The sequence below is a fragment of the Streptomyces abyssomicinicus genome, from assembly GCF_008974245.1.
Lineage (GTDB): Bacteria > Actinomycetota > Actinomycetes > Streptomycetales > Streptomycetaceae > Streptomyces > Streptomyces abyssomicinicus.
In genome coordinates this window covers 1,216,482-1,273,456 of record NZ_BBZI01000005.1, presented here as the reverse complement: position 1 = coordinate 1,273,456, position 56,975 = coordinate 1,216,482, and the positions used below count along the sequence as shown (strand labels likewise).

Below are 56,975 nucleotides of genomic sequence, written 5' to 3'. Positions count from 1 at the left end.
TCAGCAAGCACGCGGTGCTGGCGCTGACCGAGTGCCTGAGCCTGGAGGTCCAGGCGGCGGGCCACGGGGACCACGTCCACGTCCAGGCGGTGCTGCCCGGGGCGGTCCTGTCCAACATCTTCGCGGCGGCGGGCGGCTCCGAGGAGAGCGGCGACGTCTCGGCGGCGGAGGGCCACCGCGCCCAGATGCTGGAGCTGAACGCCACCGCCATGGACCCGCTGGAGGCGGCCCGGATCTTCTTCGAGCAGTCCGCGAAGGGCGAGTTCTACCTGCTGAACGACGAGTTCGGCGCCCAGCTGATGGCCGCCCGGGCCGACGTCCTCGCCCATCGCAGGGCGCCGGCGCTGCCGCGGTACTGACCCGGCACCTCCGTCCGCCCCGGCTCGCGCGGGCGTCCCGCCCGGGGCGCGCCCGAACCGGGGCCGTCACGTCACCCGGCGCCCGGCACGTCAGCGGTGCGTGCCGGTGTGCGCGTCGGCGGGCGCGTCGCCCCACGCGCCGGACGGGTAGCTCTGCTCGGTCCAGATGGTCTTGCCGCCGGTGGTGTACCGGCTGCCCCACCGGTCCGCGAGCTGGGCGATGAGGAACAGGCCCCGGCCGCCCTCGTCGGACGTGCGCGCACGGCGCAGGTGGGGCTGGGCCTGGCTGGGGTCGGAGACCTCGCACACCAGGCGGTCGTCCTTGACCAAGCGCAGGCCGATGGGTCCGCCGGCGTGGCGGATGGCGTTGGTGACCAGTTCGCTGACGATCAGTTCGGTGCTGAACGCCATGTCGTCCAGTCCCCACTCGGCCAGCTGCGCGGTGGCCACCTCACGTGCCCGGGCCGCCTGATCGAGGTCGGCCCGGAACTCCCAGTACGCGGTCCGTTCGGGCCGGATCCGGTCGACGCGGGTCAGGAGCAGCGCGACGTCCTGCGGGCGCGGAGTCCGGCTGAGGTCGCGCAGCAGTTGCTCGGCGACGGAGGGCAACGGGGCGTCGCCGCCGGCCGCGGCGAGGGCGCTGTCACGCAACCGCCCCGGTTCCGGGCCGGTTTCCGGCGCGGCCCCGCCCGGTGGTCCGCTGTGCAGGAGGAGGACGTCGCCCGGCTGCAGCACCAGTTCGACCGAGGCGAAGGGGTCGGCGCCGCCCCCGCTGCCGAGCCACCGTCCCGGTCGCACCACCGTTTCGGACACGGTGGCCGCGTTCCGGCGGGCGAGGACGGGACCGGGGTGGCCGGCGGACGCCGCGTGGCACTCCCCCGTGACCGGGTCGTAGGTGATGTAGAGGCAGGTCGCGCCGTGCAGGGACCCCGCGACCGAGGGGCCCTCGGACCGGTCGTTCTCGCCGAGGCGGGCCACCAGGTCGTCGAGGTGGGTGAGGAGCTCGGCGGGCGGGAGGTCCAGATCGGCCAGGGCGTGCACGGCGGAACGCAGCCGGCCCATGGCGGCGGCCGCGTGCACGCCGTGGCCGACCACCTTGCCCGACACGAAGGCGACCCGGGATCCGGACAGGCGGACCACGTCGTACCAGCTGCCGCCGGTGCCCGCGGGTGTGCCGGCCGGTGCGTACACGCCGGCGGTCTCCGCCGCGGACATGCGCGTGTCCGGAGCGGGCAGCAGACTGCGTTGGAGCGTCTCGGCGGTGTCGCGCTCCCGGCGGTAGCGCCGGGCGTTGTCCAGGCTGAGAGCCGCCCGGGATGTGATCAACTCGACGAGGGGCACGTCGGCGGTGGAGTACGGCTGCCGGCCGGCGCCGCGCCACAGGCCCAGGACGCCGAACACGTGGCCGCGCGCGAGCAGCGGCACGAACAGGGCCGAGGCGGCCGAGGCGGGGAAGAGCGGCCGCGTCCGCTCGCGGTCGACGGGGACCGTGTCCGAGAGGTCCGCCAGATCGGGCACCACCACGGGGGCGGCGGCGGCCAGTGCCTCGCTCTCGGCGTCCCGGACCCGCAGCGTGTCGCCCAGCTGGTGGACCTCCGCGGGCCAGGACCCCGCCGCCGCGGCTACGGCCGCGCGGCGCAGCACGGTGCCCGGTTCCAGCCTGGCGGCATCACCGCTCCCGAGCACCGTGTCGGACAGGTCCACACACGCGTGGTCGGCGAAGTCGGGCACCACGACGGCGGCCAGTTCCTCGGCGTTGCGCGTGACGTCCAGCGACCGTCCGAGGCGGTTCGCCGCGGCGTGCAGCAGGGTCAGCCGCTGTCGGGCGACGAACTGCTCGGTGATGTCGATGAACACCGCCGCCGCTCCGCTCGGCCGTCGCGAGGAGTCGTGGAGGCGGAACGCCGACACCGAGACCTGACGGTCGACGGTGGGCTCGCCGCGACGACGGGCGGCGTGCTCGAAGTCGACCAGCGGCTCACCGGTCCGCATCACCTCCCTCAGCCGTCCCTCGATCGCTTCCGCGTCCTCGTCCACCAGGGCGTCCGTCAGCGAGGGGCACGGCGGGCCCCCCGGGGCGGATGCGGGCAGGCCGAAGAAGCCCGGGTTGGCGAGCGGCCAGCCGTCCTCGGGGGAGGCGTCACGGAGGATCAGGCCGACCCGGTCCTGGTCGAGCAGTGCGCGGGCCAGGTCCCGGCCCTGCCGGTGGCTCCGGGCGTGCGCGGCGGGGACGAGGAGGAACAGGAAGGGCCGCGCGTCGTCCCCGGGCAGCGGCACCAGGGACACGTCCACCTCGACGCGCTGTCCGTCCTGGTGCCGGAGCGCCGCGCCGAACTCCCTCGGCCCGCCGTGACCGGCCCACTGCGCGAAACGGGGCGGATCGGCGGCGAGTTCGTCCAGGGGCCGGCCGACGACCTCCTGCCGCCCACGGCCGGTCAGGTCCCGCACGCTGTCCGTGCACTGCCTCACCACGCCGTCCGCGTCCACCAGGAGAGCCACCGGTCCGCCCGGCGGAAGGTTCGTCGCCGGGGGTTGCACCGTCGGAACCACGAAGTCGCCTCACTCTCCATGTTCCGTGCCGACGACGCGTGTTCCGTGCCGCCGTGCCTGGCCGTGGCCCGGCGCGGGCGACACCTGCACGGGAGGGCGCGCACGGGCCGGGCACCGCGGGTGAGGGCCAGGAGTCCTCCACCTGGCCGCCCGTCATGCCAGCACGCCGGGCGAGGATCGCGCACGCGCGGCGCGCCATGGGGCGCCGAATGAGGCCGCGTCGGAAGGTCCGGCCTGCGCCGGATGGCCGTATGCCGTGACGGTTCCGCCGGGCCGGGGGCCACCTGTTCCGTTCCTGGGGGGTGTACGGGCGGCGATCGGGGCCATCAGGGGATGAAGGGGGCGTTCGACGGCGTCGGCCGCCGGAGGTCCCCGGTCATCCACCCACCATGAACGGAGTGCGGCTCGTGAGCAGGACAGAGCAGAAGGAACGGTTCACCTCCGGGCTGAAGGGCCTGGGCAGTCAGGCCGGGTCCAGCGGGAAGAAGCTGGGCCGTACGGCTCAGGCGTCCACCGCGCGTGCCACTGCGGCCCTTTCGGGCACCACCGCCAAGGCGCGGGAGAAGGCGGCCGAGGTCGCCCCGCAGATCACCGCGCGGGCGGGCGAGCTGAAGACCCGCGCGGCCGGGGTCACCGGCAAGGTGGGCGAGACCGTGCCCGCCCCCGTGAAGGCCGGTGCCACGCAGGCGGTGACCGCGGTGCGGACCGCGATCGCCGTGGGCCGCTACCGCACCGCCCTCATGACGGGCGCCGGTGTCGTCCTCGTCTGGATGGTCGTGCGCCGCAAGCGCGGCTGACCGCCGTGGTTCCCGCGGTGATCGGGGGCCGGCCGCCCGTCGGGCGGCCGGCCCCCGCGCCGTGCGGTCCCCGGATCACCGCCGCGGGGCGGGGGTGCTAGGTTGCCGGGCCATGCGATCACGCGAGTACGACCAACGGTTCCGCGCCCAGGCGCTGCGCATACGCAACGCCGGTGTCGTCCTGCTGGGCCTCGCAGGAGTGCTCTGGGCCTGGTGCGCGGTCCTGATCCTCCTGCCCTACACCGCCGAGCGGGAGCCGGACGACCGGTACCCGCGCGAGTGCGCGTCGCGACTGTTCACCGAGTTCGGCACCGCCAACGAGGGTGTCCGCAACGGGGACTGGTGCGCCGACGAACGCGACTGGCCGGAGGCCCTGGCAATCCTCGGCCTCTCCGTCCCCGTGTCGGCGGCCGGCGCCGCGCTGGTCACCCACGGGAGCCTGAGCCGGCGGATGAGCGCGCACGCCGAGGCCATGCGGGAACTGGACGCGCTCGCCGACGCCCGCGCCGCCCGCGAGGCCGCCCGGACCCGCGAGGTCTAGGCGGGCGCCCCCGCGGGACGTCCCACCGGCGGGCGGGTGGGCGGGCGGGTGGGTGGTGGGTGGACGGGCGGGCGGGCGGATACGGGTCCGGTGGTCAGTGGTCGTTGAACTGGACGGAGATCCGGTCGGTGCTCGACGGCCAGGCCGGCACCCGCAGTACGTCAATCCGTCCGCCTTCGCCCCGCGGCCGGGACACCAGGGTGAGCGGCCGGGACCACCGTGACGTGGCCGGCAGGTACACGTCCACCCCGGTGAGGAACGGGGTCTCGAAGAAGGGCGACAGCGGGGCCGAGAGGTCGGTGACCCGGTCGGACCCGGCGTCGAAGGCGAAGAGGCCGATGGTCCGCTTGACGCGCGGGGTGTTGGCCGCGTTCAGCAGCTGGGTGCCGTCGACGGAGAGGGTGTCACCCGCCTCGCCCTGGTCGCCCCACCACTCCTTCTGCCGGGTGACGGTGAGCGCCGAGTGCCCGTCGCCGGTCTCGACCTGGCCGGAGACGCCCTCCCCGGGACGGCTGGTGAGCAGCCGCACGAGGTGGTCGGAACGCTCGAACGGCGGGAAGTACAGGTGGTGGGTGGAGTTCTCGTCCCACACCAGCGCGAACTCGTAGTGGGCCGTCCCCTTGGCCCTGACCGGCCCCCAGGCGCCGTCCGCCCCGAGCACCTGCACCGCCTCCGGCCTGCCGCCGAGCCGCGCGCCGGTGAGCGGGTCGACCCGGTGGATCTCCAGCCGCACGCCCTCGACCGGCACGTTGGAGGGGAACAGCAGCGCCCGGCCGGAGAGGGTGATGTACAGCTCCGGCACGATGCGGGTGGTGCGCGGGGCCTCCCCGTGGAAGAAGCGGTAGAACTCGGCGAAGGTCTCCTCGGAGGTGACCGTCTCGGTGTGGCCCTGGCCGGTGAAGTACACGTTGCGCGCCCCGCCGACGGCGCGGGCCGGGTCCCCCTCGCCCCAGACGGCCAGGGTCGGCACGCCGCCGGGCAGGTCGGGCGAGGTGCGTCCGTCGAGGTTGACGTAGTGGGCGACCCTGGCGGCGCGGGCCGGGGAACCGCGGAGGTAGGTCTGCGTCAGCAGGGTGCCCAGCGAGTGGGCGAGGAGGTCGACGCGGTCGGCGCCGCTGCGCTCGAGGAGCCGGTCGATGCGCGCGTCCAGCGCGGCGTACACCGCGTCGGGGGTGGTGGTGGCGAAGGTCGAGTCGTACTCGTGGGTCTCGATCAGCGCGGCCGGGAAGCCGTTGCCGGTCAGCCTCCGGGCCTGCGTCTCGAACTGGCCGCCGGAGCCGCTGGATCCGTGGATGAAGATCACCGGGCGGAGGGGGCCCGTGCTCCCCGCGCCGTCCTGCACGCCCAGGGCGGGCGCCGGCAGGGCGCAGAGGACGACCAGGGCGGACAGCAGGGTGACGAGCCGCCTGAGCACGGCGGCTCCAGGGGACGGGGACCGCCGTGTCGAGGCCGCCCCACCTGACGCAACGCCGGGAGAAGCCACGTCAGTTGGCACGGCGCCGGGCGGCACGACGCCGGGCGCCGCAATGCCGGCGGACGCAACGTCAGGTGACGCGGCGCCAGGTAACACCCGATCAGGTGCCATTGCGCCAGGTGACGTCGTGTCACCGGCCGCCGCGACATGCGGCGTGCCGCCGTGGAACGCGGGGCCGTGTGACCCGGCTCCTGGTGACGTGGTCTCTCGTGACACGGTGTTCCACCTCTCGCGGACGGCTCGGGAACGCGCTCGTCCCCGCACCATCCCGAGGGCTCCCCGACCGCGGCAAGACGGGCCGCTCCAGAACTGTGCCGGGGCCCATCACGGCGGCCCCGGGCACGGCGGGCGCACAGCCGGCCGGCCGTTTCAGCGCCTGCGGAAGCGCTCCACCGCCCGCTGGATCTCCTCACCTGTGGCCGTGGACGCCTGGGCCCAGGACTCGAACTCCAGGGTCGCGCCGAAGTCGCCGGTCCGGGCGATGCCGACCGCCCGCTTGATGTCCCTGACCAGCGCGGGGTCCACCGCCGCCCACCGGGCGGCGAGTTCGTGGGCGGCCGCGACCGGGTCCTCGGCGACGCGCAGTGCCACCCCCTCCCGCACGGCCGTCCCGGCGTCCAGCGTGCCGCCGTCCAGCAGCAGGGCGAGTGCCTTCTGCGGGCCCAGCGCGTCGACCAGGAACCAGGTGCAGCCGCCGCCCGGGTGCAGCCCGATGCGGGTGAAGGTCGCGGCGAACGAGGCCCGCGGCCCGGCCACCCGGACGTCGCAGGCCATCGCGAGGTTGAAGCCGGCCCCCACGGCGGGCCCCTGCACCGCGGCGACGGTCGGGATCCTCAGCTCCCGCAGGCTGAGGAAGCTCTCGTACACACGGTGCAGGTGCTCGCGCACCTCGGCCACCGGCCGTCCCGTGTCCCCGAACAGCGCGGGCAGGTCGGCGCCGGCGCAGAACGCGGAGCCGGCCCCGGTGACCACCAGGGTCCGGGCGTCCGGGTCTCCCGCCACCGTGGCGACGGCCTCGCCGAGCTCCCGGCACATCGCCTCGTCGAGACAGTTCCGGCGGTCCGGGTCGTCCAGTGTCAGCGTCCAGCGACCGCCGTCCTCGACCAGGTCGACCTTCGTCATCCGCGTCTCCTTCCTTCGTCGCTCCTCCCCGGCCCGCACCGGGGTCCGGGGGAACCTATCCCTCACCTCGGCGTCCGCGCACGACGGGGTGGGCCGCCGCCCTCCGCCGGGGGCTGTCGGGCCCGCCGACGATCCGAGTACGCTCGCCGTGCCCCGGGCCCGGGGCGGCCGCCCAGCGTACGGAGGACCCGATGACCGCAGCCGACGCGTCCGTCAACCCGGTGTCGGACGGTGCGCCCGCGCCGGTGCTCGCCTTCCGGGACGACGCCCTCGGCACGGACGACGCGGTCGGTCTGCTGGCACGGCTGAAGGCGGGCGAGGTGAGCGCGGCGGAGGTGGCGCGGGCCGCGGCGGAGCGGATACGCGCCGTGGACGGCAGGCTCCACGCGATGCGGGTGGAGGCCTTCGAGGCGGGCATCGCCTCGGCGCCCGGGGACGGCCCGCTGGCGGGGATCCCCACCCTGGTCAAGGACAACACCACCTACGCGGGGCTGCCCACCGGTCACGGCACCGCCGCCTTCACCCCGCGCCCGGCCCCGCGGCACGCCCCGTTCACCCGGCAGTTCACCTCCACCGGGATGACCGTGCTGGGCAAGACGCGTCTGCCGGAGTTCGGCTTCAACGCCAGCACCGAGTTCGAGGACGCCGAACCGGTGCGCAACCCGTGGAACACGGAGTTCTCGGCGGGCGGTTCCTCCGGCGGCAGCGCCGCCCTGGTCGCGGCCGGGGCCGTGCCGATCGCGCACGCCAACGACGGCGGCGGCTCCATCCGCATCCCGGCCGCCGCCTGCGGTCTGGTCGGGCTCAAGCCGACCCGGGGCCGCATGGCCGCGAACGAGACGGGGCGCAGCCTGCCGATCGACATCATCGTGGACGGAGCGGTGACCCGCACCGTGCGCGACACCGCGGCCTTCCTCGCCGCCGCCGAACTGGCGCGGCCCGCCGCCTCGTTGCCGCCGATCGGCAGGGTGGAGGGGCCGGGCGGGCGGCGGTTGCGCGTCGGCCTGCTCCTGGACTCCCCCACCGGTACGGTCACCGACGACGCCACCCGTGCCGCAGTCACCGCCACGGCGACCACCCTGGAGGGCCTCGGGCACCAGGTGGAGCCGTACCGGATGCCGCTGGACGCGCGGTTCGAGGAGGACTTCGTCACCTACTGGGGGATGCTGGCGTTCCTCGCCGGCGCCACCGGCCGTCTGCTGATGGACCGGCGCTTCGACCGCCGCCGGATGGACGGCCTCAGCCAGGGCCTGCGCGGGCAGTACCTCCGGCGGTGGCACTCCACCCCGGCCGTGCTGCGGCGCCTGCGGCGCGCGGCGCGGGAGGCGTACGAGGACTCCGCGGCACGGTACGACGTGGTCCTCTCCCCCGTCCTCGCCCACACCACGCCGCGGCTGGGGCACCTGTCGCCGGCCGTGCCGTTCCCCGAGCTGATCACCCGGCTGAAGTCGTACGTGGCGTTCACGCCGGTCAACAACGTGTGCGGCAGCCCCGCGATCTCCCTGCCGGGACCGGGGCGCACCCCGGAGGGCCTGCCGGTGGGCGTGATGCTCTCGGGGCGGATCGGGGAGGAGCGGACGCTGCTGGAGGCGGCGTACGAGCTGGAGGCGGCGGGCTGAGGACGCGACGGGCTGAGGACGCGGGGCCGCGGCGGCGGCGCCGCACCCGTACGGCGGTGCCGGGGGGGCGGGCGGCCACGGGTGGCGTACCAGGACGGGCCGGCCTCCGCGGGCCCTGCATACGCTGACGCTGCCCGGCCGGCCGCCCCGTCCCCGCGCCCCCACCGGGGCCGTCCAAGGAGCCGCACCACCATGAGCACGCACCGTTCCCCGGCCCGCGCGTCCGCCGCCGTGGCCGTCGCCGTCGTCGCCGCCCTGTCCCTGGCCTCCTGCGGCACCGACACCGCGTCGTCCTCCGGCCCCACGCCGACCGGCAGCCCGACCGCCTCCCCCTCGCCCACCGGCACCGGCACCGGCACCGGCCAGGCGCACGACGCCCAGGACGTGTCGTTCGCGCAGGGCATGATCCAGTACCACCGCCAGGCGATCCAGGTGGCGGACCTCGCCGAGACGCAGGCGGAGTCGCAGGAGGTCAAGACGCTGGCACAGGACATCAAGCAGGAGCAGGAGCCGCAGGTCCAGCAGATGACCCAGTGGCTGGACTCCTGGGGGGAGCCGGTGCCCGAGACCAGTCCGACCGGCACGGCGAGCCCCACGGACACCGGGAGCCCCACCGGCACGGCGAGCCCCACGGACACCGGGAGCCCCACCGGCACGGGGAGCCCGACGGAAACCGGGAGCCCGAGCCCGACGGACACCGGGAGCCCCACGGACACCGGCAGCCCGACGGGAACCGGCAGCCCGACGGACACCGGCAGCCCGACCGGCACCGCCAGCCCCACCGGCGGCGGCACCTTGCCCGGCATGGCCACCGAGGAGGAGGTCGAACAGCTCCAGCAGGCCTCCGGCGCCGACTTCGACCAGCAGTTCATCACCCTCATGACCGACCATTTCGAGGGCTCCATGGAGCTGGCCCGCACCGAGACGGAGCAGGGCGAGTACCAGCCGGCCAAGGACATGGCGCAGTCGATCCTCGACACGCAGTCCGCGCAGGTCCAGCAGATGAGGACGATCGCCGACCAGAACAACTACTAGGCGTGGGCCAGGTCACACCGTCGCCGTGTCACATCTCGTCGTCCTCGTTCCGTCCTGCTGGTGAACCCGTCCACACGGCCAGGAGGAGACCCGAGATGGAACCCCGTATCAATGCCTTCGGCAGCCCGCTGGCGACCAGTTTCGTGAAGCGCCTGGGCGCGGCCGGCAGGGTCCTGACCGACTCGTCGGTCCCGGTCCTCACGCAGGAACTGGTGAAGCTCCGCGCCAGCCAGATCAACGGGTGCGGCTTCTGCACCGACATGCACTCCAAGGACGCCGCCGCGGCCGGGGAGAGCCAGTTGCGCCTGAACCTGGTGGCGGCCTGGCGGGAGGCCACCGTGTTCACCGAGGCGGAGCGCGCCGCCCTGGAGCTCGCCGAACAGGGCACCCGGATCGCCGACGCGGCCGGCGGCGTCACCGACGAGGCGTGGGCCGACGCCGCGAAGCACTACGACGAGGAGCAGCTCGCCGCCCTGGTGGCGCTGATCGCCCTGATCAACACCTACAACCGGCTCAACGTGATGCTGAGGATGCCGGCCGGCGACTACCAGCCGGGCCAGTTCGGCTGACCGGCCCGCACGGGCCGTAGGACCGGGGAACCGGTCACGGCGCCGGCCGCCCCACGGGCCTCCCGTGGGGCGGCCGGCGCCGCGCTGCCGGACGCGCCGGAACCGCGCAGGTTTCGTGAAGAGACCCAGGGGCAACTGTGGCTTCCGGACCCGGCACCCCTGCCCTCCCGGGTCTCCCGCGACGCCCTGCGCCGTGCGGCCGTCCTACTGTCACGGAGGTCCGGCGGTGAGCCCCCTTCCGATACCCCAGCCCCCTCCCGGAGCCGCGGAGGCGGCCGACGACGCGGAGGTGGTGCGCCTGCGGCGTCGCCTGGAGCGGCTGCTCGGCGTCGCCGCGACCGAGGGGAACGAGCTGGTCGCGTTGCGCAACGGCGACGAGATCTTCCCGGCCATGCTGGAGGCCATCCGCGGGGCGGAGCACACCATCGACATGATGACCTTCGTCTACTGGCGCGGCCAGATCGCCCGCGACTTCGCCGCCGCGCTCGCCGAACGGGCCCGGGCCGGCGTCCGGGTGCGGCTGCTGCTCGACGGCTTCGGGGCGCAGAGGATCGAGAAGGACCTGCTGGACGGCATGGACGACGCCGGCGTGCAGGTGGCCTGGTTCCGCAGGCCGCTGTGGCTGTCGCCGTTCAAGCAGAACCACCGCTGCCACCGCAAGGTGCTGCTGGTCGACGAGACCGTCGCCTTCACCGGTGGCGTCGGCATCGCCGAGGAGTGGGCGGGCGACGCCCGCGACCCCGGCGAGTGGCGCGACACCCATGTCCGGCTCCGCGGCCCCGCGGTGGACGGGCTGGCCGCCGCGTTCGCGCAGAACTGGGCCGAGTCGCACGACGAACTCTTCGACGAGCGGGACCGCTTCCCGAGTCAGGCCCAGCACGGCTCCGCGGTGGTCCAGGTGGTCCGGGGGTCGGCCTCCATCGGGTGGCAGGACATGCAGACGCTGCTGCGGGTGATGCTGACCTCCGCCGAGCACCGCTTCCGCCTGGCCACCGCCTACTTCGCCCCCGACTCGTACTTCGTCGACCTGCTCTGCGCGACCGCGCGGCGCGGTGTGCGGGTGGAGATCCTGCTGCCCGGCCCGTACACCGACCAGCGGGCCTGCCAGCTCGCCGGGCAGGGTTTCTACACCCGCCTGCTGGACTGCGGCGTCTCGATCCACCAGTACCAGCCGACCATGCTGCACACCAAGATCGTGACCGTCGACGGGGTGGCCTCCCTGGTCGGCTCCACCAACTTCAACCGCCGTTCGCTGGAGCACGACGAGGAGGTCATGCTCGCGGTGCTCGACCGGGAGTTCACGGCGACCCTGGACCGGGACTTCGACGCGGACGTCGAGCGCAGTGTGGCCATCGACCGCAAGCGCTGGCGGCGGCGCGCGGCGGTGCAGCGCCTCAAGGAGGCGTCGGTGGCGCCGATCCGCCGCTTCCTCTGATCCGGCGCGAACGGCCGGCCCGGCATGGGACGGCGATCCCGGGGGACCCGGTTCCCCCAGCGCGGCGAGAAGACGGCGAGGCCATGAGCGTTATCGAACAGTCGATCGATGTCGAGGTCCCGGTGCGCGTGGCGTACAACCAGTGGACCCAGTTCAAGACCTTTCCCCGGTTCATGGACGGGGTGAAACGCGTCGACCAGACGCAGGCGGCACTGACCCACTGGGTGACCCGGATCGGCGGACGGACCGTGGAGTTCGACGCGGAGATCGTCGAGCAGGTACCCGACCACCGGGTGCGCTGGGAGGCCCTGGACGCGCCGCGGCACGCCGGGACGGTCACCTTCGACGCGCTGGGCGACGAGCGGTGCCGGGTGACCCTGCGCATCGAGGCGGAGGGGGCCCACGGGTTCGTGGAGCGGCTGGCCGCGGCACTCGGCCTGGTGCGGCGCTGGGTGGACGGATCGCTGGGCTGTTTCAAGGAGTTCGTCGAGGGCCAGGGCCGGGAGACCGGCACCTGGCGCGGCGAGATCAGCGGAAGCCACGTGCGCCCGGGTTCCCGTCACGGCCGGCGCGAGGTGCCGACCTGGCCCACCGGCTGACGCCGTCCGGAGGTCGGCGGCAGGTCACCGGCAGGTCGGCGGCAGGTCACCGGCATTCACCCGCGTTCATCGGAGAGTTGAGGAGAGATCACGTTGCAGAAGCGTTCGAGCGAGGAGCCGGGCGGGGAGCGGGGGGACGACGGCCTCGAGGTGACACCGCCCAAAACGTGGGCGGCGGGTGTGCCGGCGGTGTACCACGCGATGGAGTACTCCCTCTCCCAGACGTCGCCCCGCCGGACGGGGCTGACGTTGCTGAACCTGAACCAGGAACCCGGGTTCGACTGCCCGGGCTGCGCGTGGCCCGACCCCGCCCCGGGGAAGCGCCCGATGAACGAGTACTGCGAGAACGGAGCCAAGCACACCGCCGACGAGGCGACCTCGCGCCGGGTGACGCCGGAGTTCTTCGCCCGGTACACGGTCGACGAGCTGGCCGCGAAGTCGGACCGGTGGCTCAACCAGCAGGGCCGGCTGACCCAGCCCATGGTCAAGCGTCCCGGCTCCCGCCACTACGAGCCGATCAGCTGGAGCTCGGCCCTGGAACTGCTCGCCGACGAGCTGCGCGGCCTGGACTCCCCGGACGAGGCCGTCTTCTACACCTCGGGACGCGCGAGCAACGAGGCGGCGTTCGTGCTCCAGCTGTTCGCCCGCGCCTTCGGCACCAACAACCTGCCGGACTGCTCCAACATGTGCCACGAGTCCAGCGGTTCGGCGCTCAACGAGACGCTGGGCATCGGCAAGGGCGACGTGAGCCTGCCGGACATCCACCACGCGGACCTGATCCTCACGGTCGGCCAGAACCCCGGCACCAACCATCCCCGGATGCTCTCCGCGCTGGAGGAGACCAAGCGGCGCGGCGGCCGGATCGTCGCCGTGAACCCGCTGCCGGAGGCGGGGCTGGCCCGGTTCAAGAACCCGCAGAAGCCGCGGGGCGTCGTCGGGCGGGGCACGCGGATCGCCGACCGCTTCCTGCACATCAAGGTCGGCGGCGACCTCGCGCTCTTCCAGGCGCTCAACGTGCTGCTGCTGGAGGCGGAGGAGGCCGCCCCGGGCACGGTGCTCGCCCACGAGTTCATCGACGCGCACACCCGTGGGTTCGAGGAGTTCGCCGAGCACCTGCGGGCCTCGTTCTCGTGGCCGCGGGTGGAGGAGGCCACCGGGCTGACCCGCGCGCAGATCGAGGAAGTGCGCGACATGGTGCTGGAGAGCCGCCGGGTCGTCGTCTGCTGGGCGATGGGACTCACCCAGCACAAGCACGGCGTGCCCACCATCCGTGAGGTGGTCAACTTCCTGCTGCTGCGCGGCAACATCGGCCGGCCCGGCGCGGGCGCCTGTCCGGTGCGCGGCCACTCCAACGTGCAGGGCGACAGGACCATGGGCATCTGGGAGAGGATGCCGGACACCTTCCTGGACGCGCTGTCGCGGGAGTTCGGGTTCGAGCCGCCCCGCGAGCACGGGCTGGACTCGGTGAACGCGATCCGCGCGATGCGCGACGGCAAGGTCAAGGTGTTCCTCGGCCTGGCGGGCAACTTCGTGCGGGCCACCCCGGACAGCGACGTCACCGAGGCCGCCATGCGGCGCTGCCGGCTGACCGCGCACATCTCCACCAAGCTCAACCGCTCGCACACCGTGTGCGGTGAGACCGCCCTCATCCTGCCGACCCTGGGCCGCACCGAACGCGACGTCCAGGCGGGCGGCGAGCAGTTCGTCACCGTCGAGGACTCGATGAGCCAGGTGCACGCCTCGCGCGGGGTGCTGGAGCCGGCGTCCAAGCAGCTGCTGAGCGAGGTCGCCATCCTGAGCCGGCTGGCCCGCTGCACGCTGGGCGACAAGGTGCCGGGCGCGCGGTGGGAGCGGTTCGAGGCGGACTACGGCTGCATCCGCGACCACATCTCGCGGGTGGTGCCGGGCTTCGAGGACTTCAACACCCGGGTCTCCCGCCCCGGCGGCTTCGGGCTCCCCAACCCGGTGAACGAGGGCCACTTCCCCACGCCGAGCGGCAAGGCGCTCTTCAGCCGCAACGAGTTCGAGGCCCTGAGCGCTCCGGAGGGCCACCTGATCCTCCAGACCCTGCGCTCCCACGACCAGTGGAACACCGTGCCGTACACGAACAACGACCGGTACCGCGGGATCCACGGCTCGCGCCGCGTGGTCCTCGTCAGCCCCGCGGACCTCCGCGCCCTGGGCCTCGCGGAGGGCGACGCCGTCGACCTGGTCGGCGTCTGGCGCGACGGCGTGGAGCGACGCGCCGAGGACTTCCGCGTGGTCCCCTACCCCACCTCGCGGGGCTGCGCGGCGGCGTACTACCCGGAGACCAACGTGCTGGTTCCGCTGGACAGCGTGGCCGACGTCAGCAACACGCCCACATCCAAGGGGATCGTCGTCCGCCTAGAACCGCGGGAGCCGCGCGAGCGGGCCGCGGCCGGGGCGCTGACGGGCGTGGCGGAGGGCGGCACGGCCTGAGGCGGCACGCCTCGCCGCGGCCGCAGCGGCCGCAGCGGTCGCCGCGGGGCCGGCTCAGGCCGGGGCGGAACGCAGCGGCGGCAGGACCAGTTGCCGCCGCACCGGGTCGGCGGTGGCGGCGTCCCGCGACTCCGTCTCCAGGACCAGTTCGTTGGTGGGGAGGATGAACGCCCGGACGGTGAGCTGCTCGTCCCGGGCGAGCCGGGCCTCACGGATGGTGCCGCGGACCAGCGCGTCCAGGGCCTGGCTGGCGGTCTCCACGTCGCCGAACCACGAGGCGGCCGTCAGCCGGGTCCGCAGGCGCAGCCGGGCCCCGGGCCCGGCGCAGGAGTTGGCGCGGAACTCCTCCGCCCACCTCCAGGGCACCTGCTCCGGTTCCGGGAGCGGCAGTGCGGTGGCGCGCAGGACGGGGGCCGCCCGTTCCCCCGCCGGGGCGGCGGGGGCGGGAACCTCGTCCGGGCTGTCCATGGTGGCCTCCTTCGTCACGGCCCGCGTGCCGAGCCTTCCACCATGCTCGGGCGCCCGGCGGGCCGGCGGCCTGAGTACGCCTACTCAAACCGGGCGACTTCGGGTCACCCCGCCCGTAACGCCCGCACCGGCGGGGCTCCCTCACCCCACCCGGCAGTAGAGTCCGCCGCCCTGCCCGGCCGCCCGGGCCAGTGCGGCGACGGAGCCGAGGATCTCCGCCGCGGCCTCCTCCCCGACGCCCCTCCCCCGCCCCGCCGCCCGCTCCGCCCAGGCGGTGGCCGTCTCCCGCAGCCGTCGCGGGCCGGCCGTGGCAAGAGCCCCGGCGAGGCGGCCGGACACGGCGAAGACCCAGGGCCCGCCGTCGTCCTGCTCGGCGACGACGCGCGGCTCGTCGGCCTCGACCAGGGCGTCCCACGCCTCCCCCGTGAGGAACGCCTGCCAGTCGAGCACGGCCTCCTCCGGGTCGAGGTTGCCGCAGGAGAAGGACGCCTGCCCCGGGCCGGGCCCGCCGTCGAGGGCGCGCGCGGCGGCCGGGTCGTCGGGCGCGAGGAAGAAGTCGACGACGACGCTCATGGGCGCATCATTCCGTCACCGGCCCTCGGTCGTCGAAGAAGACGTCCAGGTCCTCCATGGAACCCGGCCCGCACAGGAAGCCCTCGGCGGCGGCGATGTCGGACTCCGCCGGGGGCACCCCGTCCGCGAGGAAGCTCCGCATCCACCTCTCGCCCTGCTCGCCGACCGCGTAGATCCCGGAGAGCAGTTCCGCCATGCCGGACGGCCGCGGGGGCGGGTGACCGGTCACCGGGCGCAGCTCCCACCCGCCGGCCCGTGCGGCCAGCCGCAGGACGCCCGCCCAGTTGGAGACCCGGCCGATGCGCACGTACCAGTTGTCCGCGGCGAAGGGCGGGAGCCGGCCGCCGTGCAGGGCGTTGGTGGCGGCCATGACGTCTGCCACGACCTGCCGTTCCACGGCGTCACGGACCCAGCGCCCCTCCTGCGACTCCTCGATCGCGGCGTCCCACCACTCCCAGGCCGACTCCAGCCGGTCGGCGAACCTCTCCATGCGGCCAGGCTCTCACGTGCGGGAGGGAGCGGGAGGGAGCGGCAGGGGGCGGCGGCGTCCGGCTCCGCCTCCCGCCGTCAGGAGGTGACGGCGCGCAGGCGGACGCGGGTCACCCGGTCCTCGCCGGTCGCGCCGGCCGCGGACTTGTCCAGGACGAAGGCCGTGCCGCCGGTGACGCGGACGTGGTTGGGGAGGGGGCCGGTCGGTACGGTGGCGACCACCTCGGTGGTGCGGGGGTCGACGACGGAGACGTCACCCGCGAGGCGGTTGACCACCACGACCCGGCCGGTGCGCGGGGCGACGTCGACGGACTTGGCGCCCGCGCCGGTCGGCACCGTGGCGGTGACGGTGCCGGAGCGCAGGGAGACGACGGTGAGGGTGCCGGTGGTCTGGTCGGCGGTGTAGGCGGTCCGTCCGTCCGGGGAGAGCGCGATGCCCAGCGGGCCGGATCCGGCGGGGAGCAGCCGCGGACTCCCGGCGCCGGGCCGGACCTCGATGATGCGGCTGTTGAGGTAATCGGCCGCGTAGACGGCGCCGGTGCGCTCGTTCACCGCCAGCCCGGTGGGCCCGCTGCCCTCGACGGTGACCCGGCGGACCTCCTCGAAGGACCCGCTGTCGTAGGCGACGAGCTCGCCCGAGCCGTAGGCGCTCACCCAGACCAGGTCACGCCGCTCGTCCACCACGACCTCGCGCGAGTGCTGCGCGCCGGTCAGGGTGGCGAGGTGCCGTCCGTCGCGCTGGCTGTAGACGGCCACCGAGTCGTTGCGGGTGCTGGTCACCCACAGGGTGTTGTGCTCGTCGTCGACGTCGATCCCGTAGACGGCCTCGGGTGTCCCGCTCTCCGTCACCGGGACGGGGTAGGCCGCCTCGACCTCCAGCGTGTCCGGGTCGACCTTCACCAACTGGGAGCCGGTGACCGGCGCCGGGGGCATGCCCACCGCGGCGGTGGCCCACAGCGCGTCGTTCCGCTCGGAGTAGGCGGACTGGTAGAGGCCGGCGACCAGCGGGGCCGCCTCGACTCCGGTCGTGGGAACGGTCCCGGCGCCCGTCCCGGCGGCGGCCGCTCCCCCGGCGGGCAGCGCGCCGGTGACGGCGAGGGCCAGCGCGACGGCGGTGACGGTGCGGAGGGACAGGGCGCGCGAGGAAGGCCGTGAGGACATGGGCGGCGTATCTCCGGGGGCTCGGGGAAGGCCGGCGCGGCGTGTCTCGGCCCGTCGGCCCGATCGTCCGCGGCAGCCTAACCCGGGCCGCCGGACGCCCGGGGAGCCGGGTCCGTCGCACGCCCCGCCGTCCTTCCCGAGGTCGGCGGCGCGCCCGCCCCGCCGTGCCTGCCGAGGTCAGCGGCGCGCCCGGACCCCGGGAACGTCCAGCAGCCAGTGGCGGCCGACGGTCCAGCCCAGGAACCGCCGGCCTCCGCCGGCCTCGGCGTCCCGCCCGGCGGCCGCGTCCAGCAGGCCGCGCACCGCGGGGGCCAGGCGGGCCGTGACCCGGGCGGGCCGCCGGCCGGTGTCGCCGTCCGCGTCGCCGGGCAGCCAGGCCAGGACCCGCTCCCGTTCCCGCGGCGTGCAGAGCGACAGGAAGAACACCGCCTGCCGCCACGCGTACGCCGCGTCCTTGACGGTGGCGAGCGGCCGCGGGTTGCCCTCGAGCCGTCCCACCAGGCGCCAGGCCGTCAGGAACGCGTCGCGGGCGGGCCGTTCCCACCCCTCGGCGGGCGCGACGCCCGCCCGGGCCACCAGGGTGGCCAGGTTGTGGGTGGTGACGATCTGCGCCTGTTCGATCACCATGCCCTCCCCCGCCACCGACCGGGCGGAGGCGACCGCACCCGCCGACGCCGCCCGGGCCCGATCCGCGCACAGCGCGGCGAAGTCGCCGGCCCGCGCCCGGCCGGAGCGCCCGCCGTCCGCGGCGCCGCCCAGCGCCGCGTAGGGGATGTCGTAGTACCGCTCGTACAGGGTGCCGGTGAGCAACGCCCCGGCGATCCGGGCCGCCTCGCCGAACTTGGGGCTGAAGGCGCCCATGAAGATGTCCGCGGCCAGTTCCTCCACCAGCGGCGCGTCCAGCTCCGCCTGCCGTGCCAGCACACCGAGTTCGCGCAGCAGCGGGTTGGGCACGAGGGTGCCCGGGAAGGCGCGCAGGGCCAGCTCGCCCAGCTCCCGCAGCACGGCGGCCGGGCCCTGACCGCCGTCGCCGGGCCGGCGCAGCGGGAGGACGGCACGCACCCAGGGCAGCTCCTCCACCCTGACCTGCGAGGCCAGGTTCAGCAGGAGCAGCGAGCGCCGCCCGCGGAACGCCCGGTAGACGGCCTCGGTGAGGGCGTGCAGCGACTCGTCCGGCCATGCGCGTGCCCAGACGGCGCCGACCAGCTGGGGAGTCAGCTGGGCGAGCACCTCCGCGGAGGGCACGACCCCCCGCTCGACCAGGGTGGCGACCGGCGCGCTCAGCGCGCCCTCGACCGGCCGGCGGACCTTGACCGGGATCGTGGCTCCGGCCGGAAGCCCGGTGGTGGCCGCCTCCCGCCGCGTCACCGCGCCGGTGAGCGCGGCGACGTCGGTGACGCCGAGGTCCTGGGGCAGTACGGCGAGCCGTGCCGCCACCAGCTGGGCGAGCCGGTGGTGCGACGGCAGCGCCGCCTGGACCGCCTGCGCACGGCGCAGCCCGGTGTGGCGCGGGGAGCCGGGCAGGCCGCGCTTGCGGACCATGCCGGCCACGGCGACCCGCAGCAGCCCGAGCAGCCGGGGGTCCGGGGTGCGGCCGGCCACGGCCTCCGCCAGGGCGGTGCGCAGCACGGCCAGGTTCTGCCGGGGGTCGCGGTGCCTGGTGCAGCGGGTGTGTTCGGCGGCGAGGTCCTGGTAGCGGCGGAGCAGCCGCGCGCCGCGCTCGCGCCAGGCGTCGTCGGGGGTGCGGGCGAGCACCTCGCCGCCGTCGGCCGTCTCCAGCCAGTGGGCGAGCAGTTCGTCGCCGAACGGCTGCCAGACGGTGAGCGCCTCCCGCTGGGTCTCGACGGCGTGGTGGGGCCGGCGGCTCTCCAGCGTCTCCCGTGCCTGGCGGGCCGTGGTCCGGTGCACGGAGCCGGGCCCGGCCGCCGGCCGGGTGGCGGGACGGGGGGTGAACCGCAGCAGGCCGGCGAACGGGGCCAGTTCGCCCACCAGGTCGACGGCCGCGTCCGTCTCGCCCGCGCGGACCAGCCAGGCCACGGTGAGCAGGGCGGCCTCCTCGGGCACGGCCACCTCGTAGGCGCCGCTGTCGAGCAGCTCGCAGAGCCTGTTCAGGCCTTCCCCGGTGAGGAAGTGGGCGAACAGCGCGTGGCGGTCCTCGGGCACGCCGGCGAGGCGCGCGGCCCGCCGTTCGTACTCCAGCAGGGGGCCGCCGGCGCTCGCGGCGCCGGTGGCGAAGCCGCCGTGGACCACTTCGGGGGTGACCCAGGCGGGCAGTCCGGCGACCGGCGCGCGCGAGCCGACGGTCACCCGTCCGTGCCGGACGGCGCTCAGCACGGCGCGCCAGCGCTCGCCCTTGCGTTCCGCGCGGGCGCGTACCTCGGGGTCGTGGTGGGTCGCCGCGGTGGTGAGCGCCTTGGCCAGCTGTCCGAGCGGATAGCCGGTGGAGGCACCGGGTGCGGTCGGGGCGTCGATGTGCTGCTGCTCAGCGTTCTCGTCCATGGCCGACGTGGCGGGTTCCGCCCCCGCGCCCTCCAGGTCCCGAGCCTGGCGCTCCGCTGACTGAGCTACACGTCGTGGTGCGCCGATTCTGCCGGTGGCGGGCAGGGGGTTCAACCCACTTTCGGAGGGTGCGGATCAAGCCGTTGACGCTGTTCGGGTGAACGGGGAATGCGGGCCATCGCCCGGGTTGCTGGGAGCATGGGAACGATGGCTCGCAGCCGACCGGAAGGAATGTGCCTCATGGTGGACGTCGGACGCTTCGGCATCTGGAGCGGAAAGCTCCGCGAGGGCGGGGACGAGGTGGTGGAGGCCGTCAACGAGCTGGACAGGCTGGGCTTCGGTGCCGTCTGGTTCGGGATGGGTTCGGTGCCGGCCGCCGGTGAACTGCTGGCGGCGTCCTCCCGGATCGCGGTGGCGACCGGCATCCTGAGCATCTGGCAGTACGACGCGGAGATGGTCGCCCAGCAGGCGGCGGCGGTGGAGGACCGGCATCCCGGGCGGCTCCTGCTGGGCCTCGGCGTCAGTCACGCCCCGCTGGCGAAGAACTACCAGAAGCCGTACTCGGCGATGGTCGCCTACCTGGACGCGCTGGACGCGGCCTCGGCTCCGCTTCCCCCCGGGTCGCGCGCGCTGGCGGCGCTCGGGCCGAAGATGCTGCGGCTGGCGGCCGAGCGGACGGCGGGCGCCCACCCGTACCTGGTGGACGCGCAGTTCGTGGCCCGCGCCCGGGAGACGCTCGGCAAGGAGGCGCTGCTGGCGCCGGAGGTGAAGGTGGTGCTGAACTCCGACCCGGCCGAGGCGCGCCGGATCGCCCGGCAGACGGTGGACATGTACACCAGGCTGCCCAACTACACCGACAACTGGCTCCGCATGGGCTTCGAGGACAAGGACTTCGCGGGCGGCGGCAGCGACCGGCTGATCGACTCCGTGGTGATCTGGGGCAGCGACGACACGGTCCGCGCCCGCCTCGCCGAGTTCCACGACGCGGGCGCCGACCATGTGGCGCTCCAGGTGCTCGACGGTTCTCCCGACCGTCACCCCCGCGAGGGCTGGCGGCGCCTGGCCGACCTGCTCGAGCTGCGCTGACCCCGCGCGTGGCCCCGGGGAGAGCGCTCCCCGGGGCCACGCGGGCGCGCGGGCGGGCGGGGCCGGCCGGCCTCGCCCGCCCCCTTCTCAGGCCGTCACCAGGGTGAGCCCGTACCGGCCGAGGATCTCGTTCACGGGCTGGAACCAGGTCTGGCCTCCGGTGGAGCAGTTGCCCCAGCCGCCGGAGGTGACGCCCTGTGCCTGGTCGCCGCTGATGAACGAGCCGCCGGAGTCACCGCCTTCGGCGCACACGCTGGTCTTGGTCATCTGGCGCACCGCGCCCTGGCTGTAGTTGACCGTCTCGTTCTTGGCCAGCACGGTGCCGCAGTGCCAGTGCGTGGTCGAGCCGGAGCGGCAGATCGAGGCCCCGACCGGCGCTTCGTTGGAGCCGCGCACCAGCTGGTCGGAGACGGTGCCCCAGCCGAGCACCACCGGCACGGTCCACCAGCCGCTGCCGACGTTCACCCAGGCGTAGTCGTTCTCGGGGAACGACGAGCCCTGGATGTTGCCGATGTAGCTGCGGTCCCAGCCGCTGACCGCCTGGCCGGCTCCACCGCAGTGCCCGGCGGTCACGAAGCCGCCGACCACCGAGAAGCCTATGGAGCAGCGGACGTTGCCCGTGTAGAAGGGGTCCCCGCCGACCGTGCCCGCCGCCAGGGTGCGCGGCGCGCCCGGGACCTCCGCGACGGTCACCGGACCGGCCTCGCGGGCACGGTCGAGGAAGCGCCGGACCGCCTCGTCGGACCGGCTTCCGTCCGCGACGTTCACGACGACCGTGTTGGCCCGGGGATCGACGTGCCAGCCGGTCACCCCTTCCGGGGCGTCGAGCCGGTCGATGCGTCGCTGGGTGGCGTCCAGTGCCCGCGCGTCGTGCCGGACGGTGCGGACCTCGGCGCCGGTGGCCTCCACGGCACGGCGGGTGCGGTCGGGGGCGTCCGAGGTGAGGGCAACGGCCAGCCGCCCGGTCTCCGCGTCGAACCAGGAGCCGCCGTAGGCGGAGCCGGCGGCGCGGCGCGCCGTGGGTTCGAGCGTGGTCGCGCTCTTCTCGGCGGCGAGGCGGTCCTTCGCCTCGGCCTCGGTGAGGCCCAGGTCCTGCCGCATGGCCCGCAGCAGCCCGTCGGAGGCGGGGGCCTCCTCCCGGGTGGCGGCGACGGGGCCGTCGTCGGCCGAGGCGGTGGGCACGGCCTGCGTGGCCCACGCTCCGACGACGAAGAGCGCGGCGAGTGCGGCGCGTGTGAGGGCGTTGCGTCTCATGGGGGTGCCTTTCGGTCCGTTCCGGCGGGGTCGGTGGAACCAGGGGTCGGTGGAACCAGGGGTCGGTGAGAGCGCTCTCCGGGCCCGCCGCCGGAACCACGGGCGCGCGGGGAGGGGGCCGGCCCGAGGGAGTGGGGCCGGGGGTGGGCGGTGGGGCTAGGAGCCCGTGTCGCTGCCGGAGGTGTCGCGCCGGGCGGCCGGCGAGGGCGCCGCGGGGGACGCGGGCGCGCCGGGCGCGGCCGCCGTGCCCGGGACGAGGAGCGGTCGTCGGGAAACCACGCTTTCCTCCTGAGAAACGCCCCGGGGCGGGCCAGGACGGCACGCGGCCCGGGAGGTGGGGGGGTGACCAGGCGGGTGGGGCGGGCGCGCACGACGTAACGGCCGTGTACGGCGCCCACCCCGGTGTGGCGTGTGCGGTTCTGATGAAATCGCGCTGCTTTTGAAACGTCAAGAGCGTTGAGAGCGCTCTCAGTTGACATTTTCCGCCCCGACGTCGCGCGCTCGCGGAGGATCCGGCGTCTCACGACGGGCATCACGGGACGACCGCGGCGACGTCGGCCGCCCGCGGTGGGGCGGACCGCCTAGCCGCCGGCGGCGGTCGGTCCCGCGGGCCCGCGGCCGACCCGCGCGATGCCGGTCTCGTAGGCGTACACCACCGCCTGGGCGCGGCTGCGGAGGTTCAGCTTGGTCATCACCCGGTGCAGGTGCGTCTTCACGGTGGACTCGCTGACGCACAGGCGGGCGGCGATCTCGTCGTTGCCGAGGCCCTGGGCGACGAACCCGAGCACCTCGGCCTCCCGGCCGGTGAGCGGGTCGGCCGCGTCGTCCGCGGGCCTCGGCGGCAGGCCGTGTGCGGCGGTGTGCCGTTCCACCAGTCGCCGGATCCGCGCGGGGGCCACCAGGAGGTCGGCGCTGAGCGTCGCGGCGACGGCGCTGAGCAGCTGGGCCGGCGGCATGTCCTTCAGCAGGAAGCCGCTGCACCCGGCGCGCAGCGCGGCGTAGACGAACTCGTCCTCGTCGAAGGTGGTGAGGACGACGATGCGCGGGACCGGCTCGATCTCGAGGGCGAGGATGCGCTCGGCGGCCGCGAGACCGCTCAGACGGGGCATCTTGATGTCCATCAGGATCAGTTCGGGGCGGTGTTCGCGGGCGGCCGCGACGGCCTCCTCGCCGTCCGCGGCCTCCACCACCGGACCGAGCCCCTCCACCGTGCGCAGCAGTGTGACGATGCCGGAACGGATCAGGTGCTGGTCGTCGACGACCAGGATGCGGGCCACGGGGCTCCTCGGGAAACGCTCGCCTCTTCGGTCAGCCGCTGGCCCGGTCCCGTCCCAGGGGGATGCGGAGCTGCACCTGGAAACCACCCCCCGGGCGCGCCCCGGCGGTCAGCGAGCCGTGCCAGATCCTCGCCCGTTCCCGCATGCCGATCAACCCGTGCCCGGTCCCTCCGGGAGATGTGGCCGAAAGCGATCCGCCCTGGTCGGAAATGGTTACCACCAGTAGCTCGGACTGGTACAGGACTTTCACCACGGCCGCGCGGGCCCCGGAGTGCTTCACGACGTTGGTCAGAGCCTCCTGCACGACGCGGTAGGCGCAGAGTTCGATCCCCGGGTGGAGCGGCCTGCGCTCTCCCGCGTGACGGACCTCGACGCGCACGCCGGCGGCCTCCAGCCGTTCGGCGAGCACCGGTATCCGGTCGATGCCGGCCAGCAGGTCGTCGGGGACCGGAGCGGCCGGATCCTCCGGTTCGCCGGTGCCGCCGAGGTCGTAGGTGCGCAGCACCACCAGCAGGCGGCGCAGTTCGTCCAGCGCGTCCCGTCCGGCGGTGGCGGCGGCGCCGAGCGCCTGGTGGGCGGCGGGCGGGTCGGAGGACAGGAGGTACTCGGCGAGGCCCGTCTGGAGGGTGATGATGGTCATGTGCTGCGAGATGGTGTCGTGGAGTTCGCGCGCGATGCGGAAACGCTCGTCCAGCACGGCCCGCCGGGCCTCCTGCCGCTGCTGCTGGTCGAGCAGGGCGGTGAGGCGGCGCAACTCGGCGTTGCGTGCGGCCAGTCGGCGCTGGGTCAGCCCGATGGCGAGGGCGACGCCCGGTACCAGCACCGCCTGCACGGTCACCACGGGCCAGGGAAGCCGCCCGTACACCCCGCTGAGGGCGACCACCGCCGCCAGCAGTACGGCGCCGCACCCGGTGCGGGCCGGCCGCTCGCGGGCGGCGGCGGAGACGAACGCGACCGCCGGGACCCAGAAGTTGAGGGAGGGCTGGTACCCGAGCACCAGGTAGCCGGCGAAGCCCGCAGCGGTGGTCAGCAGCACGCCGAAGGGCCAGGTGTCGCGCCAGGCGAGCGCCAGGGCGATCAGGGCGGTGAGCAGGTACGCCCAGAGGTCGAACGCCCGCCAGGGCTCCGGCCGGTAGAAGGCCCCGGCCAGGCAGCCCGCCACGGCGAAGCACGCGGCGAGGGCGGCGTTGGCCGGGCGCGGGCGGCGGGCCGGCGACGCGGGCATCCGGTCATGGTAGGTGAGGATTCCCAACTGCTGTGCCCCCGGCGTGTGTTGTCCGCTGCGCCGGCCGTGCCGCGGCGCCTCAGGACCGGATGAACTCCAAGGCGGTGTTGATCCTGGTCGTCCAGCCGGTGAGGCGGGCGCCGTCGTCGAAGGGCACCACCAGCGGCAGGCCGACGAGGACGGGCTGGCTGCCGGTGCTGCCCGGCGTGCGGCCGTGCGTCTGCAGGGTGATCACGTCCGTCTCGAACTGGTCCATCGGGACGTCACCGGCGAACAGCCCGCTGTACGCCTCCTGTCCCGACCTGAGGACGACCGGCCCGTCCGGGTCGCTGCCCTCGTAGGCCGGGACGGCGGAGCGCGCCGTGGCGTGGTCCGAGGGGTCGCCGAGCCACACGTGCGGGTGGTGGTAGAGCGCGCAGGCCTTGTCGCCGTCGTTGGTCACGACGATCAGGAAGTGGTCGGGGTCCTCGTCGTCCGACTGCTTCTCGTGGGTCGTGTGGAAGGAGAGGTCCAGGGCGTCACAGGCGGGGGCGGAGCCGCCGCCGCTGCCCTTGCCACCGGCGCCACCCCCGGCACCGCCCTTGCCTCCCTCGCCTCCCTTGCCTCCCGAGCCGCCGGTGGCGCCGTCGCCGTTCCCGTCGCCCGGGGCGCCGGTCTCCGTCCCCTGCTGCCCGCCGTCGCCCGTCGGCGTCGGCGCCGGCGTCGCCGAGTCCCCCGCACCCGGCGAAGCCGACGGCTTGGCGCCCGCCGCCGCGTCGGCCGCGTCCGACTGGCAGGCCGTGGTGGCCAGCACCGCGGCGACCGCCGCGGCCCCGAGGAGGCCGGACCTCCGGCGGGGACGGCGGGCGGACCTCGTGCGGTGCGGGCGGTGTGATCGGTGCGGACTGTTCATGGTGTTTCCCCCGTGTTCGGCCGTGCGTTCTCCGCACCACCGAGGCTAGGAGGGCGAGGTCGCGGGCCGCGTCCGCCGGGCGGACACCACCTGCGTCAACTTCCGTGCGGGTGTGCCGTCGGGTCAACCTGAGGTGGACGTGCGGGTCGTCCTCAGGTTGACCCGACGGCCACGGTGGATTCATCCCCTCGCCCGAGGCTCGATCGGCTGCGCGTCGCCTCCTCAAGCGGCAGACTGATCCGATGATCGATTTCTCCGGTTCTCAGTCCAAGGCCGACCTGCACCGTTACCTGCGGGACGCGCGGGAGGCGCTGCTGTGGAAGCTGGAAGGGCTCTCCGAGTACGACGCCCGCCGTCCCCTCACACCCACCGGGACCAATCTGCTGGGCCTGGTGAAGCACCTGGCGAGCGTCGAACTGGGGTATCTGGGCGACGTGTTCGCCCGGCCCTCCGGCATCCCCCTGCCGTGGATCGCGGACGGCGCCGAGCCCAACGCGGACATGTGGGCCACCGCCGAGGAGTCCCGCGAGTTCGTGGTGGACCTGTACCGCCGGGCCTGGGCGCACGCGGACGCGACGATCGACGCGCTGCCGCTGGAGACGGTGGGCACGGTGCCGTGGTGGCCGGAGGAGCGGCGCGAGATCACGCTGCACCATGCCGTGGTGCGGGTGATCGCCGACGCGCAGCGGCACGCGGGGCACGCCGACATCCTGCGTGAGCTGATCGACGGCTCGGTGGGGATGCGGGAGGACAACCCGGCGCTGCCGGAGACGGACGCGGCGTGGTGGCGGTCCCACCGCGCCCACCTGGAACGGACCGCCCGCGAGGCCTGACCCCTCCCCGCCGTGCGGTGAGGGGGACGGGCACCCGTGGGCGTGGCACGCGCCGCCGTTGCCCTGTGGGGCGGTCGTAGCGAGGCGGATCCACGCGTTGTCGAGGGCGTTGAAGGACGCCGGGCCTTCAACCGCACGCCGCCGCCGGGTGGGTGTGTCCGCCCGGGCCGCGCTGAACCACGCGGACACGTCGCCCGGAAGGGGCGCGGGGCGCGGCCGTCCGGGCACGGCCACGCACATAGCGGAAGCCCGTAGCTATGTGCTGCCACTCCACTGGCAGCGCAGGCACCCGTTCGTACGGTTCGGAACGCGTGCCCCCGCATGCGCCTCACCCCGACCCCCGCCCCCACCCCGTCCGGGAGGACCCATGCCGGTTCCTGACCGCCCCCGATCCGGGGCCCGGTTCCGCGGGTTCGGCCTGACCGCCGTACTCGCCCTGCTGCTGGCCCTGTTCGCCGCCCCCGCGCCCGCCTCCGCCGCCTCGCTGACCCAGGTCACCGGATTCGGCAGCAACCCGGGCAACCTCCAGATGTACGCCTACGTCCCCGACGGGCTCCCCGCCGGCGCCCCGCTGGTCGTCGCCCTGCACGGCTGCACGCAGAGCGCGCCCGACTACCACGCGCACTCCGGGTGGGCCAAGTACGCCGACCTGTACGGGTTCGCCGTGGTGTACCCGCACACGTCGAGCGCCAACAACGCCAACTCCTGCTTCAACTGGTTCCAGTCCTCCGACTACGCCCGGGGCCAGGGCGAGGCGCTCTCCGTCAAGCAGATGGTCGACCACGCGATCGGCCGCTACGGCGGCGACCGGTCCCGGGTGTTCGTCACCGGGCTCTCGGCCGGCGGGGCGATGACCGCCGCCCTGCTCGCCGCCTACCCGGACGTGTTCGCCGGCGGCTCCATCGCCTCCGGCATCCCGGCCGGCTGTGCCACCAGCGTGGTCAATGCCTACACCTGCATGTACAACGCGACCTCCCGGACCCCGAAGCAGTGGGGCGACGCGGTGCGTGCGGCGTCCGGCGGCTGGACCGGCCCGTGGCCGCGGGTCGCCGTCTGGCACGGCACCACCGACACCACCGTGGTGCCCGCCAACGCCACCCAGTCGCGCGACCAGTGGACCGACGTGTGGGGCCTGGGCCAGACCCCCAGTTCCACCGCCTCGCTCCCCGGCAACACGACGCAGGCCGTCTACACCGACGCGAAGGGCGTCCCGGCGGTCACCACCTTCACCGTCTCCGGCATGGGTCACGGCACCGCCGTCGACCCCGGGTCCGGCACCCAGCAGTGCGGCACCGCGGGCGCGTACTACCTCGACACCATCTGCTCGAGCTACTACACCGCCCTCTTCTGGGGCCTCGACGGGGACTCCGGAGGTCCGGGCGAGCCCGGCACCCTGCCGGCCCCGGCCGGGCTGGCCGCCGGCCCGGTCACCGACACCGGCGTCACGCTGAGCTGGAGCGCGGTGGCGGGAGCGGCGTCGTACGAGATCCACCGCGGCGGCTCCCGGGTCGGCACGGCGACCGGCACCTCGTACACCGACACGGGGCTCTCCCCCGGCACCGCCTACACGTACACCGTGGCCGCCGTCGACTCCGCCGGCACGCCGGGAGCCCGTTCGGCGGCCGTCACCGCCACCACCACCGGCGGTGACGGAGGCTTCGAGCCGCGCTGCTACACGGCCTCCAACTACGCCCACGTGCAGGCCGGCCGCGCCCACCACAGCGGCGGCTACGCCTACGCCAACGGGTCCGAGCAGAACATGGGCCTCTACAACACCTTCTACAGCCACACCCTGGAGGAGACCGCCCCCGGCCACTTCGTGATCTCCGACGCCGGCTGTCCGTCCTGATCCACGGCCTCCCGGCCTCCCCGCGGGGCCGTCACCCCTGGTGGCGGCCCCGCGCACCCGTCAATGCGGCGAAATTATCTTGACGTCAAGATTTACCGGGCCGAAACTGCTCCTGATCGAGTCCCAGGAGCCCTTCATGCCTTCCCCGCTGTCCCGCCTGCTCCCCGACGACCGCCTGATACGGGCGATGTCGTACCAGTCGGTGCTCTCCGCCTTCGCCGAGGGCGTCTTCATCACCGGAGAGGCCGTGTACTTCACGCAGGTCGTCGGCCTGAGCCCGGCACAGGTCGGCCTGATGCTGACCCTCTCCCTGGCCGCGGCCTTCCTGTTCTCCGTGCCGCTCGGCCGCCTGGCCGACCGGCTGGGAACGCGGCGCAGCTGGATCCACGGGTCGCTGCTCCAGGCGGTCTTCTTCGCCTCCTGGTTCCTCGCGAGCGGATTCGCCACGGCGCTGGCCGTCCTGATCCCGCTCGTCCTGGCGGAGACCTGGGCGCGCACCGGCCGCAACGCCTACCGGGTGCAGATCTTCCCCCGCGAGAAGCGGGTGCACGCCACCGCGTACCTGCGCGCGGCCCGGAACGTGGGCTACACCCTGGGCGCGGCGGCCGGCGCCGTGGCGCTCGCCCTGGACAACCTCACCCTGATCCACGCGGTGCCGCTGTTCACGGCGGCGGTGCTGCTGAGCAACGCCTACTGGATCGCCCGCCTCCCCGAGCCGCCTCGCGCCGCCCCCGTCACACCCGCGGCCCCGACCGGCCCGGACGCCGGCCCTGCCGCCGGCCCTGCCGCCGGCCCTGTCGCCGGGGCCGCCCGCCGCCGTGACCCGCGCGCGGCGCTGCGTAACCGGGCCTTCGTCCTGCTGACCTTCCTCAACGGCGTGCTCCACACCCACCAGGTGCTGCTGACCACCGTGATCCCGCTCTGGCTGGTCACCGAGACGGACGCCCCGAAGGTGGTGCTGGCCTGGCTCTACGGCACCAACACCCTGATGGCGGTCGCCCTCCAGGTGGCCGCCGCCCGGGGCGTCGCCACGGTCGCCGACTCGCTGCGCGCCCAGCGCCGCGGCGCCGTCTGCTTCCTGGCCTCCTGCGCGATCATCGCGGTCACCCACGAGACGGCCGGCTGGGTGACGGTCCTGCTGATGTGGGTCGGACACGTCACGGTGACCGGCGCCGAGATCTACCAGTCGGCCGGCGAGTGGGGGCTGGTCGCCGAGCTGGCCGACCCCGAGCGGCGCGGCGAGTACGAGGGCGTGGTGAACCTCGGCTCCAACCTGGGTACCGTCTGGGCTCCGGCCGCGTACACCTTCCTCGCCATGTCCTGGGGCCCGGCGGGGTGGGCGGTGATCGCCGCGGTCATCCTGACGGCCGCCGTGGCGCTCCATCCCGCGGCCCGCGCCTGCGAACGGCATCTGCGGCGGCACGGACTCACCCCCGGGGACCCGCGGGAGCTGCCGGAGCCGCCGGAGCTGCCGGAGCCGAGGACGGCCGGGAAGGGAACCGTTCCGGAACCCTCTTTGCATGACCATACGGGATGATGCATAATCTTCCTATGTCCAAGGTCCTCACCTCCCTCCCCGTCGGCGAACGCGTCGGCATCGCCTTCTCGGGCGGCCTCGACACCTCCGTCGCGGTCGCGTGGATGCGCGACAAGGGCGCCGTCCCCTGCACCTACACCGCCGACATCGGTCAGTACGACGAGCCCGACATCGACTCGGTGCCCGGCCGCGCCACGGCCTACGGCGCCGAGGTCGCGCGCCTGGTCGACTGCCGCGCCGCGCTGGTCGAGGAGGGCCTGGCCGCGCTCACCTGCGGAGCCTTCCACATCCGCTCCGGCGGGCGCGCGTACTTCAACACCACGCCGCTGGGCCGCGCCGTCACCGGCACCCTGCTGGTGCGGGCGATGCTCGAGGACGACGTCCAGATCTGGGGCGACGGCTCGACGTACAAGGGCAACGACATCGAGCGGTTCTACCGCTACGGCCTGCTCGCCAACCCGAACCTGCGGATCTACAAGCCGTGGCTCGACGCGGACTTCGTGACCGAGCTCGGCGGCCGCAAGGAGATGTCCGAGTGGCTGGTCGCGCACGGCCTGCCCTACCGGGACAGCACGGAGAAGGCGTACTCCACCGACGCCAACATCTGGGGCGCCACGCACGAGGCGAAGACCCTCGAGCACCTGGACAACGGCATCGAGACGGTCGACCCGATCATGGGCGTCCGGTTCTGGGACCCGTCGGTCGAGATCATGACCGAGGACGTCACGATCGGCTTCGAGCAGGGCCGCCCGGTGACGGTCAACGGCAAGGAGTTCGCCTCCGCCGTCGACCTGGTGATGGAGGCCAACGCCATCGGCGGCCGCCACGGCCTGGGCATGTCCGACCAGATCGAGAACCGGATCATCGAGGCCAAGAGCCGCGGCATCTACGAGGCCCCCGGCATGGCGCTGCTGCACGCCGCCTACGAGCGGCTGGTCAACGCGATCCACAACGAGGACACCCTCGCCCAGTACCACAGCGAGGGCCGCCGCCTGGGCCGCCTGATGTACGAGGGCCGCTGGCTGGACCCGCAGGCGCTGATGATCCGGGAGTCGCTGCAGCGCTGGGTCGGCGCCGCGGTCACCGGCGAGGTCACCCTGCGGCTGCGGCGCGGCGAGGACTACTCGATCCTCGACACCACGGGCCCGGCGTTCAGCTACCACCCGGACAAGCTCTCCATGGAGCGCACCGAGGACTCGGCGTTCGGCCCGGTGGACCGCATCGGCCAGCTGACCATGCGCAACCTGGACATCGCCGACTCCCGCTCCAAGCTGGAGCAGTACGCGGGTCTCGGCCTGCTCGGCACCGGTGGCGGCCCCGCCCTGGGCGCCGCCCAGGTCACCGGCCTGATCGGCACCATGCCCGAGGGCGGCGCGGAGGCCATCGCATCCCGCGGCGAGGTGTCCGAGGACGACGAGCTGCTGGACCGCGCGGCCATGGAGTCCGGCACGGACTGACGCCGCGGCGACCCTCACGCACGACCGGCCGAAGGCCCGGTCCCGGCGTCACCCGCCGGGGCCGGGCCTTCCGCTTTGCCCGGATCTCTGGATGACTGTGTGACAAACCGTTAGCTTCGGACCGGGGGATGGGCGACGGCACGGCAGGCGCACGCCCCGCGCTCCGTCCGCCCGCGGCAGGGCGACGCGGCGCCCAGGTCGCGTTCGGGGGGCTCGGATGAAGATCGCCTTCTTGGTGTACAACGCCTACGGCATGGGCGGCACCGTCCGTGCCACCGCCAACACCGGTGCGGCCCTGGCCGGCCTGGGGCCCCAGGTCGAGGTGGTCTCCGTCTACCGGGCCCGCGACGACCCGCTGCTGCCGTCCTCCCCCGGGGTCCGCCTGCGCCCGCTCGTCGACCGGCGCACCGGCTCCCCGGGCTGCGAGCGGTCCTCGCCCCGGGCGGGCGCGCCCTCCACGATGTGGACGGACACCGGCGTGGCGTCCGGCCCGATGCCCCCGTCCCGCCTCACCGACGAGCGGATCGCCGCCTTCCTGCGGACGACCGACGCCGACGTCGTCGTCTCGACCCGCCCGGTCCTCACCGGTCATCTGGCCCGGGACGGCCGCCGCCACCGCTATCTGCGCACCGGCCAGGAGCACCTTCTCCTGGGCAGACACGCCGGCCCTGTGCGGGTCCACCGCAACCGGGCGCTGGCCGGGCTCGACGCCTTCGTGACCGTCTCCCGGACCGACGCCGCCGAGCAAGCGCTACGACCTGCTCGTCGACGCCTTCGCCCGGATCGCGCCCCGTCACCCCGACTGGTCCCTGCGGATCCACGGCCGCGGCCACAAGGCCCGGGAGCTGCGCGACCAGGTGGACGCGCTCGGCCTCCAGGAACAGGTACGCCTGATGGGACCGGTGTCCCCCATCGACCCGGAGTGGGCCAAGGGCGCCCTCGCCGCCGTGACGTCGAGCCGGGAGGCGTTCGGCATGACCATCGTGGAGGCGCTCCACTGCGGCGTCCCGGTCGTCTCCACCGACTGCCCGCACGGGCCCGGCGAGATCCTCACCCATGACCACGACGGTCTGCTCGTCCCCATGGCCGAGGGCGCCGACGGCTTCGCGGCCGCCCTGGAGTCACTGATCGAGGACCCCGCGCGGCGGGCCCGGCTGGCCGCGAACACCCGTCGGACGACCGCGGGCTACGCGCCGGAGCGGATCGCCGCGCGCTACGTCGAGCTGATCAAGTCGCTGCGGGCCCGCCGCCGGGGCCCGGTGCGCCGGGCGGTCTCGCTGCTCTCCCGGGGCGGCACCGCCCTGGGCCCGCCGTGAGCGTGCCGAAGGCGCCGTGGACGGCCCGGGCCACGGCGCGGGCCGGCCACGACGGCGGCGTCCTCCTGCGGCTGCTCGACCCCCGGGGCGCGCCGCGGCCCGCCCGCGTCCTCGTTCTCGGGCTCCGCCAGGACCCGGGAGGACGGCGGGTAGAGCTGCCCCTCGACGCGGAGGGGGCCGCCCTGCTGCCGCCCGGTCCGCCCGATCTCGCCGAGGGCCGCTGGGACCTGTTCCTCGACCAGGGGCCCGACCGGCCACGGCTTCGCGTCGCTGCGGGGACCGTGGAGACCGCGGCGCTGATCGGCAGGTCACCGCGCGTCCGCCCGGACGGCGGCACGGTGGCCGTGATCCCGTGCACCACACGGGAGGGGAACCTCACCGTGCGCGTGTGGAACCGGCCCCGGCACGCCGAGGTCACCCGGATCGAGGTGGCCGGCCGGCTGGTCCGGGTCCGGGTCGCCCTGCACGGCATGGCACCGGACGAGGCCCTGACGAGCCACGTCCGGCTGCGTGGCGGCGACTCCCGGGAGGTGGCGGCGGCGCTCACCCGCCGGGACGGGAACGAGGCGTTGCTCGCACTGGACGCGGACGCGCTTCCCGCGCTCACCGCGGGCGGCGGCCAGGACCTCTGGGACTGGTACGTCGCGCCGGCCACCGGGGGGCCGGCCGTGCAGGTGGCCCGGCTGGCGGACGACCTCGTGCACCGCAAGTCCACCGACCACCTCCCGGCGGTACCGCGCGATGCCGCCGGAGGCGGCGGTGACCGGGTTCGCCCCTACTACACCGCCGACGACGCGCTCGCGCTGAGCGTCACGCCGCTCCGCGAGCCCGGTCCGGCTCCGGGCTGACCCGCCGCCGCGGGCCTCACCTGCGGTTGTACAGCCGCATCGTCACGGGCCCGAACACCAGCAGGAGCAGCCCCGCCCAGGCCAGCGTCCAGACGATCTCGACGCCCGGCCACTGCCCCGCCATCAGGCCTCGCACCGCGGAGGCCAGGTGGGTGATGGGGTTGTTGTTGACGAATGCCTGGAGCCAGCCCGGCATGGTGCGCGGGTCCACGAAGACGTTGGAGAGGAAGGTCAGCGGGAAGATCACCATCATGGCGACGCCCATCACGGACTTCTCCGTGCGCAGCAGCAGACCGAACATGGTCCAGATCCAGGAGAAGGCGAAGGAGAAGACCAGGAGCAGCAGCACGCCCGCCAGCACCCCCTGCACGCCTCCGTCGGGCCGGTAGCCGAGGATCAGGCCGAGGGAGAGCATCACCGCGGAGGCGATGGTGTAGCGCAGGGCGTCGCCCAGCAGGTACCCGACCATGATCGACGGTCGCCAGAGCGAGAGCGTCCGGAACCGGTCGAAGACGCCCTTGTCGATGTCGGTGTTGACCGAGACCCCGGTGTACATGGTGATCATCACGACCGACATGACCAGGATGCCGGGCAGCACGAACTGGATGTAGTCGTCCGGCGACCCGGCCAGCGCACCGCCGAAGAGGTACGTGAACATCAGCAGGTTCATGATCGGGAACGCCGTGACGTCGAAGAGCTGGTCCGGCACGTGCTTGATCTTCAGGACGGCCCGCCATCCGAAGGCCAGGGACGCGGTGAGGGCGCTGGGCCTCGGCGGGCGCTCGGTGGCGACGAGGACCGAGGCGACGGACTCGGCGCTGAACCGGGCTGGATCGCGCACCTCGGCGTCGGTGCCGGTACCGGTGGTGCCGGTACCCGTGGTGGTGCCGTCCGGGCGGGTGTCGGTGGTCATGCCGTCTTCTCCGTACCGGTCGTGCCGGCGGGGCCGGCGGGGGCGTGCGGGGCGGTCGTCCGGGAGGCGGGGCCGTCGGCCCCGTGCCCGGTGAGGGCCAGGAAGACCTCGTCCAGGCTGGGCTGCCCCAGCGCGAAGTTGTCCACGGTGATGCCGAGCCGGGCCAGTTCCGCGAGGGCCCCGGCGGCCTGCTCGGCGGCGGTGGCGCTGCCGCCGGCGCCGATCCGGGCGGTGAGCGCGACGGGATCGTGCTCGAGCTGGACCTGCGCGTCCAGCGTCCGGCGCAGGATCTCGGCGGCCCGGGGCCGCTGCCCGGGGTCGCGCAGGCGCAGCAGGACCGCTCCCGCGCCCACGGACGCCTTGAGCTCGCCCTTGGTGCCCTCGGCGATCACCTTGCCGCGGTCGATCACCGCGATCCGGGAGGCGAGCTGGTCGGCCTCGTCCAGGTACTGGGTGGTGAGCAGCACGGTGGTGCCCTGGGCGACGACGGCGCGCACGATGTCCCAGACCTGGTTGCGGCTGCGCGGGTCCAGCCCGGTGGTGGGCTCGTCGAGGAAGAGCAGGTCGGGGGTGTTGAGGATGGACGCGGCGATGTCGATGCGGCGGCGCATGCCGCCGGAGTACTGCTTGACCTGCTTGCCGGCCGCCTCCGCCAGCCCGAAGGCGTCGAGCAGCTGTGCGGCGCGTTCCCGTGCGGCCCGACGGCCGTGGCCGAGGAGGCGGCCGAGCAGGAGGAGGTTCTCGGTGCCGGTGAGGTCCTCGTCCACGGAGGCGTACTGGCCGGTGAGGCTGACCCGGCTGCGGACCCGGTCGGCGTCCTTGACGACGTCGTGGCCGAAGACGCGGGCCTCGCCGCCGTCGGGGCGCAGCAGGGTGGTGAGCACCTTGACCACGGTGGTCTTGCCGGCGCCGTTCGGGCCGAGGACCCCGTAGACGGTTCCGGTGGGGACGACGAGGTCGACGCCGTCGACGGCGCGTGTCCCGCCGAAGGTCTTCACCAGTCCCGCCGTCTCCACGGCCGGGGCGGGCGTCGGCTGGTTCATGGGAACCTTCCTCTCCTGCGAGGGGCTGCGAGGGGGCCGGGGAGGCCGCCCAGGGATGCGCGGGCACCCACCGGTGCAGACCCTGGAGGCGCCGCGGACTCATCGGTCGGCCCGGGCCCGGTCCTCTCCCTTCCGATGATGCGGGAGGCGGGCGGGGACGGCGTGTGCGGGAACCGGCGGGCCGGACGGCGGGTGCGGGGAGCGGCGGGTGCGGGGAGCGGCGGGCCGGACGGCGGGTGCGGGGAGCGGCGGGCCGGGTGGCGGATCGGCGGCGGGTCGGCGGCGGGTCGGGCGGCGGGTGCGGGGAGCGGCGGGCCGGGTGGCGGATCGGCGGCGGGTCGGCGGCGGGTCGGGCGGCGGGAAGACGCACAGTGATGTGCGTCCCTCTCGCGATTGGCGATGCCGCGAGTGAGCAGAGGAGATCCCTGTACGCCCACGGCCACCGGAGAAAGGACGTCCCTCCATGGCGTTGCCCGATTCACCGTCGACCGGGACCGCACCGGATCCCGGGGCGGTCCGCCGCCACCGCACCCTGTTCCGGGCCGCGCGCCGGCGCCGTAACCCTCCGCTGCGACGCACCGACATCACGGTCACGGACGAGGCGATGGTCCGCAGGGCGGTCAAGGCCGCCTCGCTGGGCAACGCGATGGAGTGGTTCGACTTCGGCATCTACAGCTACCTGGCCGTCACCATCGGCCATGTCTTCTTCCCGCCGGGCAACGAGACGGTGCAGCTGCTGTCGTCGTTCGCGACCTTCGCGGCGTCGTTCCTGGTGCGCCCGCTGGGCGGCATGGTGTTCGGCCCGATGGGCGACCGGATCGGACGCAAGAAGGTCCTCGCGCTCACCATGATCCTGATGGCGGCGGGCACCTTCTGCATCGGCCTGATCCCCTCGTACGCGACGATCGGCTTCTGGGCGCCCGTCCTGCTCCTGCTGTTCCGGCTGGTCCAGGGCTTCTCCACGGGCGGTGAGTACGGCGGCGCGTCGACCTTCATCGCCGAGTACGCGCCGGACCGCCGCCGGGGTTTCTGGGGCAGCTTCCTGGAGCTGGGCACCCTGGCCGGGTACGTCGCCGCGGCGGGCCTGGTCACCGTGCTGACGGTGCTGCTGGGCGACCAGGGGATGGAGGACTGGGGCTGGCGGGTGCCGTTCCTGGTGGCCGGGCCCATCGGCTTCGTCGGCCTCTACCTGCGGCTGAGGCTCGACGAGACGCCGGCGTTCAAGCGGCTGGAGGAGGAGTCCTCCCACCGCTCGGCGGCGGCCTCGGCCCATGTCGAGCCGAGTGCCACGGCCGACCTGAAGGACATCTTCCGCCGGCAGTGGCCCACGCTGATCCTCTGCATCTGCCTGGTGGGCGCGTACAACATCACCGACTACATGCTGCTGTCGTACATGCCGACCTATCTCTCCGACGAGATGGGCTACTCCGAGACCCACGGTCTGCTGTTCCTGATCGGGACGATGGTCGTGCTGATGCTGCTGATCAACCAGGTCGGGCGGCTCAACGACCGCTACGGCCGCAAGCCGCTGCTGATGGCGGGCATGCTGGGCTTCCTGGTGCTCTCCGCCCCGGCCTTCCTGCTGGTCAAGCAGGGCAGCTTCGTCGCGGTCGGGTCGGGCATGCTGATGCTGGGCCTGTCGCTGGTGTGCCTGCTGGGCACGATGTCGGCGGCCCTGCCCGCGCTGTTCCCGACGCCGGTGCGGTACGGGTCGCTGGCGGTGGGGTACAACCTGTCCGCCTCGCTGTTCGGCGGGACGACGCCGCTGGTGATCACGGCGCTGATCTCGGTGACGGGGAGCGACATGATGCCCGCCTACTACTCGATGGCGGCGGCGCTGGTGGGTGTGGTCTCGGTGGCCTTCATGAAGGAGACGGCACGCCGTCCGCTGGACGGCTCGCCCCCGTCGGTCTCCACACCGCAGGAGGCGGCCCTGCTGGTGGAGAGCCGGGCCCCGACGCCGCGGTTCTGAGCCGCCGCGGTTCTGAGCCCGCCGCGTGCCGCGCCCGCCGGGCCGGAGCGCGCCGCCCGGGCGGACCGGCCGCGTCACCGGCGGCGTGGGCCGCCCTTCAGCCCTCCCGGCCCCACGGCCGCAGCTTCTCCGGGTTGCGGACCACCCAGATCCGGCCGACCCGCCCGCCCGAGACGTCGAACGAGGCGACCGTCACGACGGCGCCGGCGCGCCGGGCCACCAGGCCCGGCGTGCCGCTGACCGACCGCTCGAGGAGTTCCAGGCCGGGCGCCCGGTCGGCGATGCCGACCATGTACCGGGCGATGGACGGGCCCCCCTCGACCGGGCGCAGGGCGGTGCCGGCCAGGCCGCCGCCGTCGGCGGTCATCACGGCGGCCGGGTCGAGGAGGGCGACCAGGGCGGCGATGTCCTTGGTCTCCCAGGCATCCTTGACGCGCCTCACCACGTCGGCCCGGCCGCTCGCCGTCACCGGGGCCGTCGCCGGGGCGTGCTCGGCGCCCAGCCGCCGCCGCGCGGACGCCGCCAGCTGCTTGCAGGCCGCCGGGGTCCGGCCGAGGACTCCGGCGATCTCGGCGAACGGGTACCGGAAGACGTCGTGCAGGACGAACGCCACCCGCTCGGCGGGCGTCATCGCCTCCAGGACCACGAGGAAGGCAATGGTCACCGACTCGTCCTGGACGATCCGGTCGGCGGGGTCCGCGGGGCCGTCGGGGCCGGCCACGCCCGTGCGGACCCACTCGGTGCGGTCCGGCAGCGGCTCGGGCAGCCAGACGCCGGTATAGCGTTCGCGGCGGACCCGCGCGGAGCCGAGCAGGTCCAGGCAGATGCGTCCGGTCACCGTCGTCAGCCAGGCGCCGGGAGCGAGGATCTCCTCCCGTCTGCCCCGGGACAGCCCGAACCAGCGGGCGTAGGCCTCCTGCACGGCGTCCTCGGCCTCGGTCACCGAGCCGAGCATCCGGTAGGCGACGTTGATCAGCTTGCCGCGCTCCCCCGCTATCGCGTCCGTGCCGACACCGACTGTCCCCATCGCCCCGGCCGCCCCCTCGCCTTACCTTTCGCAGGCCCACGTCGTCGTGTTGTCGAGACCTTACCGACGTGCTGCCCGAGGGCGGCAAAGGGGACTGTGACATGACCACTGACATGACCACTCAGGTGACGGCGAACACGGAGCGCGCCTCGGCGTTCCTGCGGATCGCGATCGCCCTGCAGACCCTGACGATCTTTCTGCAGGCGGTCTCCGCGGGGCTGCTGCTGACCTCGTCCTACGGGGAGACGCTGCACAGCGCCGGTGCCCGTGTGATGTACGGGGCGTCGATGCTGTACGTCCTCGCGGCGGTGCTGGCGTGGAAGCCGGGTGGCGGCCCGCTCCGGCCGGTCCTGCACGCGTCGGGCTTCCTGGTGCTCGCCTCGGCGCAGGTGGTGCTCGGCATCGCGCACGTCCCGTCGGTCCATGTCCCGCTGGGCGTGGCGATGTTCGCCCTGAGCGTGCTGGCGCTGGCGCGGCGCTGAGCGGCGCTACGGCGCGACGCCGAGCGGCGGTGCGACGCCGAGCGAAGGATGGCGGGGCCTTCCGGGAAGGCGGGCGGACGAGCTCACCGGCCGAACCAGGTGCGGTTTCCTGCCCGCCTCCGCCGCCGGAGCTGCTTCTTGAGTGCGGTGCGCAGGGCGATCGCCGACGCCGCCTGCCGTTGGTACTCGTCGCCAGGTCTGTTCCTCGGCGTTTCGAGCCGCGTGTTCAGCAGGAGCAGCGCACGCTCGGGCGCCCGGCACCCGGGTGGCCGCGTCCGGCGCCGGACGGCCGACGCCGACCCCGGCCTCGTGCCCCCCTTGGCGGAGTGACTCACGCCGGCCCCGTGACCTATGACCTACGCTCACGAGTCGGCGGAAGCCCACCGACGACCGCACCGATGACACCGATGACGCTGACGACCACCGGGAGACCGCGATGTCGTTCATCCTGCCCGACTTCTCCTCGTCCGTGACGGTCCGCTCCGCGGACGCCGAGACCGTCGGACTGGGCCCGACCACCCTCCGGCTGCTCGCCGACCGCAGCGCGACCGGGGGCGCGCTGTCGGCCGTGCGCGCCACGCTCACCGACGGCGCCGACGGCGCCCGGCCGCACCGCCACGGCAACTCCGCCGAGATGTTCTTCATGCTCTCCGGCTCGGCCCGGATCCTGGCCGGCGACGAGGTGCTCACCGCCGGGACGGGTGACCTCGTCGTCGTCCCGCCCGGCCTCCCGCACGCCTTCGCCGCGGAGCCCGGTGGCGACGCCGACCTCCTCATCGTCATCACGCCCGGCGTCGAACGCTTCGAGTACTTCCGCCACCTGCGGCGCATCGCCCTCGGCGAGGTCACCCCGGAGAGCCTGCTGGAGGTGCAGGAGGTGTACGACACCTACTTCCTGCCGAGCGCCGCCTGGGACGACGAACGGCGGGGAGGGCGGGAGCGGGACGACACCTGAGCGCGCGGCCGGCAACTCCGTGGCGTGCACGGGGCGCCGTCGTCCAGACTGCGCGCCATGACGACCCTTCACGACAATCCCCTCTTCGCCCGGCTCGACGGCTCCGAACGGATCCTGGTCGCCGGTGCGGGCGGCGGCTTCGACATATACGCCGGGCTGCCCCTGGCACTCTCCCTGCTGCACCAGGGCAAGGAGGTGTACCTCGCGAACCTCTCCTTCACCGAGCTGACCGCGCTGCCGCTCGACGACTGGGTGGCCGAGGACCTCGCCGCCGTCACCCCGGACTCCGTCCTGCCCGGCGACTACTTCCCCGAGCGGACCCTCGCCCGGTGGCTCGACCTGCACGGCTGCCCCTCCACGGTGTACGCCTTCCCCCGGACCGGTGTGCGACCGCTGCGCGCCGCCTACCGGGCACTGATCGACCTGCACCGCATCGACGCGGTGGTGCTGGTCGACGGCGGCACCGACATCCTGATGCGCGGCGACGAGGCGGGGCTCGGCACCCCGGAGGAGGACATGGCCTCGGTGGCGGCCCTGGCCGCGCTGGACGAGGTGCCGGTCCGCCTGGTGGTCTCGGTCGGCTTCGGGGTGGACGCCTACCACGGCGTCAACCACGTGCAGGTCCTCGAGAACATCGCCGCGCTGGAGCGCGACGGCGGATACCTGGGCGCGTTCTCGGTCTCCCGCGCCACCCGGGAGGGCGCCCTGTACCTCGACGCGGTGGCGTACGCCCAGCACCACACGCCTCAGTACCCGAGCATCGTCAACGGCTCGATCGCCGCCGCCGTCCGCGGGGAGTTCGGCGACGTCCGGTTCACCGAGCGCACCAGGGGCAGCGAGCTGTTCGTGAACCCGCTGATGTCCCTGTACTTCGTCTTCGAACTGCCCGCCCTGGCGGCCCGCTGCCTCTACCTGGACCGCATCGAGGAGACCCACCTGATGCGGCAGATCCACTCCCGCGTCGCCGAGTTCCGCGACACGGTGGTCACCAGACCGCGGCGCAGCTTCCCGCACTGACGGCCGCCCTCCCCTGCGGCGGGCGTGACCTTCCGCGACGCGGGCGCGGCGGCATTTTCCTAAACCTTTTAGGTTGCTGCATAATGGATGTCACCCCAAGCCCGCAGCAGCACCGTGCGTCCGCCCGCACAGGAGGAGGATCCGGATGGCCCGTGCCGGAGTGACCCCGGAGCGCCTCGCCCAGGCCGGGGCGGAGCTGGCGGACGAGGTGGGCTTCGAGCACGTCACCGTCTCCGAGCTCGCCCGCCGCTTCGGTGTGAAGGTCGCGAGCCTGTACTCCCACGTCAGGAGTTCGCACGACCTGAAGACCCGCATCGCCCTCCTCGCGCTCGAGGAGATGGCCGACCGCGCGTCCGACGCTCTCGCGGGTCGCGCGGGCAAGGAGGCGCTGGCCGCCTTCGCGGACGCCTACCGCGGATACGCCCGCGAGCATCCCGGCCGTTATGCCGCCGCCCGCTACCGGCTGGACCCGCAGACCGCCGCGGCGAGCGCCGGGGTGCGGCACGCGCAGATGATGCGGGCCATCCTGCGCGGCTACGACCTGCCCGAGCCGGACGGGACGCATGCCGTGCGCATGCTGGGCGGTGTCTTCCACGGCTACGTCGAGCTGGAGCTGAGCGGCGGCTTCGCACACACGCCGGTGGACCCGGAGGAGTCGTGGGCATGGATCGTCGATTCCCTCGACGCCCTGCTGCGCGGCCGTCCGGCGGCCGCTTCCGCCACCTGACCCCACCCGCCCGGAGAGAAGGCACCACCCGATGAGCACCTCCCGCTACGACGAGCTGATCACCACCCCGGTCACCGCGGATCTCCTGCGCGGCGCCCTCGACGTGGAGCGCACCGAGCACGGCCTGCTGCCGCACCGGCTGCCCGAGAGGGCCCGGCGGCAGATACCCGACGACCAGCTGGCCCAGGCCGAGGCACAGCCGTCCGGCGTGCGGCTGGCGTTCCGCACCCGGGCCACCCGCGTGGAGCTCGACGCCCTCCCCACCAGGCGCGCCTACCGCGGCGCGCCGGCCCCGGCGGACGGCGCCTACGACCTTCTGGTCGACGGCGTCCTCGCCGGCCGGACCGGCGTCCCCGGCGGCCGGGTCCGCACCGTCGACCTGGCCGACGGCTCCGTCGAGGTACGGGAGGGCGCCCCCGGCACGGCACGTTTCGACGGGCTGCCGGGGCGGGACAAGGACGTCGAGATCTGGCTCCCGCACCACGAAATCACCGAGCTGATCGCCCTGCGCACCGACGCGCGGGTCGAGCCGGCCCCGGACCGTGGCCGGCGGGTGTGGCTGCACCACGGCAGTTCCATCAGCCACGGCTCCAACGCGGCCCACCCCACGGAGATCTGGCCCGCCCTGGCCGCCGCGGCGGGCGGCGTGGAGCTGGTCAACCTCGGGTTCGGCGGCAGCGCCCTGCTCGACCCGTTCACCGCCCGCGCCATGCGGGACACGCCGGCCGACCTGATCAGCCTCAAGGTCGGCATCAACGTCGTCAACACCGACGCGATGCGGCTGCGGGCCTTCGTCCCGGCGGTGCACGGCTTCCTGGACACCCTCCGCGAGGGCCACCCGGACACGCCGCTGCTGGTCGTCTCGCCGATCCTCTGCCCCGTCCACGAGGACACTCCCGGCCCGCTGATGCCCGACTTCGCCGACGGCGCCGTGCGCTTCAAGGCCACGGGCGACCCGGCCGAGGTGCCCGCCGGCCGCCTGACGCTGACCGTCGTCCGGGACGTGCTCGCCCGCGTGGTGCGGGAACGGTCCGCCGACGACCCCCATCTGCATCTCCTCGACGGTCTCGACCTGTACGGCGAGGACGACCACACCGAGTTCCCGCTCCCGGACGCGATCCACCCCTCCCCGGCGGGCCACCGGCGCATCGCGGAGAACTTCGCCCGTCTGGCGTTCGGCGCCCGGGGCCCGTTCGGCCGGTGACGGCGGGCCGGGCCGCGCCTTCGCCACCGCCGTGGCCACGACGTCGGCCGGCCCGTCAGGTGAAGGAGAAGCGTGCCGCGGCCTCGTCAGGAGTGACCCCTTGACGGCGCCCGGGGACGTCGTGAACAGCGTGTACGCCCTCGGAGCGCAGTTGGCCGGCCCCGCCATGACGGGTCGGCCTTCTCGAGTTCAGCCTCGCTCTGACACCGACGGACCTCGCGCGCTATGAGGACGCGGGCATCCGCCTCACCGGGACGACCGACTGTCGCTTCGGCCTCACTCTCGCCGACGACTACCAGGACCGGGGCGTCGGGACGCTCGTCCTCCCGCTCGTCACGGAGGTCGCACGACTGCTCGGCAGGACGAGAATCATCCTGTGGGGCGGCGTCCGCGCCGCCAATGCCCGCGCCATCCGCTACTACGAGAAGAACGGCTTCCGGCCGGTGGGCCCGTTCCCGGAGGCGGACCGGTCCCTCTCGCTCGACATGATGCTCGACCTCGATCAGCACCCGGCGCCGGATCCGGCGGGGTTCCCTCGCCCCGGGTGCGGCATGGGCCCGCCGTGATCGGCGGCACGCTGCTGCACGTCACCTGCGGAATCGAGGAGCCGGCAAATCGTCACCGGAGTCCCTTGAGGCTGTGCCACCGATGAACCTCGACGTCACCTCCGCACGGCTCCGGCTCGACCACGCTCTGGACCGCCTGGACGTCACCTTTCGCGGTATGACCGCCCGCGGCGACGAGACCCAGTGCGTCTGCCACTGGGGCAGTGAAGAAGAGCTCGCGCAATTGAAGGTCCCGGGCGTGGTGCTCGACCCGGACCTGCTGCGTCGTACCTGGAGCGCTCCCGACTGGGACGACCACGGCGCGGTGCTGCGCCGTGTCCTGCCGCAATTCGCCAGGGCGCTGGTCAACGGCCTCGTGGAGCCCACCGGTGGCATGGAGGAGGTCGGCCGTGCGTTCGCCCGCGGTGCCTGGCGGCGGTGGCCCGCGCACCAGAGCGCCGCGGTGCGGGAGTTTCTGGATGCCTGGTGGGCCCATGGTCTCGCCGAGACGGATCCCGCCGTCCCCGTGCACGAGGTCCTCGCGCTGTGCTGCGAGGCGTCTGGCGCGCTCAGCCCCTGGCTCGCCGCCTGGGAGGCACTCGACCACGGCGTCGCCGACCGGCACCTGGCCGCAGCGGCCGCCCATTGGGCGTACGACCTGCTGTGTGATGAGCTTCCCTGGGCGGCATGGGACACCACGGACGCGGAAGAAGAAGCTCTGCGCACCGAACTCGCGGCCTGGCTGGTCCGTCACGCCCCCGCGCGGCTGCGAGCCCAGGACGCGCCCGAGGAACTGCTGCATCGTATACGTCTCATCGGACTCACCGGCCCTGCCCGCTGGGAGGATCCGCACTGGCCCGGCCACTTCCATGGCGAGCAGCCTCCGATGGGCGGGACCGGCGGTCCGCGGCCGACCGGTCCGCCGGATCGCGGGGGACGCGTGCTTCGGCACGGTGACGGCGAGGAGTGGTGACGGCCGGTGGGGCGGCTGCCGTCACCACTCCCCCGGTCAGGACGCCGGCTTGACGTCCGGGATGCCGTTCGCCGGCGGTACGTCCTTCGCCGCGGAGTCGTCCTCCGTGATCGGCGCGTCACCGATGTCGGTGACCAGGACGGGCGTCAGGGACTCGCCCTTGCCGTCCTTCAGGCGGACGACCTCCATGCCGGAGATGCCGAGGTGGCTCTCCTCGGAGTACCGGAACGGGGCGAGTCCGGGACCCTCCAGGGTGGCGCCGACCTTCTCCAGCGCGTCGACCACGCCCTCGCGGGAGGGGTCGTCCCCGGCGGCCTGGAGCGCCTGGACGAAGGTGTAGGCCTGGGACATGCCGTAGATGCGGTAGTTGGTGAGCTCGCCCTCCGCGCCGTGGGCGTCCCACACCTTCTGCCACAGCTTCAGCCACTCGCTGTCGGTGGCGTCGACACCGGGGATGTACTCGGTGGTGAGGACGCCGTCGAGCAGGGCGGCGCTGCTCTTGACCTTGCCCTCGGAGAACCGGGCCAGCAGGGAGCCGACCAGCGCCGGGTCGGAACCGACGTTGCTGTAGAACCACTTCGGCTTGAAGTTGATCTTCATGGCGGTGAGCTGGCTCAGCGCCGTGTAGGACGGCACGTTGAAGCCGAGGACCAGGTCGACGTCGGCCGCCTGGAGCTTGGCCAGCTGCGGGGCGACGTCGGTGTTGCCGGGCGTGTACCTGACGGTCTCGACGATCTGGCCGTCGATGTACTTGCGGGCGCCCGCCTCGCCGTCGCGGCCGAAGTCGTCGTCCTGGAGGAACAGGCCGACCTTGGCGTCGGGCATGTTGTCCTTGACCCACTGACCGATGATCTTGCCCTCGATCATGTAGTCCGGCTGCCAGCCGAAGGTCCACGGCCGCTTCGAGGGGTCGTCTCCCCACATCAGGGAGCCGCTGGAGACCATCAGGTCGGGGACCTTCTCGGCGTTCAGGAAGTCGACCACGGCGGTGTGGGTGGGCGTACCGAGCCCGGCCACCATGCCGAAGATCTCCTCCTTGAGGACCAGTTCGTTGGTGACGGTGCTGGTGTTGGTCGGGTTGTAGGCGTCGTCCTTGACCACGTACTCGATCTTGCGGCCGTTCACCCCGCCGTTGGCGTTGACGTAGTCGTAGTAGGCCTTGTGGCCGCTGGGGATCTCGCTGTAGCCGGGGGCGGCGACACCGGTCAGCGGGAAGTGGCCGCCGATCTTGATGGTGTCGTCGGTGATGCCGACGTCGGGCGTGGTCTTCCCCTCGCCGTCGTCGGGCCGCCCGCCGGCGCCGCACGCGGCGAGCAGGGCGCCCGCGGTGAGCAGGCCGACGAGTCGCGTCGCGCGACGGAACCTTCGTGTGCGCTGCACGGTGGTGCCTCCTTCGGTGTGGTGCGGCCCGGGGTGCCGCCGCGTGGGTCCGGTGGCGGCCCTCACGCGGCGCCCCTGCGCCGCCGCCACAGGTTGCGGACCGTTCCGGTGATGCCGGCGGGCGCGACGAGGATCACCACGATCATCGTCAACCCGTACACGGCGGGGGCGAGTTCGGCCGCCCGGACGTCGGTGAGCCCGGCGTCCACCCCGACGCCGGTGACCAGGTGCGGGAGGAAGGTCAGCAGCGCGGAGCCGATCAGGGCGCCGGTCAGGCTGCCCAGGCCGCCCAGCACCACGGCGCTGAGCAGGGTCAGCGAGAGGGTGAGCGAGAAGCCGCTCGGCGCGGTGATCCGCACGGCCATCGCCATCACCGCGCCGGCCAGGCCCGCGCAGGCGGTGCTGACCACGAACGCCAGCACCCGCGCCCGGCCCAGGTGGACGCCCGCGATCTCGGCGGCCACCTCGTCGTCGCGCACGGCCCGCCAGGTGCGGCCGACCCGGCCGCGCATCAGGTTGGCGAGCAGCACGTAGGTGACGACCAGCGCCGCCCAGCCGATGTAGGCGACGTACTTGGTGGGATTCAGTTCGCTGCCGGTGACGAAGTAGGCGGCGTCCAGCACCCATGCGGGGGTCTCGGGCATCCGGACGCCCAGCCCCTGTTCCCCGCCGAGGCGGTCGAAGTGGAGCACCACGCCCGGTACCGCGACGGCGAGCGCCAGCGTGGCGCCCGCGATGTACGGGCCGTGCAGCCGCGCGGCGGCGACGCCCACGGCGGCGCCGACCAGCAGCGTCACCAGGGTGGCCGCCGCGAGGACGCCGGGCAGTGGGAGGGGGTTGTCGCCGTCGAGGAACAGCGCCGTGGTGTAGGCGCCGACGGCCATGAACGCGCCGTGGCCGAGGGAGAGTTGTCCGTTGAGTCCGGTCAGGACGGTGAGGCCGCCGGCCGCGATGCCGAGGTAGGCCATCGACGCCAGCTGCGAGTTGGCGAAGGAGCCGGTCGTCTCCAGCACGACCGTGACCGCGAGCAGGCCGAGGGCGGCGAGGGTCAGGTGCCGCGGCAGCACCGAGTTCCCCCAGCGCCTCCGCAGCCCTCCCCGGGGCTCGGCGGCGTGGGCCTTCTCCGCGGTTTCCGTGGTGGTGGGCATGGTCGTCAGACCCTCCGTTCCGCGTGGTGGGAGAAGAGGCCGCCGGGCCGCAGCAGCAGCACGGCCATCAGGATCACGAGTGCGGCGAGCGGCACGAGTTCGGAGCCGAGGTAGCCGCTGACGGCGCTCAGCGACAGGCCGAGCAGCATCCCGCCGATCACCGAGCCGACGGGACTGTCCAGGCCGCCGAGGACGGCGGCGACGAAGCCGTAGACCACCACCGAGTCCATGTACGCGGGGTGCACCAGGCTGCCGCCGGCGATGAGCAGTCCGGAGAGCGAGCCGACCAGGGCGGCCAGCGCCCAGCCGAGGGTGAGCATCCGGCCGACCTTGACGCCCAGGATGCGGGCGACCTCCTGGTTGAAGGCGGCGGCCCGCATCCTGAGCCCGACCTCGGTGTACCGGAACAGCAGCACCAGCAGCCCCATCACCACCACCACGGCGACGACGGTGAACACGCCGAAGCCGGTGAGCGCGATGGAGGTGTCGCCGACGGTGAGGCCGCGCACCCCGAAGGGCGCGGGGAAGGAGCGGTAGCGGGATCCGAAGACGATCCCGGCGACGGCGTGGATGAGGATGAACAGGCCGAGGGTGAGGATCACCGCGTTGATCTCGGCCTTGCCCTCGACGGGCCGGACCACCACGCGTTCCACCACCGCGCCGAGCAGCAGGCCGCCGATCAGCGCCGCGGCGAACCCGGTCCAGTAGGAGTGGCCCGCGTCGATGATCACCAGGGCGATGTAGGTGGTGATCATCGCCATGGGCGCCTGGGCGAAGTTGACGATCCGGGTGGAACGCCAGATCAGGCAGAGCGCCAGCGCGAACGCCGCGTAGACCGCTCCGAGGGTCAGCCCGCCGAGCGCGGTGGTGAGGAGCTGCTGCACGAGGTCTCCCGTGGGTCAGGAACCAAGGGTCGGAAGCCGGGGGTAAGAGGTGCGGGTCAGAGGCCGGGGGCGAAACCCTGGGGCGGGAGCCGGGGTCAGAAGCCGAGGTAGGCGTGGCGGAGCTTCTCGTCGGCGGCCAGCGCCGCGGCGTCGTCCTGGACGACGACCTTGCCGAGGTTGAGCACCACGCCGACGTCGGCGATGGACAGGGCGCTGCGGGCGTTCTGTTCGACCAGCACCACGGTCAGGCCGTCGCTCGCGACCAGGGAACGCAGCAGGCCGAAGATCTGGGCGACGATCCGGGGGGCGAGGCCGAGGGAGGGCTCGTCCAGCAGCAGCACCTTGGGGGCGGCCATCAGGGCGCGGCCGATGACCAGCATCTGCCGCTCGCCGCCGGACAGGACGTGCGCGGTGGCGTCGTGGCGTTCGCCGAGCACCGGGAAGAGGCGGCAGATCCGCTCGACGTCGGCCGCGCGGGTCCGGGCGGGGCGGTGCAGTCCGCCCAGCCGGAGGTTCTCCTCCACGGTCAGTTCGGTGATCACGCCCCGGCCCTCGGGGACGTGGGCCAGACCGAGCCGGGCCATGTCCTCGGCGGGGGTTCGGGTGATGTCCCGGCCCTCGAGCAGCACCTGCCCGCGTTGCGGGCGCACCAGTCCGGAGGCCGTGCGCAGCAGGGTGGTCTTGCCGGCGCCGTTGGCCCCGAGGACGGCGGTGACCCTGCCCTCTCGGGCCGTGAAGGACACCCCGTCCAGGGCGCGGACCGGTCCGTAGGAGGTGGTCAGGTCCCTTACTTCGAACATGTCACTCCCCCGCCCCGGGCCGCCGGTCGCCGGTTTCCTCGCCGGTCTCTCCGCCGGTCTCTCCGCCGGCCACGTCACCGGCGTCGTCGCCGACCTCTTCGCCGAGGTAGGCGGCGACGACGGCGGGATCGCGGCGCACCTCGTCGGGTCCGCCGCGGGCGATGACCCGGCCGAAGTCGAGGACGGTGATGTCGTCGCACACACTCATCACCAGATCCATGTGGTGCTCGACCAGCATCACGGCCATCCGGTCGGTCAGCCCGCGGATCAGCTCTCCGAGTTCGGCCATGTCGTCGTTGGCCAGGCCGCCGGCCGGTTCGTCCAGCAGCAGCAGTTCCGGTTCGCCGACCAGCGCGCGGGCCAGGGCGACCCGTTTGCGGACCGGGTACGGCAGGCTGCCGGGGAGACGGTCCGCGTACCGCTCCACGCCGAGACCGGCCAGCGCCTCCCGGGCCCGCGCGGCGAGGGCGGCGTCGTCCCGGGCGCCGCGGCCCAGGCCGAACAGGGCGGAGGCGAAGCCGGTCCTGGCGTGCCGGTCGGCGCCGACCATCACGTTCTCCAGGACGGTCATCCGGTCGAAGAGGCCGAGGCCCTGGAGGGTCCGGCCGATGCCCAGGGAGGCCAGCCGGTGCGGACGCAGCCCGGTCAGCTCCTCGCCCTTCCACAGCAGCCGTCCGGTGTCCGGGCGCACGAAGCCGCAGGCCACGTTGAACAGCGTCGTCTTGCCCGCCCCGTTGGGCCCGATGACGCCCAGCACCTGCCGGGGCGCCACGTCGAGCGAGACCGCGGACAGTGCCTGGACGCCTCCGAAGCGGACCGACACATCGGTGATCGAGAAGACCGCCGGCGGTCCGCCTTCGCGGTCGGTGCGCTCCGTGGTTGCGGTCGTGGGTGGGCTCAACGCGCGCTCCCTGTCTGCCCCTTGCCGGGCTCCCCGCCCGGGGACGGCTGCCTGGCTGTTCGGCTCCGGCGATCCCCTACCGTGGGCGCTGTGCACAGAATCCGACATGGGCGGTGCGCACAAAGTCGCTGGTGCGCAGCGCCCTGGCCCCCTGCGCCAGGGCTGGCGCGGCTGTGCGCTCCGTGCCATCCTCCGGGGCATGGGCAAAGGCATGGGCCTGACAACTGCCACAACTGCCACAACCGCCTCGTCGGCCGAGTCCGGCGGCGAGGGCCGGGACGACGCGTCCACGACCGCCCGAGGGCCGCGCCGCGCCGTGGAGCGCGCGTGGGCCTCGCTGCTGCCGCACGCCGACGCCATCGCCGACGACATCACGCTGACCCTGCTGGACAAGGACTGGCACGGCGAGGCCGGTCCCGAACTGCGGGCGGACATCCGCTCGAGTGTCCGCGAGCACGTGCACCGCGGCATCCGCACCATGGCCGGCCTGGCCCGCACCGGTGAGAGCACCGTGTACCTGTGGCGGGAGACCGGCCGCCGCCGCGCCCGGCAGGGTGTGCGCATGGAACATGTGCTCAACGCCTACAGCCTGGGCTCGCGGGTGCTGTGGGAGGCCCTGCTGAACCGGCACGGCCGCCCGGACCAGGAGGCCGACGACCGGGTGCTGCTGCTGGCCGGGCGGCAGATCTGGGCGGCGCTGGACCTTCAGAACGCCACGCTGGTGGAGTCCTACCGCCGCGAGGAGGCCCGGCTCCACAACCGTGACCTGCAGCGCCGTCAGCGGCTGCTCGACGGCCTGGTCGAGGGGCGCGGCGCCGATCCGGTCTTCGCCGCCGAGGCCCGAGAGGTGCTGGGGCTGGGCGCCGGCGAGCCGGTGGCCTGCGTGGTCGCCCCGTTCGACGGGCTGCCCGACGGCCCGGTCCGCGGCGCCGAGGACCGCCTCGAGCGGCTGGGGGTGACGTCCTGCTGGCACGTCCGCGGCGACATCACCTTCGGCCTGGTCGCGGCCGGCGGAACCGGCGTGGACGGCCTGGTGCGCGCGCTGGAGCCGGCGGTCGTCGGCCGGGCGGGGGTGGCCGCCGCCCCCGACGGCCTGGCGGGCTTCGCCACCGCCTACCGTCTCGCCGTCCAGGCCGCGGAGACCGTGCCGCGGGGCACGACGGGGGTGGTCCCGGTGACCGACCGCCTGCCCGAGGTGCTGCTGCGCGCCAGCCCGGAGGCGACCGCCTTACTGGTCGAGAGGACGGTGAGCCCGCTGCTCGCCCAGCCGCCCCATCAGGCGGCCGTCCTGCTGGAGACGCTGCGCGCGCTGCTCGCCCACCACGGGTCGCCGACCCACGCGGCCAAGCAGCTGTTCTGCCACCGCAACACCGTCATCTACCGCATGCGGCAGATCGAGCAGCTCACCGGCCGCAGCCTGCGCGACCCCCGCGACCGCCTGCTGCTCACCCTCGGCGAGATGGCCGCCCCCGCCCCGGCGGGGTGAAGCCCTTCGCCAGGGCCGACCCAGCCCTCGCTCCGACCGAGGGCCGCTGCCCCCGCCCGTGTCGGAGCGTCCGCCGCGCCCGTCCGGAGCACCCCGGCGCATCCGGTCGCCCCGTCCAACGGGCTCCGGCGCCACCGATCCACCGGGCCCGGGTGGTTCACCCGCCCCGTACGGGTGGCCGTCGTTCACTCCGCCCCGGCCTACGTTGCCACGGGAACGGCGGGGCCGTCGGTCAGGCTCGTGCGCCGGGGCGTGAGGGTCAGCCAGCCGCTGGTCCGCGCGGGGACGTAACCGCCGCCGTGGCGCCGGGCGAAGCCGGGGCCGTGGTAGCGATAGGCGATGAGGGAGTAGTCGCGTGAGCCGGCGATCCCGCGTTCGACCTGGCGCAGGTAGCGCCGCATCCGGGGCTCGGGGAACTCCTGGCTCAGCGCGCGGAAGCGGCGCTCGGTCTCCTCGATGCGGGTGCACAGGCGGTCGACGGACTGCTGCAGGGTCAGGCCGTCGACGGTGACCCCGGTGTAGACGAGGGAGTGCTGGAAGTCGTTGCCGTCGCAGTACTCCTTGCGGAAGGACAGCAGGTCGTTGACGTCCAGCAGGTGGTCGTTGGCGACCTGCCAGATGCGGGTGAACCGCTCCGGCCGGGCAGCGATCTCCTGGCTCATGTCCAGGCCGGTGCTGTACTCGCCCAGGAGATGAACGACGGCCGCGGCCATGCTGTCGTCACGCATCTGCCGGTAGGCGGACGGATCGAGGTCCCGGCCGTCGGCGCGGGCGCCGATCTCCCTGGCGGTGCCGTCCGCGAATGCGGCGGTGGCGGCGATCCAGCGCTCGCGCAGGCCGGGCGGCATGCGCCGGCTCATGCCCCGCCAGGTGCCGGCCAGGAAGTGGCCGAGAGCTGTGGCCGGGCGGGCCCGCGGATCGGCCCAGATCTGGACGAACTCCTCCAGCAGGTCACCGATGCTGCCGCGGGCCAGGTGGCTGGTGTAGATGGCGTCGTCCATGAGGAAGAAGCAGATCGTCACGCGCAGCACATCGGCCATGCGGTCCTCGTCCACGGTGGCCGGGTAGCACAGACAGGCCCACCAGGGCGCGTCGCGGACGCAGGCCTCCAGCAGGGGCCGGTCCCGCCCGGTCCCCGCCAGCACGTCCTCCATCCAGCCCCGCGTGGTGGCCTCCCACTCCAACGCCCGGGGATGCCAGGCGGTGGAGAGCGTCAGGTCCAGCTCCCGTAGGTGGAAGCCGCCACCCATGGGGAACGGCCGGAGCGGGGCCGCCACATCGGGGCGGTGGTGGGCCGGAGCGGTCGGGCCGGAAGCCGGAGCGGCGGGCGCGCGGTAGGGCACGGGCGTTCTTCCTCTGTTCGAGCAGCACCCCCCTCTCCGCCGGACTGTACAGGCCTGATCACGGACGGTGAGAGAGCCTGGTGGGCAACTCGCCGCGGGCCGGTCGGCCGCCGCCTGCCGGTCAGGAACCTCCCCGGCGGAACCGCCATCCGCGGAGGTCAGGGTTCCGCCCCCGGTGGCCGAAACGCCGCGGGCCGCGGCGCACGGCGGCGCAGCGCCGCCGCATCGGCGTCCCGGTCGCGGCGCGGGCGGTGTTGACAGGTCCTCGGTGCGCCGCCAGTCTCTCCCTGCCCAGCCGTTCAACGCGCATAGCGTGCCCGCCCCGGATTGTCATGAGCCCGTCACATGCTCGCCATGTGCGGGTCGCCGCCCCCACCCGGCAAGGAGTGCCCGATGTCCCCACAGTGGTCACAGTGGTCCCCCCGTTCCCCCCACCGAAGACTCCGCTCCGCCACCGCCCTGCTCGCGGTCCTCGGCGGCCTCGGGGCCTCCCTGCTGACCGCACCCGCGCAGGCGGCGGAGGACCGGGCCACGGCCGGGGGGACGCGCACGGTCGCCTACCACGGCTACCGGATCGACGTCCCCGCCGACTGGCAGGTGGTCGACCTGGCCGAGAACCCCCGCGCCTGCGTGCGCTTCGACCGCCCCGCCGTCTACCTGGGCACGCCCGGCGAGGAGAACGACTGCCCGGCCCACCTGGTGGGCCGCACCGCGGGCCTCGTCGTGGAGCCGATCACCGCCCGCTCCGCCGCCCAGGTCACCGCCGCCACCGCGCGGGCCCGGCGCGGCGAGGCCACCGTGCCGTCCGCCGTGTCCAGCGGGGACTCCGTCCGGATCGCCGTGGAGGACGCCGGCGTCCTGGTCACCGCGGCCCACAACCCGGACACCGAGGACCAGGTGCGCGAGGTCCTCGCCACCGCCGGTCTGACGGCGGGCGCGAAGCGCACCGAACTCCCGCGCGGCGCGGGGCAGCCCGCCGCGGTGGCTCCGCTGGCGGCGGTCGGCCCGCAGCCCGGCAGCTACCTGGGCAAGGGCTTCGACGCCTGCGCCGCCCCCTCGACGGCCGCGATGAACGCCTGGCAGGCGAGCTCCCCCTACAGCGCCGTCGGCGTCTACATCAGCGGTTCCTTCCGCGGCTGCTCGCAGCCCAACCTGACGGCGAGCTGGGTGACCACGCAGACCGCCAACGGCTGGCGCCTGTTCCCGATCGACGTCGGACGCCAGGCGCCGTGCACCAGCTTCTCGCTGAAGATGTCCGCCGACCCGGCCACCGCCAAGTCGCAGGGCGTCACCGCCGCGGCCGCCGCGATCACCGCCGCGTCCAACCTGGGCATCCCCGCGGGCAGCGCCATCTACAGCGACATCGAGGCGTACACCTCGACGGCCTCCTGCAAGGCAGCCGTCCTGTCGTACCTCTCCGGCTGGACCGAGCGCCTGCACAGCGGCGGCTACCTGTCGGGCTTCTACTCCAGTGCCGCCTCCGGCATCAAGGACGCGGCCTCCGAGTACAACAACCCCGCGTACACCCGCGTCGACCACCTCTTCTACGCCTGGTGGAACAGCGCGGCCGACACCAACACCGGTAGCTACGTCCCGTCGGCCTACTGGGCGAACCACCAGCGGATCCACCAGTACGTCGGTGAGGTCACCGAGACCTACGGCGGCTACTCGATCAACATCGACCGCGACTACCTGGACGTGGGCACCGGAGGCACCACCCCGCCCCCGGCCACCTGCACCGGCGCCAACCTCAGCTTCACCGCGTACGCCACCGTGCAGAGCGGCTCGAGCGGTGAACTGGTCAAGGCCGCCCAGTGCCTGCTGACCGCGGCCGGCCACAACCCCGGCTCCCCGGACGGCGTCTTCGGCTCCGGCACCGCGACCGCGGCCCGCAACTTCCAGAGCGCGAAGGGCCTCACCGCCGACGGCGTGGTCGGGCCGAAGACCTGGACGGCGCTGCTCGCCCGCGGCGCCACCACCACCGTGCAGAGCGGTTCGACGGGTGAGGCGGTCACCCGGCTCCAGCGCGCGCTGACCGCGGCCCTCGGCCGGACGGTGGCCATCGACGGCGTCTTCGGCTCCGGCACCGGCCAGGCGGTCCGCGACTACCAGTCCTCCCGCGGGCTGACCGTCGACGGCATCGTCGGCTCCGGCACCTGGGGCGCCCTCCAGGCGGGGCGGTGAGGTGACGCCATGAAACGACTCCGCCATCTCCTCGCCCTGTTCGCCGCGCTCGCGGGGCTGCTCCTCGGCTCCGGCGCCCCCGCCCAGGCCTTCGCCCAGGCCGCGTTCCCGCTGGCCGCGAGCGGCAGCCGGGGCACCGACGTCGTCGCCCTGCAGCACCTGCTGACCGCGCACGGCCGTTCGGTCGCGGCCGACGGCGTCTTCGGCTCCGGCACCCGCGCCGCCGTGGTGGCGTTCCAGCAGGCCGAGGGCCTCACCGCGGACGGCGTCGTCGGTGCCGCCACCTGGGGCGCGCTGGTGCAGACCGTCCGCGAGGGCGCCGACGGCCCCGCGGTCATGGCGCTCCAGGCCCAGCTCAACGCCAAGCGCGGCGCCGGTCTCACGGTGGACGGCGACTTCGGCCCCGCGACCGCCTCCGCGGTGCGGACCTTCCAGTCCCACGCGGGGATCGGCGCGGACGGGGTGGCCGGCCCGGCCACCTGGAAGAACCTGCTCTGGCACTACGAGAAGATCGACTTCGGCCCTGGCACGATGTGCGCCCAGAGCCCCGACGGCAACGCCAACGCCCACTGGGCCACCGCGGGCGCCGTCGCCCAGCTGGAGGCCGCCGCGGCCTCCTTCGCGACGTCCGGCAACGGCAAGCTCCCGGTCGGCGACGCCGGCTTCGAGCACGGCGGCGACATCCCCGGCCACGCCAGTCACGAGGTCGGCATGGACATCGACGTGTGGCCCGTGCGCACCGACTCGGCCCAGTGCACCGCCGGCCGCATCACCTGGCAGTCCTCCGCCTACGACCGCGCGGCCACCCGCCGCCTGGTCCAGGAGATCCGCGCCAAGGCGCCCGGCCGCGTCGAGCTGATCTTCTTCAACGACCCCCAGCTGATCGCGGAGGGCCTGACGACCAGCTACGCCAACCACGACAACCACCTGCACATCCGCTACCGGTAGGCGGACGCCGGTGTGTGCGCGGGGCCACGGCATCCGCCGGGCCCCGCGCACACCCGCCGCCGGGTCCACGGGCGCCGTGGCCCCGGTCCGACGGTCCGCGCGTCAGCCCCGGGCGGGCACGGCGAACATGCTGGCCGCGTTGTAACCCGAATGGGGGTAGGCGGCGCCCCACCGCGCGGCTTCGGGCTGGGTGCGGGGGAAGTCCGCGGCCACCAGCGTCGCCAGGTCGAAGTAGGCCTGGCGGGTCCGGGGCTTCAGCTGCTCCAGATCGACCTCGGAGCCCGCGGCGAGGTGCTCGTCGAAGGGCACCGTCACGACGCCGCGGCAGCGGGCGCGGAAGTGGTGCACGACGTCGTCCACCCGCACGTTCCTGCTCTTCCTGCGGGCCTCGCAGATCACCGTGATGCTCCGCTGGACGAGGTCCTCGTAGTGGTGCGCGCTGAGCCAGTCCAGGGTCGTGCTGGCGCTGGTGGCGCCGTCCACGCTGGGCGTGGCGACCACGATGAGCTGGTCCACGAGGTCCAGGATGCCCCGCATCGCGCTGTGCAGCAGGCCCGTTCCGGAGTCGGTCAGGATGATCGGGTAGTGCTGCCCCAGGCAGCCGATCACCTGCCGGTAGTCCTCGTCGTCGAACGCCGTGGAGAGCGCGGGGTCCACCTCGTTGGCGAGGATCTCCAGTCCGCTCGGGGACTGGGAGGTGAAGCGCCGGACGGCCATGTAGTTGTCGATGTTCGGGATCTCGGCCACCAGGTCACGGATGGTGGCGCCGGTCTCGCAGCGCACGCGTCGACTGAGCGTCCCCGCGTCCGGATTGGCGTCGATCGCCACGACGCGGTCCTGGCGCTCGGTGGCGAGGGTCGCGCCCAGGACGGTCGTGGTGGTCGTCTTGCCGACGCCGCCCTTGAGGCTGATCACGGCGATCTTCTGGCACTGCATCACCGGGGTGCGCAGGACGGCCAGCTTCTGCTCGCGTTCCCGTTCCGCCTGCCGGCCGCCGATGCGCAGCCGGTTGAGTCCGCGACGCTCGCCCGGCTTGTTGCGCAGCAGGCGGTCGGAGGACAGCTCGACCGCGGCGCTGCGGCCCAGCGTCCCGTTCCGGGCGCCCCGGTCCGCTCCCGGCCAGTACTCCGCACCGTGGTGGGCCGGCGGGCCGTAGTACGGCGGCATCACGGGAGCGCCGTGCCGTACCTCCCCCCACCCGGCGTGGGGCGGCGGCGGGGGCTGCTCCGCGCCGACGCCGTGCCGGGCGGGCACCAGGTGGTGGTACTGCGCCGCGCCGTGCGGCGGGAGGTATTCGCCCGCGGCGCCTTGCGGCTCGTCGAGGGCGCCCGGGACGGGCGGCGCGAGGCCGGGTCCGTCGGATCCCGCTGGTCTCCTGTCGGGTGCGGGACTCTCGACGGAGATCTCGCGGTTGTCTGTCACGGTGCGTCCTTTCGCGTGGGTGGGCGTTCCGTCGCGCACCGGGTCGGCGGCGCGACGACGGCGGTGCTCCCCGGCCGGCGGTCGCTGTCCGCCGGACCGGTGACGTGGGGCTTCGGCCCGCGGCCGACGTGGGGCTTCCGCCCGCGGCGGGCCGCCGGGGGACACCGGGGAGACCGGCGGTCTCCCCACGGCCGGGGTCCTGTTCTGGGGCTCCGGCGCGCCGGTGAGGTGCCGGTGGCCGACGTCCCGCCCCTGGTGCGGTCTGCCGCCCGCGGGGGAGAGCGCGGCGCGGGCGCC

48 protein-coding genes, 1 tRNA gene and 1 pseudogene (2 of these 50 cut by a window edge) are annotated in these 56,975 nt (G+C 74.0%); 27 read left to right on the top strand and 23 right to left on the bottom strand.

Annotated elements, in window-relative coordinates; genetic code table 11:
• Window positions 1-359: the final stretch of an SDR family NAD(P)-dependent oxidoreductase gene (locus tag GBN72_RS05235; RefSeq protein ID WP_151770401.1), read on the top strand. 484 nt of this gene lie to the left of the window's left edge; only the last 359 of its 843 coding nucleotides appear in the window; its start codon lies beyond the left edge, outside the window; its stop codon occupies window positions 357-359.
• 90 nt (window positions 360-449) lie between these two features.
• On the opposite strand, the gene GBN72_RS05230 is transcribed toward GBN72_RS05235, so the two are convergent.
• Entirely contained in the window at window positions 450-2,858 is a 2,409-nt protein-coding gene (locus GBN72_RS05230; RefSeq protein ID WP_164540391.1) for a SpoIIE family protein phosphatase, read from the bottom strand.
• A 458-nt stretch (window positions 2,859-3,316) separates the two neighbouring features.
• On the opposite strand from GBN72_RS05230, the gene GBN72_RS05225 reads away from it, so the two are divergent.
• Together GBN72_RS05225 and GBN72_RS05220 are read left to right on the top strand one after the other, a co-directional pair.
• Entirely contained in the window at window positions 3,317-3,706 is a 390-nt protein-coding gene (locus GBN72_RS05225) for a hypothetical protein (RefSeq protein ID WP_151770399.1), read from the top strand.
• A 112-nt stretch (window positions 3,707-3,818) separates the two neighbouring features.
• Complete coding sequence (locus GBN72_RS05220) at window positions 3,819-4,247, top strand: hypothetical protein (RefSeq protein WP_151770398.1); 429 nt, start codon at window positions 3,819-3,821, stop codon at window positions 4,245-4,247.
• 94 nt (window positions 4,248-4,341) lie between these two features.
• Here GBN72_RS05220 and GBN72_RS05215 read toward each other — a convergent pair whose 3' ends face one another.
• Window positions 4,342-5,661 carry an alpha/beta fold hydrolase gene (locus tag GBN72_RS05215; protein WP_151770397.1) on the bottom strand — a complete coding sequence of 440 codons (1,320 nt, stop codon included), beginning with the start codon at window positions 5,659-5,661 and terminating at the stop codon, window positions 4,342-4,344.
• A 429-nt stretch (window positions 5,662-6,090) separates the two neighbouring features.
• On the bottom strand, window positions 6,091-6,843 hold the full coding sequence (locus GBN72_RS05210) for an enoyl-CoA hydratase (protein WP_151770396.1): 753 nt from the start codon (window positions 6,841-6,843) through the stop codon (window positions 6,091-6,093).
• A 191-nt stretch (window positions 6,844-7,034) separates the two neighbouring features.
• Between GBN72_RS05210 and GBN72_RS05205 the strand changes: the two genes are divergently transcribed.
• The 6 genes from GBN72_RS05205 to GBN72_RS05180 all read left to right on the top strand — a co-directional run bounded on the left by GBN72_RS05205 (window position 7,035) and on the right by GBN72_RS05180 (window position 14,560).
• Window positions 7,035-8,462, top strand: a complete 1,428-nt coding sequence (locus GBN72_RS05205; protein WP_151770395.1) for an amidase — start codon at window positions 7,035-7,037, stop codon at window positions 8,460-8,462.
• A gap of 192 nt (window positions 8,463-8,654) precedes the next feature.
• Entirely contained in the window at window positions 8,655-9,497 is an 843-nt protein-coding gene (locus GBN72_RS05200; protein WP_151770394.1) for a DUF305 domain-containing protein, read from the top strand.
• A 95-nt stretch (window positions 9,498-9,592) separates the two neighbouring features.
• Window positions 9,593-10,066 (top strand): carboxymuconolactone decarboxylase family protein, encoded by a 474-nt coding sequence (locus GBN72_RS05195; RefSeq protein WP_151770393.1) that lies wholly within the window; start codon window positions 9,593-9,595, stop codon window positions 10,064-10,066.
• A 241-nt stretch (window positions 10,067-10,307) separates the two neighbouring features.
• A complete protein-coding gene (locus GBN72_RS05190) occupies window positions 10,308-11,501 on the top strand; it encodes a phospholipase D-like domain-containing protein (RefSeq protein ID WP_246212351.1) in 1,194 nt (397 codons plus the stop codon).
• Between the two features lie 83 nt (window positions 11,502-11,584).
• Window positions 11,585-12,100, top strand: coding sequence for an SRPBCC family protein (locus tag GBN72_RS05185; RefSeq protein WP_151770392.1), 516 nt, complete (start codon window positions 11,585-11,587; stop codon window positions 12,098-12,100).
• Between the two features lie 201 nt (window positions 12,101-12,301).
• On the top strand, window positions 12,302-14,560 hold the full coding sequence (locus GBN72_RS05180) for an FdhF/YdeP family oxidoreductase (protein ID WP_151770958.1): 2,259 nt from the start codon (window positions 12,302-12,304) through the stop codon (window positions 14,558-14,560).
• 54 nt (window positions 14,561-14,614) lie between these two features.
• Here GBN72_RS05180 and GBN72_RS05175 read toward each other — a convergent pair whose 3' ends face one another.
• From GBN72_RS05175 to GBN72_RS05150, 6 genes are all read right to left on the bottom strand, one after another.
• Window positions 14,615-15,028 carry a hypothetical protein gene (locus tag GBN72_RS05175; protein ID WP_151770391.1) on the bottom strand — a complete coding sequence of 138 codons (414 nt, stop codon included), beginning with the start codon at window positions 15,026-15,028 and terminating at the stop codon, window positions 14,615-14,617.
• A 141-nt stretch (window positions 15,029-15,169) separates the two neighbouring features.
• Entirely contained in the window at window positions 15,170-15,601 is a 432-nt protein-coding gene (locus GBN72_RS05170; RefSeq protein WP_151770390.1) for a hypothetical protein, read from the bottom strand.
• 7 nt (window positions 15,602-15,608) lie between these two features.
• Window positions 15,609-16,091, bottom strand: a complete 483-nt coding sequence (locus tag GBN72_RS05165; RefSeq protein WP_151770389.1) for a hypothetical protein — start codon at window positions 16,089-16,091, stop codon at window positions 15,609-15,611.
• A 77-nt stretch (window positions 16,092-16,168) separates the two neighbouring features.
• A complete protein-coding gene (locus GBN72_RS05160) occupies window positions 16,169-17,251 on the bottom strand; it encodes a Vgb family protein (protein ID WP_151770388.1) in 1,083 nt (360 codons plus the stop codon).
• A 177-nt stretch (window positions 17,252-17,428) separates the two neighbouring features.
• Window positions 17,429-19,750, bottom strand: a complete 2,322-nt coding sequence (locus GBN72_RS05155; RefSeq protein WP_151770387.1) for a hypothetical protein — start codon at window positions 19,748-19,750, stop codon at window positions 17,429-17,431.
• Window positions 19,750-19,825: transfer RNA gene (locus GBN72_RS05150), tRNA-Pro, on the bottom strand. The genes GBN72_RS05155 and GBN72_RS05150 overlap by 1 nt, the downstream gene beginning before the upstream one ends.
• Before the next feature lie 165 nt (window positions 19,826-19,990).
• On the opposite strand from GBN72_RS05150, the gene GBN72_RS05145 reads away from it, so the two are divergent.
• On the top strand, window positions 19,991-20,836 hold the full coding sequence (locus tag GBN72_RS05145) for an LLM class F420-dependent oxidoreductase (protein ID WP_174887066.1): 846 nt from the start codon (window positions 19,991-19,993) through the stop codon (window positions 20,834-20,836).
• Between the two features lie 87 nt (window positions 20,837-20,923).
• Here the strand turns inward: GBN72_RS05145 and GBN72_RS05140 are convergent, their stop codons facing one another.
• The 4 genes from GBN72_RS05140 to GBN72_RS05125 all read right to left on the bottom strand — a co-directional run bounded on the left by GBN72_RS05140 (window position 20,924) and on the right by GBN72_RS05125 (window position 25,484).
• Window positions 20,924-22,090, bottom strand: coding sequence for a S1 family peptidase (locus GBN72_RS05140; RefSeq protein WP_151770386.1), 1,167 nt, complete (start codon window positions 22,088-22,090; stop codon window positions 20,924-20,926).
• Between the two features lie 581 nt (window positions 22,091-22,671).
• Window positions 22,672-23,367, bottom strand: coding sequence for a response regulator (locus tag GBN72_RS05135; protein ID WP_164540387.1), 696 nt, complete (start codon window positions 23,365-23,367; stop codon window positions 22,672-22,674).
• Between the two features lie 31 nt (window positions 23,368-23,398).
• Complete coding sequence (locus GBN72_RS05130; RefSeq protein ID WP_151770385.1) at window positions 23,399-24,592, bottom strand: sensor histidine kinase; 1,194 nt, start codon at window positions 24,590-24,592, stop codon at window positions 23,399-23,401.
• Between the two features lie 79 nt (window positions 24,593-24,671).
• Entirely contained in the window at window positions 24,672-25,484 is an 813-nt protein-coding gene (locus GBN72_RS05125; protein ID WP_151770384.1) for a DUF4232 domain-containing protein, read from the bottom strand.
• Window positions 25,485-25,726: 242 nt separating this feature from the next.
• Between GBN72_RS05125 and GBN72_RS05120 the strand changes: the two genes are divergently transcribed.
• The 6 genes and pseudogenes from GBN72_RS05120 (at window position 25,727) to GBN72_RS05090 (ending at window position 33,324) form a co-directional block, all read left to right on the top strand.
• On the top strand, window positions 25,727-26,317 hold the full coding sequence (locus GBN72_RS05120) for a DinB family protein (protein WP_151770383.1): 591 nt from the start codon (window positions 25,727-25,729) through the stop codon (window positions 26,315-26,317).
• A 367-nt stretch (window positions 26,318-26,684) separates the two neighbouring features.
• The gene (locus GBN72_RS05115; protein WP_151770382.1) at window positions 26,685-28,166 is read left to right on the top strand and encodes an extracellular catalytic domain type 1 short-chain-length polyhydroxyalkanoate depolymerase; all 1,482 of its coding nucleotides are present in this window, start codon (window positions 26,685-26,687) and stop codon (window positions 28,164-28,166) included.
• A gap of 136 nt (window positions 28,167-28,302) precedes the next feature.
• Window positions 28,303-29,703 (top strand): MFS transporter, encoded by a 1,401-nt coding sequence (locus tag GBN72_RS05110; protein ID WP_151770381.1) that lies wholly within the window; start codon window positions 28,303-28,305, stop codon window positions 29,701-29,703.
• 14 nt (window positions 29,704-29,717) lie between these two features.
• Window positions 29,718-31,160: an argininosuccinate synthase gene (gene argG, locus GBN72_RS05105; RefSeq protein WP_151770380.1), complete on the top strand. Its 1,443-nt coding sequence runs from the start codon at window positions 29,718-29,720 to the stop codon at window positions 31,158-31,160.
• A 752-nt stretch (window positions 31,161-31,912) separates the two neighbouring features.
• A pseudogene (locus GBN72_RS05095) lies at window positions 31,913-32,476 on the top strand (glycosyltransferase); the annotation flags it as partial.
• Window positions 32,473-33,324: a hypothetical protein gene (locus GBN72_RS05090; protein ID WP_151770378.1), complete on the top strand. Its 852-nt coding sequence runs from the start codon at window positions 32,473-32,475 to the stop codon at window positions 33,322-33,324. The pseudogene GBN72_RS05095 and the gene GBN72_RS05090, both read left to right, overlap by 4 nt.
• Window positions 33,325-33,340: 16 nt before the next feature.
• Here GBN72_RS05090 and GBN72_RS05085 read toward each other — a convergent pair whose 3' ends face one another.
• Together GBN72_RS05085 and GBN72_RS05080 are read right to left on the bottom strand one after the other, a co-directional pair.
• Window positions 33,341-34,237, bottom strand: a complete 897-nt coding sequence (locus GBN72_RS05085) for an ABC transporter permease (protein WP_151770377.1) — start codon at window positions 34,235-34,237, stop codon at window positions 33,341-33,343.
• The gene (locus tag GBN72_RS05080; protein WP_151770376.1) at window positions 34,234-35,280 is read right to left on the bottom strand and encodes an ATP-binding cassette domain-containing protein; all 1,047 of its coding nucleotides are present in this window, start codon (window positions 35,278-35,280) and stop codon (window positions 34,234-34,236) included. The genes GBN72_RS05085 and GBN72_RS05080 overlap by 4 nt, the downstream gene beginning before the upstream one ends.
• A gap of 463 nt (window positions 35,281-35,743) precedes the next feature.
• On the opposite strand from GBN72_RS05080, the gene proP reads away from it, so the two are divergent.
• The gene (gene proP / locus GBN72_RS05075) at window positions 35,744-37,252 is read left to right on the top strand and encodes a glycine betaine/L-proline transporter ProP (RefSeq protein ID WP_151770375.1); all 1,509 of its coding nucleotides are present in this window, start codon (window positions 35,744-35,746) and stop codon (window positions 37,250-37,252) included.
• A 97-nt stretch (window positions 37,253-37,349) separates the two neighbouring features.
• On the opposite strand, the gene sigJ is transcribed toward proP, so the two are convergent.
• Window positions 37,350-38,279, bottom strand: coding sequence for an RNA polymerase sigma factor SigJ (gene sigJ, locus GBN72_RS05070; RefSeq protein WP_151770374.1), 930 nt, complete (start codon window positions 38,277-38,279; stop codon window positions 37,350-37,352).
• Between the two features lie 113 nt (window positions 38,280-38,392).
• Here sigJ and GBN72_RS05065 point away from each other — a divergent pair, with 113 nt between their 5' ends.
• The 7 genes from GBN72_RS05065 to GBN72_RS05030 all read left to right on the top strand — a co-directional run bounded on the left by GBN72_RS05065 (window position 38,393) and on the right by GBN72_RS05030 (window position 44,182).
• A complete protein-coding gene (locus GBN72_RS05065; protein ID WP_151770955.1) occupies window positions 38,393-38,761 on the top strand; it encodes a hypothetical protein in 369 nt (122 codons plus the stop codon).
• 436 nt (window positions 38,762-39,197) lie between these two features.
• Complete coding sequence (locus tag GBN72_RS05060) at window positions 39,198-39,716, top strand: cupin domain-containing protein (RefSeq protein WP_151770373.1); 519 nt, start codon at window positions 39,198-39,200, stop codon at window positions 39,714-39,716.
• A gap of 57 nt (window positions 39,717-39,773) precedes the next feature.
• Window positions 39,774-40,733: a DUF1152 domain-containing protein gene (locus GBN72_RS05055; RefSeq protein ID WP_151770372.1), complete on the top strand. Its 960-nt coding sequence runs from the start codon at window positions 39,774-39,776 to the stop codon at window positions 40,731-40,733.
• 145 nt (window positions 40,734-40,878) lie between these two features.
• On the top strand, window positions 40,879-41,460 hold the full coding sequence (locus GBN72_RS05050; RefSeq protein ID WP_151770371.1) for a TetR/AcrR family transcriptional regulator: 582 nt from the start codon (window positions 40,879-40,881) through the stop codon (window positions 41,458-41,460).
• 31 nt (window positions 41,461-41,491) lie between these two features.
• A complete protein-coding gene (locus tag GBN72_RS05045) occupies window positions 41,492-42,664 on the top strand; it encodes a GDSL-type esterase/lipase family protein (RefSeq protein ID WP_151770370.1) in 1,173 nt (390 codons plus the stop codon).
• 200 nt (window positions 42,665-42,864) lie between these two features.
• Complete coding sequence (locus tag GBN72_RS05035) at window positions 42,865-43,230, top strand: GNAT family N-acetyltransferase (protein WP_151770954.1); 366 nt, start codon at window positions 42,865-42,867, stop codon at window positions 43,228-43,230.
• A gap of 82 nt (window positions 43,231-43,312) precedes the next feature.
• A complete protein-coding gene (locus tag GBN72_RS05030) occupies window positions 43,313-44,182 on the top strand; it encodes a hypothetical protein (RefSeq protein WP_246212258.1) in 870 nt (289 codons plus the stop codon).
• Window positions 44,183-44,218: 36 nt separating this feature from the next.
• On the opposite strand, the gene GBN72_RS05025 is transcribed toward GBN72_RS05030, so the two are convergent.
• The 5 genes from GBN72_RS05025 to GBN72_RS05005 form a co-directional block, all read right to left on the bottom strand.
• Complete coding sequence (locus tag GBN72_RS05025; protein ID WP_151770369.1) at window positions 44,219-45,562, bottom strand: ABC transporter substrate-binding protein; 1,344 nt, start codon at window positions 45,560-45,562, stop codon at window positions 44,219-44,221.
• Window positions 45,563-45,624: 62 nt separating this feature from the next.
• Window positions 45,625-46,710 carry a branched-chain amino acid ABC transporter permease gene (locus GBN72_RS05020; RefSeq protein WP_151770368.1) on the bottom strand — a complete coding sequence of 362 codons (1,086 nt, stop codon included), beginning with the start codon at window positions 46,708-46,710 and terminating at the stop codon, window positions 45,625-45,627.
• A 5-nt stretch (window positions 46,711-46,715) separates the two neighbouring features.
• Complete coding sequence (locus GBN72_RS05015) at window positions 46,716-47,594, bottom strand: branched-chain amino acid ABC transporter permease (RefSeq protein WP_151770367.1); 879 nt, start codon at window positions 47,592-47,594, stop codon at window positions 46,716-46,718.
• A gap of 95 nt (window positions 47,595-47,689) precedes the next feature.
• Complete coding sequence (locus GBN72_RS05010) at window positions 47,690-48,394, bottom strand: ABC transporter ATP-binding protein (protein WP_151770366.1); 705 nt, start codon at window positions 48,392-48,394, stop codon at window positions 47,690-47,692.
• 1 nt (window position 48,395) lies between these two features.
• Window positions 48,396-49,295, bottom strand: a complete 900-nt coding sequence (locus tag GBN72_RS05005) for an ABC transporter ATP-binding protein (protein ID WP_246212257.1) — start codon at window positions 49,293-49,295, stop codon at window positions 48,396-48,398.
• Between the two features lie 199 nt (window positions 49,296-49,494).
• Here GBN72_RS05005 and GBN72_RS05000 point away from each other — a divergent pair, with 199 nt between their 5' ends.
• Entirely contained in the window at window positions 49,495-50,781 is a 1,287-nt protein-coding gene (locus GBN72_RS05000; protein WP_151770364.1) for a PucR family transcriptional regulator, read from the top strand.
• 200 nt (window positions 50,782-50,981) lie between these two features.
• Here GBN72_RS05000 and GBN72_RS04995 read toward each other — a convergent pair whose 3' ends face one another.
• Window positions 50,982-52,124 carry a terpene synthase family protein gene (locus tag GBN72_RS04995; protein WP_151770363.1) on the bottom strand — a complete coding sequence of 381 codons (1,143 nt, stop codon included), beginning with the start codon at window positions 52,122-52,124 and terminating at the stop codon, window positions 50,982-50,984.
• 393 nt (window positions 52,125-52,517) lie between these two features.
• Between GBN72_RS04995 and GBN72_RS04990 the strand changes: the two genes are divergently transcribed.
• Window positions 52,518-54,308 (top strand): glycoside hydrolase domain-containing protein, encoded by a 1,791-nt coding sequence (locus GBN72_RS04990; RefSeq protein ID WP_151770362.1) that lies wholly within the window; start codon window positions 52,518-52,520, stop codon window positions 54,306-54,308.
• Between the two features lie 9 nt (window positions 54,309-54,317).
• Complete coding sequence (locus tag GBN72_RS04985; RefSeq protein ID WP_151770361.1) at window positions 54,318-55,256, top strand: penicillin-insensitive murein endopeptidase; 939 nt, start codon at window positions 54,318-54,320, stop codon at window positions 55,254-55,256.
• 102 nt (window positions 55,257-55,358) lie between these two features.
• Here GBN72_RS04985 and GBN72_RS04980 read toward each other — a convergent pair whose 3' ends face one another.
• On the bottom strand, window positions 55,359-56,975 hold the 3' portion of the coding sequence (locus GBN72_RS04980) for an FhaA domain-containing protein (RefSeq protein WP_151770360.1). It continues 696 nt past the right edge of the window; the window shows 1,617 of its 2,313 coding nt (coding positions 697-2,313); its start codon lies beyond the right edge, outside the window; the stop codon is at window positions 55,359-55,361.

Bases quoted from the DNA above. Each gene is read 5' to 3' on its own strand.
- GBN72_RS05220 (WP_151770398.1), top strand. From the start codon at position 3,819: ATGCGATCACGCGAGTACGACCAACGGTTCCGCGCCCAGGCGCTGCGC.
- GBN72_RS05210 (WP_151770396.1), bottom strand. From the start codon at position 6,843: ATGACGAAGGTCGACCTGGTCGAGGACGGCGGTCGCTGGACGCTGACA.
- GBN72_RS05205 (WP_151770395.1), top strand. From the start codon at position 7,035: ATGACCGCAGCCGACGCGTCCGTCAACCCGGTGTCGGACGGTGCGCCC.
- GBN72_RS05200 (WP_151770394.1), top strand. From the start codon at position 8,655: ATGAGCACGCACCGTTCCCCGGCCCGCGCGTCCGCCGCCGTGGCCGTC.
- GBN72_RS05195 (WP_151770393.1), top strand. From the start codon at position 9,593: ATGGAACCCCGTATCAATGCCTTCGGCAGCCCGCTGGCGACCAGTTTC.
- GBN72_RS05185 (WP_151770392.1), top strand. From the start codon at position 11,585: ATGAGCGTTATCGAACAGTCGATCGATGTCGAGGTCCCGGTGCGCGTG.
- GBN72_RS05180 (WP_151770958.1), top strand. From the start codon at position 12,302: ATGGAGTACTCCCTCTCCCAGACGTCGCCCCGCCGGACGGGGCTGACG.
- GBN72_RS05175 (WP_151770391.1), bottom strand. From the start codon at position 15,028: ATGGACAGCCCGGACGAGGTTCCCGCCCCCGCCGCCCCGGCGGGGGAA.
- GBN72_RS05170 (WP_151770390.1), bottom strand. From the start codon at position 15,601: ATGAGCGTCGTCGTCGACTTCTTCCTCGCGCCCGACGACCCGGCCGCC.
- GBN72_RS05165 (WP_151770389.1), bottom strand. From the start codon at position 16,091: ATGGAGAGGTTCGCCGACCGGCTGGAGTCGGCCTGGGAGTGGTGGGAC.
- GBN72_RS05160 (WP_151770388.1), bottom strand. From the start codon at position 17,251: ATGTCCTCACGGCCTTCCTCGCGCGCCCTGTCCCTCCGCACCGTCACC.
- GBN72_RS05155 (WP_151770387.1), bottom strand. From the start codon at position 19,750: ATGGACGAGAACGCTGAGCAGCAGCACATCGACGCCCCGACCGCACCC.
- GBN72_RS05145 (WP_174887066.1), top strand. From the start codon at position 19,991: ATGGTGGACGTCGGACGCTTCGGCATCTGGAGCGGAAAGCTCCGCGAG.
- GBN72_RS05140 (WP_151770386.1), bottom strand. From the start codon at position 22,090: ATGAGACGCAACGCCCTCACACGCGCCGCACTCGCCGCGCTCTTCGTC.
- GBN72_RS05130 (WP_151770385.1), bottom strand. From the start codon at position 24,592: ATGCCCGCGTCGCCGGCCCGCCGCCCGCGCCCGGCCAACGCCGCCCTC.
- GBN72_RS05125 (WP_151770384.1), bottom strand. From the start codon at position 25,484: ATGAACAGTCCGCACCGATCACACCGCCCGCACCGCACGAGGTCCGCC.
- GBN72_RS05120 (WP_151770383.1), top strand. From the start codon at position 25,727: ATGATCGATTTCTCCGGTTCTCAGTCCAAGGCCGACCTGCACCGTTAC.
- GBN72_RS05115 (WP_151770382.1), top strand. From the start codon at position 26,685: ATGCCGGTTCCTGACCGCCCCCGATCCGGGGCCCGGTTCCGCGGGTTC.
- GBN72_RS05110 (WP_151770381.1), top strand. From the start codon at position 28,303: ATGCCTTCCCCGCTGTCCCGCCTGCTCCCCGACGACCGCCTGATACGG.
- argG (WP_151770380.1), top strand. From the start codon at position 29,718: ATGTCCAAGGTCCTCACCTCCCTCCCCGTCGGCGAACGCGTCGGCATC.
- GBN72_RS05085 (WP_151770377.1), bottom strand. From the start codon at position 34,237: ATGACCACCGACACCCGCCCGGACGGCACCACCACGGGTACCGGCACC.
- GBN72_RS05080 (WP_151770376.1), bottom strand. From the start codon at position 35,280: ATGAACCAGCCGACGCCCGCCCCGGCCGTGGAGACGGCGGGACTGGTG.
- proP (WP_151770375.1), top strand. From the start codon at position 35,744: ATGGCGTTGCCCGATTCACCGTCGACCGGGACCGCACCGGATCCCGGG.
- sigJ (WP_151770374.1), bottom strand. From the start codon at position 38,279: ATGGGGACAGTCGGTGTCGGCACGGACGCGATAGCGGGGGAGCGCGGC.
- GBN72_RS05065 (WP_151770955.1), top strand. From the start codon at position 38,393: ATGACCACTCAGGTGACGGCGAACACGGAGCGCGCCTCGGCGTTCCTG.
- GBN72_RS05060 (WP_151770373.1), top strand. From the start codon at position 39,198: ATGTCGTTCATCCTGCCCGACTTCTCCTCGTCCGTGACGGTCCGCTCC.
- GBN72_RS05055 (WP_151770372.1), top strand. From the start codon at position 39,774: ATGACGACCCTTCACGACAATCCCCTCTTCGCCCGGCTCGACGGCTCC.
- GBN72_RS05050 (WP_151770371.1), top strand. From the start codon at position 40,879: ATGGCCCGTGCCGGAGTGACCCCGGAGCGCCTCGCCCAGGCCGGGGCG.
- GBN72_RS05045 (WP_151770370.1), top strand. From the start codon at position 41,492: ATGAGCACCTCCCGCTACGACGAGCTGATCACCACCCCGGTCACCGCG.
- GBN72_RS05030 (WP_246212258.1), top strand. From the start codon at position 43,313: ATGAACCTCGACGTCACCTCCGCACGGCTCCGGCTCGACCACGCTCTG.
- GBN72_RS05020 (WP_151770368.1), bottom strand. From the start codon at position 46,710: ATGCCCACCACCACGGAAACCGCGGAGAAGGCCCACGCCGCCGAGCCC.
- GBN72_RS05010 (WP_151770366.1), bottom strand. From the start codon at position 48,394: ATGTTCGAAGTAAGGGACCTGACCACCTCCTACGGACCGGTCCGCGCC.
- GBN72_RS05000 (WP_151770364.1), top strand. From the start codon at position 49,495: ATGGGCAAAGGCATGGGCCTGACAACTGCCACAACTGCCACAACCGCC.
- GBN72_RS04990 (WP_151770362.1), top strand. From the start codon at position 52,518: ATGTCCCCACAGTGGTCACAGTGGTCCCCCCGTTCCCCCCACCGAAGA.
- GBN72_RS04985 (WP_151770361.1), top strand. From the start codon at position 54,318: ATGAAACGACTCCGCCATCTCCTCGCCCTGTTCGCCGCGCTCGCGGGG.